The sequence below is a fragment of the Helicobacter sp. CLO-3 genome, from assembly GCF_001854545.1.
Taxonomy (GTDB): domain Bacteria; phylum Campylobacterota; class Campylobacteria; order Campylobacterales; family Helicobacteraceae; genus Helicobacter_B.
On the sequence record NZ_MLQN01000016.1, the window covers coordinates 1 to 49988 of the forward strand.

Below are 49988 nucleotides of genomic sequence, written 5' to 3' on the forward strand. Positions count from 1 at the left end.
GAGCGGGCGGACTTCTCGACGACTTGCTCTATATCGTGTGGGTCTATGCCTGTGGATGCGTAGGCTTTGGATTCTGTGATGTATTTTGTTTTGCTATCTTTGGCGCAGCTTGTGAGGGATAGGGAAAGGATAAATAATAATGCGGTGGATAAAGCTCATGGATAATAGAGATAATGGAGTTTGGATTCTGGGTAGTTGCATGAGGATGCCTTTGTGTGGGGATTATTTGAGATTTTAGTTTTAAAATAAAGGCGGTATTGTAGCATAATTTGGGGTAGCAGTGTTTATGGCTGCGGAAAATAAAGTGTATTTTATAGTTTAGATTGTCCTGCTGCGCTTGCAATGGTAGAAATGACTTTTGGATTCTGCAAAAGATTTAAAATCTCACAAGGCTGGTTCTTAGAATCCTAGCAAAGCGCGTGTGTAAAATCATTTCGCAATCTGTGGGCGATAGTCTCGCAAAGCCAATGCGTGAAATTGCCTCGCAAATCTGCGAGTGTGGTTGTTTAGCTGCAGAATCTAATCAGTGGCAAATCTCGCGAGGTTGGCGCTGTGCTAGCTTGCAAAAAGTGGGTTTGCCTTTTATCGCTCATTTCAGTCTTTTTACTCGCCGATTCCAGCTTTTTACCACCCATTCAATCTTTTTATTCGCTAGCCTTAGCCCTTTTTATCACTTATTTTGGCCTTTTTATCCCTATTTACACCCTTGCCTTATTTCTACTTTTATGACTCACCCCAGCTTTTTTGTCGCCTATTCCAGCCCTTTTGTCGCTTATTTTGCCTTCTCGACATATTCGCCGGTTTCGGTATTTACGCGGATGACTTCGCCCTCTAGCACATGGAAAGGTATCTGCACCACTGCACCCGTTTCTAGCGTGGCTGGTTTTTTGCCAGCAGAGGAGGTGTCGCCTTTGAAGTTTGGCGGTGTTTCGGTGATTTTTAGCTCTACGATTTGTGGCGCGCTCACAGAAATCGCCTTGTTGTTATGCAAAAGCACTTGCACGCCCATGCCATCGAGAATCCACTTCGCCGCATCGCCCACTTGATCCTCGTTCAAAGCGATTTGTTCATAAGTGTCATTATCCATGAATTGATAATAATCGCCATCGTGGTAGAGGTATTGCATCGGCTTTTCTACGATGTTTGGCTCTTCGCATTTATCACCGGCGTGGAAGGTTTTCTCTATCACCTTGCCATCCAAAAACGACTTGATTTTCGCGCGCACAAACGCCGCGCCTTTGCCCGGTTTGACATGTTGGTATTCTACGATTTTATAAGGTATGCCATCGATTTCTATTTTTAGCCCCTTTTTTAGCTCGCTCATGCTGATTGCCATAGATTCTCCTTAAGTTTTGTTTGGAAGCGCGCATTATAGCAAAAATGTCGCGCCAATGCAAAACGCCTCGAAAACGCTTAATGCAAAAATATAGCCGCCAAAATCACAGAAACTCTAAGCGAAAGCATAAGCGAGTGCTGCATCCCCACCTGCGGGATGAAATCCGCCCTATACCCAAGCGAAGCAAAAGCCGGAAAACTAGGCAAAAGCAGCACGCCCATATCGACATATCCGCCAGCATCCCTGCCTTTGGTATCTATCGCAGCACCTGCACCCGCATACAGGCTAACAATCTGATAGCCATCTCTGCTACTAAGCGCGGCTGGGTGATAGTAGCCCTCAATCCCTGCTCGCACATTGTGATAGCGGCGCTGCAGCCCTAGCTCGCCGCGTATCTTGAAGCCAAAGCCAGAGGAGTCGCTGGATTTTGGCAAGCCTAAAAATCCAGCATCTGCGGCGAGCCTAACATCTTGGGTGTTGTATGCTCTATATGGCGTTTGGCTGCTAGTGGCATAGCCTACTTCTAGCCCTACAAACATAAGTTTATTGTTGATGTCATGCCAGTCTTTGGCGTTGTTGCTTAGGTAGCGCGATGTGGAAAATAGCTTTTTGGCGGGTTGTGGCTGGGATTGCGAGGTGGGTTGGGATTGTAGGGTGGGTTGCGCTGGTTGCTGCAAAATCTGCTGTGTAGTTGGCTGCATGGTTTGCTGCGGGGTTTGGTAGATATTTTGTGATGCGTGGGCTTGCGGATTTATCGCAGTATTTGCATTTGGTTCAGCATAGGCAAATCCAAATACTAGCGATACTAGCGATGACACCAAAAAATGCTTCGCCAAAAAATATTTCAAAAAGCGCCAACTCATGGTAAATCCTCCGATAAATCCTTTTGGCGGATTTTGGGATTGCAAAGCGAATTTATATAGATTGCATGGGCTATATCGATTAGAGCGCGGCTAGATTTGGCATTTGCGCTAGATTCTGCACTTTATGCGTGGGATTAGTTTTGTTTGGAAGCGTGCATTATAGCAAAATATCGTGCCAATGCAAAACTAAAACTCAACATTCTTATCCACAGACCTGGCAATCGCAGGAATAAGCATAAATGACATAATAATTGAATGCTGCATTCCTGTCTGCGGGAAAAAATCCGCCCTATATCCAATCGAGATGGGTATAATAGAAGTAGAAAAAAGCAGTAAGCCTGCATCGACATATCCGCCGCCATGTTCCACAACCTTATCACTCACTTTATCACTCACTTTCACAAAGCCCCCACCTACATAGAAGCTAGCTTTCTGCACACCTTTTTTGTTGCTAAATATGGCTGGGTGATAGTAGCCCTGCAGCCCAACTCGCACACTAAACAAGGTGCCTGTCCATTTCCATCCATACTCGGTGCGTAGCTTTAAGCCAAAGCCAGAGGACTCATCGGACATCGGCAAGCCGAAAAATCCAAAATCTAAAACTACTCCCATATCTTCTGCATCGTGAGGCATATCGCGTGTTTGGATACCAGCAGTGAGGCCCAATTCCATCCCTGCAAGCATGGAGGCATTGGTGAATTTATGTAATTCTTTAGCTTCGTCGCTTAGATAGCGCTTGAAAAATGGCTTTTTGGCAGGTTTCATCGCGGTTTGAGATTGCTCATCTTGCGTGGATTGCTCATCTTGTGTGGATTGTGTATTGCTCGCGCTATAGGCCCCATATTTTTCTACATAATCTTTATCCAAAATCTTAGAGATGACTTCTTCATGATCCCACACGACAAGCCCGGTTTTGAGATCTGTCAGCACAAACAAAAACAAATAATCCGCGCGCACTTTATCGCCGATTTGCTTTAGTGATTTGGTGATTTTGCCGCTTAGCGAGTATTGTGGGGCGATGAGTGTGCCAGCTTGTGACCTGCTGTTTTGGCTGTAGTTGTTATTGAGCGTCCTTACGCTATTTATCGCAGAATCCGCATTTGCGCCGCTTCCTACAAATGCGTTGGTAAGGGTGAATTTTTTGCTTGGGCGAAGCGCGCGCACGAGTGCTCGTGATAAAAATTCTGTGTCGATGTATTCTTGGTTTTGGTTTATGATGTCAGAGATGGCTAGGGGGCTTTTGCCTTTTATGGCTTTGGTAAAATCGGATTCTAGCAGTGCTTGCGCGGATTTTTTGACGACATTGTTTATGTCGTGATAGTCGATGCCAAAGGAGGTAAAATCCTCAGAATCTACTACATATTTTGGCTTGCTAGCACAGGCGACAAGCCCGAGTGCTAGGAGTATCGCCAAAACATATTACAAAAAGCGCCAACTCATGGTAAATCCTCTGATGAATCCTCCGAATAAATCCTTTTGGGCGGATTTTGGGATTGCGGAGCGAATTTGCTAGATTGCGCGGGTTTAGAGGCAAGGCTAGATTCTCGCTGTTGTGCTAGATTCTATACTTTTACGCGCTTTTGTTTTGAAGCTAGAATCTAGCTTTGCGTTAGGATTCTAGCTACTGCACGATTTGGAGCCAGAATCTAAACGCGCTAGATTCCACGCCTTTTGCAAATGCACTTTTTCAAGTTCAAGCCTTTTGCAAACGCCCTTTAGCAGAATCCAGCCCTTATGCCTTCCCAGCCGAGCCTAGCACTTGCATGCGCTCTACCATCACCTTTTGCATCGCCTGCATTCCGGGCGCGAAAAATTTACGCAAATCAAACTGCGTAGGATCCTCATTTGCCACGCGGCGCACTTCCGCCATAAAAGCGATACGCAAATCTGTGTCAGTATTTACCTTGTTTATCCCGCCTTTGACTGCTTCTTGGAGGAATTCAAAAGGCACGCCCTTGCTACCTTTGAGATCGCCACCTGTGGCTAGAAACGCCTCGCGCACATATTGTGGTATTGCACTTGCGCCATGCAAAACTAGCGGGATGTTGGTGCGGCGTTTGACTTCTTGCAGTCGCGCAAAATCAAGCTTTGGCTCGCCTTTGAACTTAAACGCCCCATGGCTTGTGCCAATAGCGGGTGCAAGATAATCAACCTTTGTCTCTTTGACAAACTCCTCTGCCTCATCTGGATTGACTAGCACGGCGTCTTTTTCATCGACTGAAATATTATCCTCTATCCCCATAAGCCGCCCCAGCTCCGCCTCTACGCTCACACCTTTGCTATGCGCGTATTGCACGACTTCTTTAGTCATGGCGACATTTTCTTCAAATGGATGATGTGAAGCATCAATCATCACCGAAGTAAAGCCCGCATCAATCGCCTTTTTGCAAGACTCAAAACTTGTGCCATGATCAAGGTTAAGTGCTACTGGGATTTGCGGGTAGCGTTTGCTTAGGATTTGCACCAGCCCCACTGCCATATCTATCCCCATGTATTTTATAGCACCTTCGCTTGCTTGCACGATGATGGGCGAGTTTGCCTCAAGCGCGGCGTTAAAGATAGCGTTTAGCATTTCAAAATTCACAAAGTTAAACGCGCCGACGCCATAGCCCTCTTTGTGAGCTTTTAGCAAAATTTCACTGCCACTTACTAGCATATAGCCTCCTTAGAATTGGTGTAAGATGTAAATGCAGAATCTAGAATCCAAAAATAAGAAACTAAGAATCCAGAATCAAAAATCCAAAAAAAGAATCCAAAATGCAAAATCTCTATTTTAGATTCTAGATTCTAGGCTCTCTATTTTAAAATCTTGATTTTAGATTATTGATTTTAGATTTTCGATTTTAGATTCTTGATTTAAATTTTAGCGCAGCGACACCAAGCCGCCACGCTAGCGATATTTAGCGCTTGATATTTAAGCACTATTTAAACGCCAAAAGTGCCAAATTCAAAAGAATCACTTCAGATTATTCAGATTATATAGAAAGCTTGACATTAGCCTTCGCGCGCAAGCTTTCAACCTTTTGCTTCATCTCTTGATTTACTTTTTGCTCGCCTAGCATATTCATAAGCGGCTGTTTGATTTTATCAAATGGATATTCATTTGCCTTGCTTATGACATAAATCACATGATAGCCATAGTCTGTTTTCACCGGCGTTTTGGAAAATGTGCCCTCACTCATAGAAAATGCCGCATTGGAAAATGGTTCTACCATTTGCTCGCGCTCAAACATTCCCAAATCACCGCCATTTTGCGCTTGTTTGTTGCCCGGGTCTATCGTGCGTTTATTAGCAAGGTCGATGAAAACTTTTTCGACATTGCCTTTTGGCGTTTTGTTTAGCTCATCGATGATTTTTTTGGCTTCGGATTCTGTTTTCACCACGATATGGCGCGCATGCACATTTGGCTTGTTGAAGTCTGCTTTGTGAGAGTCATAATACGCGCGCGCGTCTTGCTCGGTGACATTTACCTTGCTAGCGATGTTGCGTATCTCTGTCTGCGCCCATGCTTGCACTAGCAGGCGGTCTTTGATGTTTTTGGTGATTTTGTTGAAAGCTTGTGTAAATTCTGGCGTCGTGTCGATTTTGGCGCGTTGGGCTTCTTTGGCGATGATGATGTTATCTATCGCTTGATTTACTAGCTCTTTTTGCTGGTCTTTGTTTAGCTTGTTGAAGTCAAAGTTCGGGTCCTGTGCCTTTATCTCTTCAAATGTCTCTTCAGTGATTTGTGTGCCATCGACGGTGGCTAGAACTTTCGCATACAGCGCGTTTGCGCTCAAAACTCCTGCTATCAGCGATATGCCAAGCAGCTTGCTTAGTGCGCCTGCCTTGCTTTGTGTGCTATTTTGTGTGCGTTTCATGATGTCTCCTAGTGAATGTATTTTGCCAAAAGTTTCGCAAGTGGGTATTTTATCGCCTTTTTGTAAATTTAAAATTTTTTATCCGATAAAGCGCGCGAGTTCTTTTGCTTTGCTGCCTATGGGAAGGGTGGCGAGGGTAGCGCTCATCTGCGCGCGGCGGGCGGGCGTGAGGGCGGCTATAGATTCTAGTAGGCTAGAATCTAGATTTGCCATCATCATGCCTTGTGTGCGCGCAAAGGCGAGCGATTGGAGGATTTGGTTTGGCGCGATTGGGAGTATTATCGTGGGGAGTGCGCTTAGGGCTAGCTCATAGAGCGTCTGCCCGCCCGCACTTATAGCGATGTCGCACTCTCTCATGAGCGCGGCTAGCTCTCTTGGCGAAAGTGCGCCATCGGCGATATGGAGGTGGAAGTTTTGCGCGAGGGTGAAATCTTGTTTTGTGGATTCTAGCGCGTTTTTGTGTGAATCGTGTGGGCTTGTGTGGCGGGCGGATTCTAGGATTTGTTTGATTGTTTGGATTTTTTCATTTGTCTCACTGGCACCGAGCGTGATAAGGATGTGCTCTATTTTTGCGCGCGTGGTGGTGCGATTATAGCGGAAAATAGAGGGGGCGAGGCTGTATTCTGCACCGATGAAAAAATGCGTGCCTTCTGTGTCTTTTGGTTTTGTGTTTGCAGAATCTAAACTTGCAAAATCTTGAAATTTAGATTCTGCGCCAAGCGCTGGATTTAGCAGGAAAAGTGGCGCGTTTGTGGTGTGAAGATTTTTAGCCCATGTCGGAATCTGCGCGCTATCATCAAATATGAGGCAGGGCAAATGCCTATCAAGCGCGCTTTGTATAAGGCGCGGCGGAAAATCATAGCTATCAAAAATAATATGCGTAGAATCCGCGACAATCGAGGCAAAAATATCCGCCTCGCGCCAATCAAGCGCGCTAAATAAAGCATCTAGCCTAGAATCTTTGGCGATGCGCTGAATCCTAGAATCTAGAGGGTTTGGCGTGGGTTTTGCACGCTTTAGATTCTGCGTAGAGTTTGTGTGTGGTGGGTTTTGCAAGGATTCTGCATGCGCTGGATTTAGTGTGAGTTTTTGCGCGATGTTATCGTTCGCATCACTTGCATTGTAAAATCTCACACAAATCGCGCGCCCAAATTCTGTGTGCGTGGATTTTGCATCGCTAGAATTTAGGCTTTTAGATTCTGCGCTGGATGCTATATTTTTAGATTCTGCACGCCCAGATTCCGCGCGCTCAAACTCTGTATTTTTAGATTCTATACTCTCAAGCTCTGCGCCCTCAAACTCCACGCTTTTGGATTCTGCATTTTGTGCGTTTGCCAGCAGCTCCACTAGGCGAAGACAGCGCATGATATGCCCCCCACCCGCCGCATTTCCCCACTGCGTGCAAACACTGATGATTATAGATTCTGCTTTTTTCATGGCGGCTTTTGGATTCTAGCTTTTCGCCTCGCGTTTATTTTGCAAAAGCTGATATTTCATCTCCGCCAGCGCCCAATCATCGAGCGTATCGATGTCTTGGACTTCAAGCGCGCTCAACTCTATCGCGCAAGAATGCGGCGCAAATATCGCAAGCCCCGCATTCCACGCGCGCACAAAGCCCCAATAAAACTGCCCCGCATCATGAAACACCGCCTCCAAATCCTGCGAGCGCGCATCATAGAGGCTCGGGAAAAGCATGCTCGGCGCGCTATTTTTGAGATGAAAGCTGCGATAGGGATTGTAATCATACGCCACCGCGCCAAAGGCAAATGATTTGTGCGGGGTAGTCAGCAGCGCCTCTAGTGCGCGCGAAAGCGAAGCGGCGCAAAGCAGCGGCGCAGTGGGATATATCACGCATAAAAGATCAGAATCTAAAAGTGGTGCGTGTTTTGCTGGTATGGTGGAATCTAAAAAATGCGCGCGTGTGGCTGGTGTGGTGGCTGGCGTGGCAGAATCTAGTGCGGCTTGGCTGGTAGAATCCAAAAGGCGCGCGGTTTGTGTGTTTTGCGTGGTTTGGGATTCTGGTGCGTGGCTGGTGGCGTTTTGGTTTGTAGTGGATTCTCGCGTGGATTTTGAAATAGATTTTGCGCTAGAATCTAGATTTTCTAGGCTTTGATTTAGTGCTAAATCCGCGCGCGTATTTAGTGCATTTAGCGCGTGTATCGCATGTTGCGCCACGGCGATGGTGGGCGTGAAATCATCACTAAGCGCTGCTGGGCGCAAAAAAGGCACACTCGCGCCAAAATCCCGCGCCACCTGCGCTATCTGCTCGCTATCCGTGCTTACGATGACTTCATCAAACAGCCCAGAATCCAGCGCGGTGCGGATAGAATAGGCGATTATGGGCTCGCCACAAAAGGGCTTGATGTTTTTGAGCGGGATGCGCTTGGAGCCGCCGCGCGCTGGGATGAGGCAGACTTTGCGCGGGGCGGATTGAGTGGCGGGGGATTGGCTGGGAGTGGTTTGGATATTGGCAGATTGCATGTTTTGGGTGGCTTTATTAGTTTGAATGGCTTGGCTTGGCTTGTTAGTTTGGTTTGTTTGACCGACTTTGTTAGTTTGCATAGTTTGAATAGTTTGGCTGGGCTTGTCGGTTTGGCTGATTTGGGTAGATTGGCTAGTTTTGCTGGCTTTGTTGGTTTGGCTGGTTTTGCTGGCATGGTTAGGTGGATTCTGGCGCGACAAGTTATCATCACCTGCTGGATTCTCGTTAGCTAGATTCTCGCTTGATAAATTTTCGCACGCTAGAATCTTATCGCCAGCTTTTTTGCGCGCCAGATTCTCACCAGATAGGCTTTTGTTAGGCATATTTTCGCCTAGAATCTCACTAGGCAAACTCTTATTATGTAGATTCTCGCCGCCTAAATTCCCTTCAGATAGATTCCCCCTTGATAGATTCTCGCTCGATAGACTCCCCCTAGGCAGATTCTCGCGCACCGCGCGCGCCTTATTGGATAAATCGCGCGATTTTTCGCTGTGCGCTCTACTCATTCCAGCCCGCTCCAGCCCTCTAGCCCTCTAGCCATTTTAACCACTCCAGCCACTTACAGCCTAGAATGGATACTCATCTTCGAGTGCCTGCGCGGCGGGCTTTTTGTGGTTGGTTTGCCCGATAGCGCCTAGGCTTGTGTAGGCGATTTTGGAGTCGGAGATGTATTTGGATGAGATGGTGTTGTTGCGCTCGATGTCATAGGGGCGGATGACGCCGCTTATCGTGACGAGGCGCTTTTCGCCATCTATCAGCACTTCGCTGTGCCCATACACGAAGTAGTTGCCATTTTCGAGCACTTTTAGGATCCTGCCGGTGATGGAAAATCGCAGCGCGTCGTTGCGGCTTTGTTGCCCGCTGCCTTTGAATGTCGAGTTGTCGTTTGGCTTGGTTAGCGTGTAGTTGGTTTGGTCGTTTAGCTCGCGCGTGGCAAGGGCCGTCTCTGGATTCTCGCCATTGTAGGCGAGGTTTGGCGGGTTGGTGACGCCTTGGGATGTTTTGGTGTAGTCTTTGGAGCTTGAAAGGCTGGCGTTGGAGCTTTCATCGATGTTTATGGTGATGAGGTCGTTTGGACGCATCGCGCGCCTATCGGCAAAAAGCGGGCGCTCACCCTGCCCAAAAAGACTGCCTGCTTGCGCGGGTGCAGGCAAAAACTCCTTGCTAGGCATCTCCTCGACATAATCAGGCGGGTTGAAATCAATCTGTGGATCATAAGCCAGCGCACTAGTGGTGATGAGGCTAGAGAAAATGCCGGCAAAAAGCGCGGTAAATGATAAGCGCTTGGGCTTGGCGATTTTGGTGTAGCTGGTGCTCTTGGTGCAGTCGGCGTTTTTGATGTGGCTGGCGTGCTTTGAAATCATGATATGTCCTTATATCTTTGGGATGTCCTTAAATGCCTTTGAGAGTTTAAAGCAAAAGCTATTCCTAAAAGATATTTGGGCGTATTGTGATTTTACGCTAGAATCTTGCGGCGCGTGGATTTTTAAAAGCGCAATGGAAGCTGATTATGGTCAAGGTCGCCTATTGTTTTTCTTTGGGCTTATTTGGTCTAGATTCTAGCTTATATTTATTGATCTGTTTTGGCTTTGCATGCGCTTTTGAGACATTTCACATACTCACAAATGCATGTCATAAATCCTATAAACGACATCACGCCCAAAGCAGTCACTGGCGACATGTATCTATCAAAGACTATTGGTGAAAAAGCTGCAATAAAAAACGCGCTAAAAAATCCAGCAAATCCAACGCTAAAGCTAAAAACAAACAGCGCTTGTAAATAAGACATTTGCGATAACTTTTCTTTTTTCACACACAAAAGCACAAGGCTAAAAACCATCACTAAGGCATTTGTAACCACGCCTACAATATGATTTAATGTCAATTTATGCTCAAATAAAAATGTATATATTTTTTCTTGCAGTGGCGTGAAGGTTATGCTGCGCTCGGATTCTGGAAATGGCGCAGTAGAAGCCACATGATAAGGATGCGTGGGTTTTATTTGCATATTTTTAGCGTCAAAAATATAGCCAGGATTTTGTATCCACATAGCTTTGATAAAGTCAAATTCTAATTTTAAAAAATTTTTGGGATATTTTAATGCCGCCTTTGCTAGCTCACTACTTAATCCTTTTAGTTTCTCCATCTTAAATGGGCGTTCGTCATGATAGTACCAATGCACATTCATAGGATCCGCATTTAGCGGATATTTATAAAACACCTTTTTAACATCTTCCCATGTTTTACCCTCTGCATACCACTCGGCTTTAAAACAGCTAGAATCATCCGCGGGCACGCAGGCACCGGCGATTTTATGTAAAATCATATGATTTGTGGCATATGCTTTGCCCATCGTCAATACTTTTGGCACGACAATAACCACACTCAGACATAGCACGGCGCTTGCGACAAGTAAAATAAAATAATGATACAAAAAGCCTTTTTGACTAAGTTTTGCACTAGAATCTAATTTGTTTTGTGTGGATTTTTGGCTGATATTATACGCCGCCACGCTTTTGTTTTGGAAATTTCCACCCCTCAAAAATAAATAACAAATAGTAAAAAATGCAGGATACACACTAAAAATCGCATTGTGCCGCCAAAGGATGGCAAAAAACATCACTATCCACACAAGCACCCATAGTGCCTTGCGCCATTTTGGATGAGAATCTAGTGGTGCTAAAATCAAAAATAAAAGCATGCTATAAAGACAAAAAAGCATCATGGGCAGGGCAAAGCCATGATATTGCACGAAGTTTTGAAAATAAATATTGCCAATAAATAGCGGAAATAATGCTAAAAGCGCAAATTTACTCCTAAAATGGATGTATAATCCGCATACCAAAAATGCCAAGCCAGCATAAAAAGGCACGAGGTTAAAAAGAAATAAATAACATAGATGTTTGCCAAAGATAAAATATAAAAATTCTAGCACATAAGATATAAACACAGGATGCCAATTGTTTTTTAATAATTCTATGGAACTATAAGTATCGCCAATCACATGAAAACCCGGAAATCCAAGCCAAAATTGGAATGCAAATAGCGCGGTTATTAGCAATAAGCTAAAAGTCAAAAATATCTTGTCGCCCGCACCAAGCGCTTTTGCTGTATTTGATGCGCTGGATTCTGCGGCGTCTCTACTAGATAGCGCCACTTTTGGCGGCAACAAACTTGCATATAGCTTAAACGCCCTTATCGCCAAAGGCAGCGCAAAAATAATAAAAAGCAATGCAAAAAGCCGCCCTGCAATATCCCACAAAAATTCCCATAAAAAATGGCATTTATATGTAAGCGCACCAAGCTTTAAAGCCCCAGAATCTGGCGGTGCTATATATTGCGCCGATTCAAATTTTACGCGCCTATTATCAACCCTTAGATTCTCTAAAAGTGCAGAATCTATGATATTCTCCCACTCAAAAGCCAGTGCTTCAGCTTCTGAAAAATCTATTTGGGGGCTAAAAATATTATTTTTAAATTTTAGCTTGGCAGTGTAGGAATATTTTTTGTCACTTTTCGATGAGCCTTTGTTGGAGTCAGCAGCATCTGTAAAATCCGCCGCTAGATTCTGCCCACCAGCCTTGCCTTCTAGCTCTTTAGATTCTGCCTTATCGCTGATTTCCTCCATAGATTCTAGGTAAAATACCGCCTCAAAACTCCTATCATGCGCATACCATTTCAGCGACAAAAACGCCACGCATAATACCGCAGCGATAGCGCACAAAATCCACGCGACTATCTTTTGCCATTTAGCTAGCCTAAATACTTCTAGTGATTTTAAAAAATCAAACATAATGCTCTCCAAAAAATATTTTTATGATTAAAAAATTTGTATTATATCAAAATTTGGCGCTAAAAATAAAAATTATAAAATTTTTTTATGATTCAAATACGCCATGCGTCGTGCTTCTTTGCTGCCTTTTACCACCAAATGTGCGAGCATCCCAGCCACACCTAGCACCACGCCGATGACCCCAAGCCCCACGCACACAAAAAGTGTCGGGAACCTAGCCACTCTGCTAGTCTCCAAAAACTCCATAAAAATATCCACGCCAATGATGAGCGACACCGCAAAGCTAAGCACGCTTAAAAATCCAAACACAAGCAGCGGGCGCTCGGTAAAAAGCAGCTGAAAAATCATAAAAAGGATCCTAAAGCCATCTCTGAAAGTGTGAAGCTTGGAGAAGCTGCCTTCTGGGCGGGATTTGTAAGGTGCTTCTATCTCATCGACACGCAGATTTTGCTGCAGGGCAAACACGCTTAGCTCCGTCTCTATCTCAAAGCCCTTGCTCTGTGCTGGGAAGCTTTTGACAAATGCGCGCGAAAAGATCCTATATCCGCTTAGCATATCGCCAAAATTCTTGCCAAAAAATATCGCCGCAGCGGTGCTCAGAAGCTTATTGCCAAAGCTGTGGCCCTTCCGATGCACGCTGTCATTTATCGTGGCACGCGCGATGTTTAGCATATCAAGCTGGTTTTGGCAAAAATGCGCGAGTGCCTGCGGTAAAAACGCGGTGTCATACTGCGTATCGCCATCAATCATTACATAAATATCAGCATCTAGCAGTGCAAACGCATCGGCTATCACCGCACCTTTGCCTTGCGTGGTGGTGGAAAAAAGGCTCAAACGCCCGCCATTTGGCATGATGGTAGAGACCGAGTTGATTGAAGTGGGGATGATTGAGGCAGGGTTGATTGATGTGGGGGTGATTGATGTGGCGTTGAATAAAGTAGTATCGTTGGCAGGAGAATCTAGACTCGCAGAATCTAGTCTTTTAGATTCCGCTCTTTTAGATTCTACATTTATTTTAGCTGCAAAATCTTGCGTTTTGGGAACTTTATTTTTAGATTCTGGTGCGCTTGATTCTATGAAGCTTTGGTATGTGCCCCCCCCCCCATCAATATTTGCACTATTAGCAAGCATTTGGATTCTGCCTAGCACGAGCGATTTGGAGCTGTCGGTCGAGTTGTTGTCAAACACCGCGATATGCGCTTGTGGCAGCACAGCAGACACCTCATCTATCACTTGCAATATCGTGTGCTCTTCATTATAGCAAGAGATAATCACGCAAATATCATGAGTCATTTTTGTCCTTATTTATAGGTCTTGCAACTAAAAGTGCGATTTTACCAAAAAAGATAGGATTTTGCGAGGATTTTGCAATGCCAAATTTTCTATAAATCTAAAAAAAGCCCATTAAATAAATAATTTTAAATATTTAAAATTATTTATGATTCCACATTTCCCCAAGTTGGATCTGTTTTTATCCAGCCTTCTGGCAAAATATCATCAATATGGTTTGGTTCTTGTGGTGGTGGTATTAAAAAAAACTTACTTGGTGCAATAACGGTTTTTTTTGGATTTTCCATAAGATATGCCGCCCACCAGCTAAAAGTGCTATTGGCGATAATCCCATGCTTACAAGAGCGCATAAGCTCAAGCTCCTCTATCGCATCCCCCTCACCATTTTGCTCGACAAACTCATACTCTTTGCCAGCAAATACGCTAGAATCTATCAAATTTATAAAATTATTTTTACACCACTCAATATCATTGCTAAAAATAAAAAATTTTGGATTCTTCACATGCGTTAAAATTTCCTTTATTGCACTTGCATAATATGCCTTTCCAAGCTTGATAACCTGCCAAACATTCAAATAATCTCCCCGCCTGATGTGGATAAACGCTGCATTTGGCGTAGACAAAATGCGCTTTTTCATCGCCTCATTTGCTGGTGAAAGTGGCGTGCACAGGGTAAAATCCGCGCGGATTTCAGAATCTATATGTTTAAAATATGAAAGTTTTTGAAAAAAACCAAATATAAGAGCATTTTTTAGGATATCATGTGGCAAAGCACTTAAATCTCTGGAATCATAAACTTCCTTAATATGGTATTTGTAGGGATGAAACCTGCGGGTTTTTGGCAAAAAACTTTTCAAGCCAACACGCAAACATTCTTTTGGGGCATAGGCAATGAGTTTATGAATAAAGGAAAAAAAATGATAAAATTTATCTTGCGTCTGCAACATGGTTTCTATCTCCATATAAGGCACAATTTTTATATCAAACCTTGTAATTTCTAGATTGCGAATGTTTTTTTTATTTGCAATATTTTTTGAGACAGAATCTGGTTCTTCGCTATACCAACTTGTATCTAACACGACAGATTCGCCTTTGGATTCTAGCACTTTGGCAAATGCGTATTGAAACATTTGATTACCAAGACCATCGCGAATATTAATTATGGTCATTTCTATCCCCTTGTATGCTTTGAGCTAGATTCTGGATCTTGCCTGCCAATCTTCTCGCCAAGCGCGCGCGCGCAGAGGATGCCATCTTTTATCGCCCATACGACTAGGCTTTGCCCGCTGCGCGCATCTCCGCACGCATAGATTTTGGGATTACTCGTGGCGTAGGCGTGTGTTTCTATATTGGTGCGTTTATCAAGCGCTATATCAAAGTTTTTTGCCAAATTATCCTCCGCACCGCTAAAGCCCATCGCCAAAAGCACCAAATCCGCTTTGTATTCTTTCTCGCTTCCTTTTACCTCGCTACTTACGCGCTTTCCAGATTCTACGCTCCAGTGCAAGTCGCACGCTACCACGCCACTCACTTTGTCATTTTTGCCGACAAATTTTTTGGTGAGTTTTTGGTATTGGCGCGGGTCGCTGCCAAAGTGCGCGATGGCTTCTTTTAGCCCATAATCCGTGCTAAATGTCTGCTTTTTCAAAGGCCAAGGGTTTGAGCTTGGGCGGGATTCTGGGCGTTTGGGGCTTCGCTCAAAGCGCGTGATGGATTTCGCCCCTTGTCTAAGCGCTACTGCCACGCAATCCACGCTCGTATCGCCACTTCCGATGATTAGCACATTTTTGCCTTTTGCCAGCTCCGCGCCTTTGTGAGAATCTAGCAAGCTTTTGGTGCTAAGAGTGAGAAAATCCAGCGCAAACATCACGCCATCAAGCTCTCTGCCCTCAATCTGCAAATCGATAGGCTTGCTCGCGCCTGTGGCCAGCACCACCGCATCATATTTTTTCACCAAATCTTGCGCTTTTTTGGGCGTGTCGATGTTATGGCTAAGTTTGAACTCTATCTCGCTTTGGCGCAAAACCTCAATCCTGCGCTCCACAAAGCTTTTCTCAAGCTTCATATCCGGGATCCCATACATCAAAAGCCCGCCCGCGCGGTCACTGCGCTCATACACCACCACGCTATGCCCCTGCGCGTTTAGCTCCCACGCGCACGCCAGCCCCGCAGGCCCGCTACCGATGATCGCCACCTTTTTGCCACTGCGCTTTTTGGGGATATATGGCTTCACAAGCCCGGCAGAGAAGGCATTTTCGATGATTGCTAGCTCATTATTTTTTATCGTCACGCTATCGGTGTTTATCGCACACACGCAGGAATCTTCACATGGTGCCGGGCAGATTTTGCCGGTAAAATCAGGGAAGGGGTTAGTAAGGCTTAGCCTATCATACGCCTCGCTCCACAGCCCGCGATAGATGAGATCGTTCCATTCTGGGATAAGGTTTTGCAGCGGGCAGCCCACCTCGCCACCGCTGATGCGCTCGGTTTTTTCCTCCACACAACCGATAGCGCCATGATTTGCGGAGTGTAATTCTTGCGCGTATCGTGCGTTGTGCGCGGTTTGGAAGGCTGTTTGCATCGGGTTTTGTTCTAACTTTTGCCCTTGTGCGATGATACCAGTTTGACAAAACGCCACACCGCAATTCATGCACCGCCCACCCTGAAGCTCTTGCGCGCTTTTTGCCAGCGGTTTATAAAACTCTTTGTAGTTTGCGATGCGCTTTTGTGGCGCGATTGTCTCTAATTCCTCTCTTTTGTAGTCCAAAAATCCGCGTGGATTACCCATTTCTGCCTCCTTTAGTGTTGTTGTGGTTAAAAATAGTTATATCCCATATTTCTATAAAATCTTTTATAAATTGTTCTGTTCGCTTTTTGATCTCATTTTCATCCCATTCTTTTTTATTCAATAATTCCCTTGTAATTAGCAAATCGGCATTTTTGCCGATATAATTTCTAGCTTTTCCATCTCCGTGAAGTTTGGTTTGCCAATCAAGGTTGCTTAAGGCCGTATTCAATTTGCTTCTTAATAAAGTCATATTGCCAATTTGATAAATAAGACTTTCTGCCTTTTCATTATTTTTGCCAATATCCCCCCAATGCTCTTGCCATTTTTGTGGCATTAAATGTTCAAGCGTGTAGGCATATTCAAGCCCTATTTTATCTTTATAATCCTTTTCCTTATGTTGCCTATAAAGCTCTATCCAAAATAGAATAAGTTTTGCATTGGAATTTGTTATATTGCATAACCATTCTTTTACAGAATCGATTTGCAAACAAGATAAATATGCACTGCTTTCTTCAATTTCATTTTTTAAGAATTTTTGTAAATCCTCATTTTCTTTTTTAGATTCTTTAATTATTCTTGCAAAAAACTTATTGTAGTCTTTTGTTTTAAAATTACATAAAATTAAAACTTCAAGCATATATAAGCATTGTCTATAAGTCTGCTCACTTTTTTGCAATGTGTCTTTTAAGTAAATCACCAGCGGCAAAACACTATTCATATTTAAAGTTTCAATAATATGAAAAAATCTTTCCTCATATTCATCAAATGTAAATACTGTATTTTTATTTATATTTGGAAAGCTATAGTATATATTTGCTAATTTTTGAATATATAATAATAAATTTTCTAATTCTTTTTCATCTATCGTTCTTATGTGATCTTTGTATAATGAACTCAATTTTTCCAATGAGTGTTTTTCTGGATCAAACAGTCCTTTTATGATCGCAAAAGCATGTAAAAATATTTCACTTCTTACGCGTTTTACTCTGCCGGTTGGTATTTCTGTATTCCAAAATCCCAAGTTTTCTTTGCCTTCAAAAGTAGCTTCCCAATATTTTTCATACCAATTGGTTGCTTGCTCTTCGCTAGTTTCTTTTATTGCCTTATCAAACAAGGCATTTTTTATGATATCTGTTGCAGTTAGCTTTTCGCCAGTAGAATTTATAGAATCAAAAATCTTTTGTTCGTCCTCATTGGCATTGAGATAGACTACTACCCAAAGTTTGCTATCTGCAATATGTTTTGTAAAATCAAAAATATCATTTTTGTCAAAATCTTTGATGCGTGTTTTAAAATAATTGTAACAGCCAAATATGCCATCTTTGTCTTTAAGGTCTATAGAGTTTATATCTTGTAAAATTTTTATATATTTTTCTTTATCAAATTTTGAGTGGCTAATTTTTGGCTCATTATTTTTTGTATATTTTTTAAATAGCAGACTTCTAAAATCATCCCTTTCATCCACCTCTAATTCATCATATAAAATTTTTAACAAAATAGAGAAAGTTGTTAATCTTTGTTGCCCATCTATCACCATAGAAAAATTATCTTGTCCTTGCTGACGCTTGATGATAACAGAACCCAAAAAATGTTCTTTTTTGTTCGCAAAACTTTCTTTTAAATCATTGAAAAATTGCTCCCAATGTTCTTCTCTCCAAACATAAGCTCTCTGAAAAAAAGGTATTCTCATTTCATTTTCATTAACAACAAAACTGAAGCTATTTTCTCTTGCTTCCATATTTTGGACTCCTTATGCTATAAAATTTTAATTGCCTATTTTGCGCAGAATCCAGATTCTACTTCTTCCCCTTTGTTATCACTTCAAATGCTGCGAGTTCTGGGTCGGCTTCGTTTTTGCAAGATTCTAGTGCTTTGAGGGCGCGTTCATAGTCGCGTGGCATCACTTTGAAAAAGTCGTTTTTGTTAAAGCGCTCTAGCACCTCGCGCGCCTTTTTGGACTGCGTGCAAGCGATATGCGTTTCAAGCCACGCGCGCACCTCTTTTTCATCATCTTTGCTAAGTGCTCTGATATCCACCAGCTCGGTATTGATACGCGGGATATTGTGCTGTCCGAGGATGTATGCATAGCCCCCACTCATGCCAGCAGCAAAATTTTCACCCACATCGCCAAGCACCAGTACGCGCCCGCCGGTCATATACTCGCACCCATGCACGCCCATGCCTAGCACGACAGCACTTACGCCAGAATTTCTCACACAGAAGCGCTCCCCCGCGATGCCATCAAGATACACTTCGCCAGCGCTCGCGCCATAGAGGCAGGCATTTCCCACGATGATGTTTTCCTCCGCGCTGAAAGTGGATTCTGGTGCGCTTCTGGCGATGATTTTCCCGCCACTTAGTCCCTTGCCTAGATAGTCGTTTGCATCGCCGATGATTTCTAAGCGGATTCCATGATTTACAAACGCGCCAAAGCTATTGCCCGCATTGCCGATGGCTGTGATTTGTATGCTGTCTTCTTCTAAGCCCTTTGCGCCATAGGTTTTAGTGATTTCACTAGAAAGTGTCGTGGCAAAGGTGCGGCTTAGGTTGCTGACTTCTAGGGCAAGTTTGATTTTTTTGCCTTGACTTAGCGCGCGCTTGCATAGCGGGAGAAGCACGCGAGAATCTAGCGTCTTTTCTAGCTTATTATCTTTAAATCCTTCAAAATGCACTGCGCTTTTATTGTAGGTGCTTAGATTTTGTATCATGCGATCCAAATTGATATTGCTAGCTTTGCCGGTAAGTCTTTTTTGGCGGAGTTTATCCACGCGCCCTACCATCTCATCGACACTCCTAAAGCCTAGCTTTGCCATATACTCGCGCAACTCCTGCGCGATGAAGCGCATAAAATTCATCACATGCTCTGGCTTGCCCTTAAATCTATCGCGAAGCTCCCTATCCTGCGTGGCGATGCCAAAAGGGCAGGTGTTTAGATGACACACGCGCATCATCGTGCAGCCCACCACCATAAGAGGCGCCGTGGCAAAGCCAAACTCCTCCGCGCCAAGCAACGCCGCCACTGCCAAATCACGCCCGCTTAGAAGCTTGCCATCAGTCTCGATTCTCACTCTATCGCGCAAGCCATTTAAGATAAGCGTTTGGTGCGTCTCTGCAAGTCCTAGCTCCCAAGGGATCCCGGCATTTGCGATACTCGTGCGCGGGCTCGCACCCGTGCCGCCATCATAGCCAGAGACTAGGATGATGTTCGCCCCAGCCTTTGCCACGCCCGCAGCCACGGTGCCGATACCAGATTCTGCCACAAGCTTGACGGAGATTTGCGCGCTTGTGTTGGCGTTTTTGAGATCATAGATGAGCTGCGCTAAATCTTCGATTGAGTAGATGTCATGATGTGGAGGAGGGGAGATGAGGGCGACGCCCGGCGTGCTATGGCGCGCGCGTGCGATCCATGGATATACTTTGAAGCCCGGAAGTTGCCCGCCTTCGCCCGGTTTCGCACCTTGCGCGACTTTGATTTGTAGCTCCTTAGCATTGACAAGATATTCGATATCCACGCCAAAGCGCCCGCTTGCCACTTGCTTTATCGCGCTTGATTTAGAATCGCCATTTGCCATAGGCGCGTAACGCTCGGGATTTTCGCCACCTTCACCAGAATTGCTCTTACCACCTAGGCGATTCATCGCAATTGCTAGGCATTCATGCGCTTCTTTTGAAATAGAGCCATAGCTCATCGCACCAGTTTTGAAGCGCTTCACAATAGAATCTACGCTTTCAACCTCCTCTATCCCAATCGCTTGCGTGGTGTCAAACTCCAGACAATCACGCAAACTCACAAGCTTAGAATCCACAAGATTTGTGTATTCTTTAAACAGCGCATAATCCCCGCGCCGACAAGATTCTTGCAGTTTGAAAATCACAAGCGGATCAAGCAAATGCTCCTCTTTCCCCGCGCGCCAATTATGCAAGCCTTTAGAATCAAGCGCTCGCGTGGTGGATTCAAACGCGCTTTTATGCACGCGCGCATAATCGCTCGCAATTTCCTCTAACCCGATGCCTTCAATCTTGCTAGGCGTGGAGGTGAAGTATTTTTCTATCACGCTAGATTTTATGCCGACGCATTCAAAGATTTGCGCGCCATTGTAGCTTTGCATCGTGGAGATTCCCATTTTTGAGGCGATTTTGACGATACCGCCCATGCTCGCGTGTATGTAGTTTTCCACCGCTTGTTTGTAGCTTATGCCTAAATCGTTGCGCGCGATGAGTGCGTTTATACTTTCATACACGAGGTAGGGGCACACAGCGGTCGCGCCATAGCCTAGCAAGCAGGCTAAGTGGTGGATTTCGCGCGGTTCGGCAGATTCTATCACAAGGCTTGCATGCGTGCGACGATTGCAACGCACGAGGTAATTGTGAAGTCCAGAAACTGCTAGCAGTGAAGGAATCGCGCTTTGTTCTTCATTCACGCCCCTATCGCTTAGGATGAGGATTGACACGCCTTTTTCGATTTCTTTTAATGCCTTTTCAAAAAGCGCCTCAAGTGCGGATTCTAAGCTTTGCTTTTTATGCGAAAATGTGAGATTTAGTCGTGCGACCTTGAAGCCTTTGAGATTTTCGATTTTATAAAGTTCCTCATTGCTAATGATTGGCTGGGCGAGTTTCACGCGCTTGCAATTGCTCTCATTTGGTTGCAGTAGATTGCCTTCGCGCCCGAGGTAGATTCTCTGGCTTGTGACGATTTCCTCGCGTATGGCATCAAGCGGCGGGTTGGTGACTTGCGCGAAAAGTTGCTTGAAATAATTAAAAAGATTCTGCGGTTTTGGATCTAATATCGCTAAAGGCGTATCTATCCCCATAGCTGCGAGACTTTCCTTGCCATTTTGCGCCATTGGTAGCACACTTTGGGAAAGCTCATCATAGCTCCAGCCAAAGGCTTTTTGCAAGCGCAACAAACTTTCAGAATCCAAAAATTCCTCTTTAAAGCCCTTAGATTCTAGCTTTTCTAGCTTGATGAGATTCTCTAGCCATTTGCTATAGGGCTTTGCGTTGGCGTATTGACTTTTTAGCTCCTCATCAGAGACAAGTCGCCCGCGCGCGGTATCTACAAGCAGGATTTTGCCCGGCTCCAAGCGCTTTTTGGCTAGGATATTGCTTTCATCAAGCTTTAGCGCGCCTGTTTCGCTGGCAAGGATCAAAAAATTATCCTTTGTGATATAGTAGCGCGAAGGGCGGAATCCATTCCTATCAAGGCTCGCACCCATCATCACGCCATCAGTAAAAATAATCGCCGCAGGTCCATCCCACGGCTCCATCAAAGTCGAGTGGTATTCATAAAAGGCGCGCTTTTTGGGATCGATATTTGTATTTTTGCTCCACGGCTCTGGGATCATCATCATAAAGGCTTCTTCAAGGCTTCGCCCATTGAGGCTCAAAAACTCCAGCGTATTATCAAACATCGCAGAATCCGAGCTAGGCTTTGCAATGATAGGGAAAACCGCGCTCAAATCATCAAAATATTCACTCTTGCAAAGCCCCTGCCTCGCGGTGATTCCATCGACATTGCCTTTGATAGTGTTTATCTCACCATTATGCGCCATGTAGCGATTTGGATGCGCGCGCTCCCAGCTAGGAAAGGTGTTTGTCGAGAATCTAGAATGCACGAGCGCAATGGCGCTTTTCAGATTCACATCTTTAAAATCGAGGTAAAAATCGCTAAGCTGCGTAGAAAGTAGCATTCCTTTATACACAATCGTGCGCGAGGAAAACGAGCAGATATAAAACTTCGGCACATTGAGCGCGCGCTTTTCTATCGTGCGCCTTGCGAGGTAAAGCCTGCGCTCAAACTCTAAGCCCCGCGCGCTATCTTTTGGACGCATGATAAAAGCTTGCAAAAAGTAAGGCATCGCATTGCGCGCACTTTGCCCGATATCGCTTGGGTTGTAAGGCACCGCGCGAAATCCTAAGAATTGCAGATTCTGCTCTTGCAACACTTCTAGGAAAATCCTCTTGCCTTCTTCTTTAGCTTCATAATTTGATGAGAGAAAAATCTGCGCCACCGCATAATCGCCCTCTTTTGGCAAAGCAAATCCGAGCTCCTGCGTGGCAAAAAATTCATGTGGAATCTGTATCAAAATCCCCGCGCCATCACCGCTATTCTCCTCCGCGCCCGCACCTCCGCGATGCTCTAGCTGCATGAGAATCTTTAGCGCATCATCGATGACTTTGTAAGATTTCACCCCCTTGATATTCACCACCGCGCCAATCCCGCAGGAATCATGCTCAAAGCGCGGCTCATACAGCCCGATATGCTTAGATTCTAGGGGGCTGGATTCTGGCGAGTTTGCAGTATTTTGCCCTGCATTTTTACTAAAATTATGTCGCTGGCTCATTTTCTCTCCTTTAGTTGTAGTTGTTGCTTGCTTTGCATTGTTGCTTCGCGTAGGCTTTGTGATTGCTGGCTTTTGGGTAGCCAAATCTGATATGTTTGGAGAAAACTTGCTCTAAAAAAGACTCGCGATTATAACAAAACAAAGTTTAAGAAAATTGCTTATTTGTCATAAATTTATCAAAGTTGGGAGATTTTACACCAAACTTGTTGGCAAGTGGTGAAGATATTTTAAAGCAATCGCATTGCTTTTATGTTTGACTTATGATAATTTGTGTTTTTTTATGTTATGCGCACCAAATCGAGAAGCCCTCTTGACAAACAAAAAAATAGTAATATGTCGCTCGCTTCAAATTTAATACTTTAAAGGAGTAACAATGAAAGAATTGTTAAAAGTTGCGCTTTGCGCTGGATTGCTGCTAGGATTGGTAGGCTGCGGGAAATCTGACCCAGAAGATGTGGCTGTGGAGATTTATGAGGACATAAGCGATGGTGATGTAAAAGCGCTAGCTAAGTTTTTTGATTCTAATGGCTCAAAAAAACTTTCTGAAGCAGAAAAAGTAGTGCTTGCTGAAAAAATAATTGAAGCAAGTGGGAAAACCATAAAAAAACACAGTGGTTTAGATAGTGTAAAAGCTACTGAAACTAAAATTGTCCCTAGACAAGCTATCGTAACCTTAAAAGCAGACTTCAAAGATGATAGTTCAGCATCTCTAACCATCGAACTTGTAGAAATAAATGGTGAGTGGAAGATATCCCAAGACCTTCTCGATAGGGTCGGTCATAGCCAAACCTAAAATGTGCGATGTCACAAGTCGCGCATTTTAGCCTACTTTGTTAAATCGCTTTTATCTCTTAAAACTTGCTTGAATATTGCTTTTTGCTTTTAGATTCTGGTGTTTTTAGATTCTACTTTTTTGAAATTGCGATTCCTTGCTTGCTTTTTCACTTTTTGGATTCCGTGTTTTTTGGCGTTTGATTTGGGTGGATTTTGTGTAGCGTAGTTTGCGTGTTTGGTCTTAGACAGAGATATATGTTTAGATTCCAAGCTAGATTCTCGCGCAGAATCTAGAATCCAGATTCTGCGCGAAGCTAGTCGCTAGCTAGCAACTATAAGTCGTGATAAACTCAAATGGATGCGGGCGTCCTTCCCATGGCCAAATCTCTGTCTCAAACTTATACTGCTTGTAAGTTTGGATAAACTCCTCGCTAAAGACATTGCCTTGTTTTAGATAGTCTTTATCCACAAGCATTTCTTCTATCGCGTGGCGCAAAGTATGTGGAAGCTGCTTGATGCCTTTTTCGCGGATCTCATCAAGGGTGAGCTCAAAAAGATTTACTTCCATTGGCTTGCCCGGGTCGATTTTGTTTTGGATTCCATCGATTCCTGCCATAAGCATTGATGCAAACGCTAGGTAAGGGTTGCTTGAGCTATCTGGGAAGCGGAATTCCATTCTTTTTGCCTTTTCGCCGCTGTTGTATGGGATTCTGATACTCGCACTTCTATTTTGTGCGGAATATGTCAAAATGCTAGGCGCTTCAAATCCGGGGATTAGGCGTTTATAAGAGTTTGTGCTAGGATTTGTAAATGCCGCGAGTGCGCGCGCATGCTTTAGCACGCCACCTAGATAATGGAGTGCCATTTCGCTTAGTCCCTCATACGCATTGCCGGCAAATAGATTTTTGCCATTTTTCCAGATACTTGTATGCACATGCATTCCGCTTCCATTGTCAGAATATAGCGGTTTTGGCATAAATGTCGCGGTTTTGCCATTGAGATGCGCTACCATTTTGACGACATATTTTAGCTTTTGCACATTATCCGCCGCTTCTAGCATATCGCCAAATTTCACGCCGATTTCGCCTTGTCCTTGCGCGACTTCATGATGCACGACAAAGGTTTCTAGCCCTACTTGATTTAGCACTTTTACCATTTCCGCGCGCAAATCCATCATAGAATCCACCGGTGGCACTGGAAAATACCCGCCCTTAGTGCCCGGACGATGCCCGATATTCACGCCTTCAAATTCTTTGTCGCGATTCCATTCGCCCTCTTCTGTGTCGATTTCGTAGTATTGGCAATTCACAGAATCTTTAATCTTTATAGAATCAAAGACAAAAAATTCATTCTCTGGTCCAAAATACGCCACATCACCTAGCCCGCTTTCTTGCAAAAATTTGCTCGCGCGTTTGGCGATAGAGCGCGGGCATTTTTCATATGGCTCGTTTTTATAAATATCCCAAATGTCACAAAACACCACCGCTGTGGTATCTGCGGTAAATGGATCGATAAAATAGCGCACTGGGTCAGGGATTAGCACCATGTCAGATTTATTTACCGGCTGCCATGCTGGGAGCGAGCTACCATCAAAAGGGATGCCCTCAAAACTATCTTCATTTACCGCATTTGCTGAAAATGCCAAATGATGCCACACGCCTTTGATATCTGTAAAGCGGAAGTCGATAAACTCTACTTCATTTGCTCTGCAAAACTCAAAAAACTCTGAAACCGCTTGTTTATCCACTTGAATCTTGCTCATTGTGTTTCCTTTAGTTGTGGTTGTAGCATCGTGGGATAAAGAAGAGAGTAGGCAATAAGGGATAGCAAAAGGCAAAAAGGAGGTATGGCTATACATCTTTTTTAAGGCTTTGGTTAAGGTTTGGCAAATAGCTTGGCTAGCGCATAGACAAAGGCAAAAGCGCCAAAATAGCACAAACAACGCGACAAAAACATACCAGAATCCGCAGAAATCTAAAAACAACGCTTTAAGAAAATCCGCAGAGAATGTATAGGTGCGCTCCCTTAGCTTCTCTAATCTCGCACTTGGGATGCGGGGCGCATTTTACTACCTTTTTGCTTAAAAAATAGCTAAAACACTCACCCAAAAATCACCTTATGACACAAATCGTGCAAAATTTTGCGCATCAATATGGCAAAATAGCAAAAAAGCGCGATAATAATCAAAAAACGCCAAAAAAAGCCAAAACAAAGCATTGAAAAAAACGAAATTTGCTATAATGCCACGATTTTTAAATATATGCCAATAAGCGCACCGCGCGCGAGCAGGCACAAAAAATGCGCGCAAATGCATAAAAACAGCAGGGAGAGTTTATGCTTACAGGGAAACTAGTAGAGATTGATGAGGCTTCACAAAAAGGAAAAATCGAGCAGGATTTAAATCAGCGCATTTTTGAGTTTGGCTTTGATGTTTGGGATAATGACACAGGCAAAATGGAGGTGGGCGCTGAAGTGGAGTTTGAAGTGGAGATGCGCGTGGTGGTGTTTGCCAGAGTCAAGCCACGCCCTATCGATCCAGATGAAATCCCTATGACAAAGCTTCCAGATGTTTGTATCGAGGAGTTTTTCGCGCGTGAAAATGAGATTTTGCAAGAGTATAAAGATTTTGTCGAGGGGCATTCTAGCTTGGATTTTTTGCGGATGAGGCGGTTTTTGCTGACAGCGTATAATGATTTGTGCGAGATGGATAATCTCATCGAAAACGAGCAGCTAAGAGGCTCAAAGCATGAGATAAACTATCTTTTTAGAGAATTTGAAGGCTATGTCAAAAAAGCGCAATACACGCCAGAATACGCGTTTGAAAAGATATTTCTTTCAAAACAAATCGAATATATAAAAGTAGAAAAAGACATAGAATCCACCCAGCTAGCGCTATCCAATGCCAAATCACAATGCCAAGTGCTAGGCTCAACGCTTGAAGCAGAAGAGCGCAAGCTACAGCGCATGGCATCATCGCGCAACTCCCAAGAATACCTGCGCCTTGAAAAAGAAGTCAAAGCGATGCGTAGAACCTATGTCGATCTTATCCAATTCATCGCCACGCGCCAAGAGTTTTTAGTCAAAGAGCGCGAGCGACTAAAAAAGTTTAAAGAAATCCACAAGCAAGAGTTTATCGATGTGTATGCGCCCATGCTTAGAGATATCAAAAATCGCTTCATAACCTTGCTAGATTCTAAGGCGTATGATTTGGATTCCGAGCTTTGGGATAGAGCCAAAAAGAGCCAAAGCGTGCGTAGATTTTTCCGCGATGCGCGCATAGAGGGCGGGTTTTCATCTAAGACATTTTTGCGATATTTTTTGCGCGGGCTTGATAAAAACAAAGCCTCGCCAAAGACAAAAGAGCTTTTTAGCCTGCTAAAATATCTCGAAGAAGTGAGCCACAAAAATGTGCTTGTTTTGCGCGACTCAAATGTAAATGCGCTCAAATACAAAGAAGTCATCGAAAAAATAGATTCTACACTCACCGTAAGCACGGATAGCAACCCGCTAAATGCGCTAAAACTCCTTGCCAGCACGCGCCAAGATATCGTGGTGCTTGATGAAAAAATCGGCGATATGAATGCGCTTGATTTTATCCAAAACACCAAGCAAGTGCTGAAAGACAAAAACACAAAGCCTATTATTTTTTGCCTTGTAGTGGCGAAAATGCCGGATTTTGAAAAAGCAGAAGAAGCCAAAAAGCTAGGCGTGCAATACTTCATCCCCGAGCAAAATATGGATGCGCTCTTTGATTCTGTGCGCATGGCGCTGTAGGATTTGTGCCAAAAATAGCAAGGCAAAATAAACGATAAAGCAAAATAGATAAAATGACAAAAAATAGCAGATAATGGAGAATCAAGCGCTTATGTTTTCTACCCTTTTTCCGACAATCCAAGAAATACGCCAAGCAAATCTCAAAGGCTTCCACCGCCTGCCTGTGGCTAGAGAGATTTACTCGGATTTTATCACGCCCATCCAAGCTCTACGCACGCTAAAATCGCGCTCCAAGCATGTGTTTTTGCTAGAATCTATCGAAAACGCCAAGCAATGGGGGCGGTATAGTTTTCTGGGATTTGAGCCAAGCGCGCAGATAAAAAGCAACAACTGGAATCTAAGCATTCAATCAAAAGATACAAGGCTTTTCGAGCTCGCGCGCCTAAGCAGTGATGCTAGCAGTGTGCGCGTGTGCGATGCGCCTAGAAATGAAGAGTGCCATGATGCGCTTCAAGAAATGCTTGGCGATAAAATCATCTCTTTCAAAGCGCATCCAAAGCCTGTTTTGCGCGAGATTCTAGCCCTTTACAAATCGCCCAAAATCAAGGGCTTGCCGCCTTTTAGCGGGGGGCTTGTGGGGTATTTTGCCTATGATAGCATACGATATGCAGAGAAGAAGCTGGATTTTCCAGAATCTAAATCCGCGCCAGAATCCACACCAAAACACACTAGCCACGCTACCAACCAGCCAAGCCGCCAAGCCGCCAACATCGATGACATAAACCTTATGCTTTTTGAGCATTTGGTAGTATTTGATCATTTCGCACAAAAGCTTTTTTTGATAGCAAACATTGATTTGGATGATTTGGAATCCTCATACGCCGCGGCGGATAAAAAACTAGAATCCATCCAAACCATGCTAAAATCCCCCATCATCGCCAAGCTTTCCAAATCCCACTCTGTTACGCCGCCTTTTGCGCTGCTTAGCGAGTTTCAAGCGCGCTTTAGCGAGGCGGAGTATTGCGCTATGGTGGAGCGCGCGAAAAAATATATTTATGAAGGCGATATTTTTCAAGTCGTGCTTTCAAACCCCATCACCGCGCAGGCTAGCGGCAGTTTGCTAGATGTCTATCGCACGCTTCGCACTAGCAACCCTTCGCCTTATATGTTTTATATCATGGATGATGATTTAGAGATTGCAGGCGCTTCGCCAGAGACGCTTGTAAAGCTAGATTCTGGTGCGCTTTATACTTATCCGCTGGCGGGCTCGCGACCGCGCGGGGCAAATGAAAAAGAGGACAAAGAGCTAGAATCCAACCTCTTGCAAGATGAAAAAGAACTTGCAGAGCATAATATGCTTGTGGATTTGGGGCGCAATGACATCGGCAAAGTCTCTGAAATTGGCAGCGTGGAAGTCATCTCATATAAGCACATCGTGCGATACTCACACATCATGCATATCGCCTCCACGATAAAATCACAAATCGCTCATGATAAAGACGCGCTGGACGCACTTGAAGCGATTTTGCCAGCAGGCACACTATCTGGCGCGCCAAAAATTCGCGCGTGTGAGATAATCCATGAGCTGGAAGTTTTGGGCGAATTTGACAAAGCGGGCGCAAATAAAAGCGCAGAATCTAAAAATATAGCAGAATCTAGCGCGGGCAACGCAAAATCCAAAAAAGCAGATTCTGGCGCTTCAGATTCTAGCGCGCACGAGTTTGGCGACGCGGATTCTAGCGCAGAACCAAGCCCGCGCGAAATCTATGGCGGTGCGATTGGCTATCTCGATTTTTCGGGCAATATGGATACTTGCATCGCCATCCGCCTCGTGTATAAAAAGAATGATCGCGTGTTTGTGCGCGCAGGCGCTGGCATCGTGTATGATAGCGACCCGCACGCTGAATATGTAGAATCCAAAAACAAAGCAAAAGCCATCATCTGCGCGTTAGAAAAAGCAAGCGAGGGCATAGAATGATCCTTTTAATCGATAATTACGACAGCTTCTCTTACAATCTCTACCAGCTGCTAGGCGCGCAAGGTGCAAAGCAAGGCATATCCATAGAAGTCGCGCGCAATGATGAAATAAGCCTGCAAGAAATCGCCACCCTTTCACCTCAAGCGCTCATCATCTCCCCCGGACCAAAAGCCCCCAAAGACGCTGGAATCTGTATCGATGCGATAAGACATTTTGCGCCAGCCCTGCCGATACTTGGCGTGTGTTTGGGACATCAGGCGATTTGTGAGGCGTTTGGCGGGGAAGTGGGACATGCGCCAAAGCTTATGCATGGCAAATCTTCTATTATCGAGCTAGAGCCTATCGATTTAGATTCTGGCGGGCTAGAATCCAGCGCGTCAAAATCTAGCACTCTAAAATCCAGCACTCTAGAATCCAATACTTCAGAATCTAGCGCGCCAAAATTTAGCCCGCTTTTTGCCGGACTTCCTTCGCAAATCGAAGTGGCGCGCTACCACTCGCTCTGCGCGCTAAAGCTACCAAGCACGCTAAAATCACTCGCGCACACCATAAAGACAGATAGCACACCGCCCATGATTATGGCATTATCACATATCAGCTATCCCACCTATGGCGTGCAGTTTCACCCAGAATCCATCCTAACCCCGCTAGGTGATATCATCATCAAAAACTTTTTACAAATCACAAAAGAGCACGCCAGCAAAAACGCGCCAAACGCCACCCAAACGAAAATCTAAGCGAGGCAATAAACGACACAAAAAGGAAAAAAATGATAAAACAAGCCATCATCGAGCTAGCCAAAAAGCATGATTTATCCTATGCGCTAGCCAAATCCTCTATGAATGAAATCATGCAAGGAGAAGCCAGCGATATACAAATATCCGCCTTTCTCACCGCACTCGCGATGAAAGGCGAAAGCATCGATGAAATCACCGCATGCGCAGAATCCATGCGCGATCACTGCGTGCGACTACTGCATGATATGGAGGTGCTAGAGATTGTCGGCACTGGGGGCGATGGCTCGGATTCTTTCAATATCTCAACAGCAAGCGCTATCGTGATAGCCGCTGCTGGCGTAAATGTCGCCAAACATGGCAATCGCGCAGCATCCTCTAAATGTGGCGCAGCGGATGTGCTAGAATCTTTGGGCGTGAATATCATGCTAGATAAAGAAGGTGCTGAAGCCTTGCTAAAAGACATTGGCATCTGCTTTTTGTTCGCGCAAAACTATCACATCGCGATGCGCTATGTAGCGCCTGTGCGCCGCGAGCTTGGCATACGCACGATATTTAACATCCTAGGACCGCTCTCAAACCCAGCGGGCGCGACGCTGCAGCTTATGGGCGTGTATGATGAGACGCTTACCAAGCCCCTAGCCCAAGTCATGCAAAATCTCGGCGTGAAGCGCGGAATGGTCGTGTATGGCAAAGATAGGCTTGATGAAATCTCGCTCGGCGCGCCCACGCAGATATGTGAAATCACAAGTGAGGGCATCAAATCCTATGAGTTTGCGCCTAGGATGGTGGGCTATGCGCTATGCGCGCCAGATGCGCTAAAAGGCGGCGCGCCAGAGGAGAATGCGCGCATCATCCGCGATATTTTCCAGCAAAAAGAGCGCGGGGCGAAACGCCAAGCGGTATGCCTAAACGCTGGCGCCGCGCTTTATATCGCGCAAAAGGCGGGCAGTATAGAGGAGGGCGTAAGGCTCGCGGAGGGCGTGATAGATTCTAACAAAGCGTGGGAGAAGCTGCAAAGCTTTATAGAGAAAAGTCAGGCGTTTGGTAAAGGCGCGCAAAAATAGCGTGAAAAAGAGCGCAAAAAGCAGTGCAAAAATAAGCGATAAAATAAAAGCACAAAAAAGTGGCAAAAAATAAAGGCGCAAAATGAATATCCTAGAAACCATAGTCCAAAGCACCAAAGCGCGCATAGAATCCAAAAAGCGCGAAGTAAGCCTAGAGCGCGTGCGTGCGCTTGCAGAATCTAGGGCGAAAGATTCTAGCGGCGCGGGTGGCTTAAATGGTGCAAATGTTTCAAATAGCGCGGGCAGTTTAGGCGGTGGCTTCAATAATGCCGGCGTGGCGAAAAAGTCCTTTGAAAGCGCACTTAGAAAACGCCGCGAAATGGATGCCAAAAACGCAGAATCTAAAAAAGCGGATTCTACAATTTTAGATTCTAGTAGCGCAACAAACGCAGAATCTAAAAGCCTAGATTCCAGCGCCGACTTCAAGCGCCTAGCCTTTATCTGCGAAGTCAAAAAAGCCTCGCCATCCAAAGGCGTGATAAACCACGATTTCCCCTATCTGCAAATCGCCAAAAACTACGAAGCAAACGGCGCTGACGCTATCTCTTGCCTCACCGAGCCGCAATACTTCCTAGGAAGCGATGCCTACTTCAAAGACATCCGCGCGCAAGTCGCACTGCCCATGATTCGCAAGGATTTCACCATCGATGAATACATGATATACGAGGCGCGCGCGATGGGTGCCGATGCGGTGCTGCTTATCGCTAGCGTGCTAGATAGTGCTAAAATGCGCGATTTTGACGCGCTTAGCACAGAGCTTGGCATGAGCGCGCTTATCGAGACGCACGATGCCAAAGAGGTAGAATCCGCGCTTGCGATAAATCCTCGCATCATCGGCGTGAATAATCGCGATTTGAAAACTTTTGAAGTAAATCTGCAAACAAGCATAAATCTGCGCGCTATCGTGCCAGATGACATCCTCTTCGTCTCTGAAAGCGGGATAGGGAGCGCGGATGACCTCAAACTTTTATACCGCCACAATGTCGATGCGGTGCTGATTGGCGAGTGGTTTATGCGGCAGGGTGCGCTTGATTTGGATAGGCGATTATGAAAAGTGGCGCGCAAAATGATGTGAATAGAGGGGCAAAAAGCGGCGGTTTGGATTCTGGCGAGAATCTAGAATCTAGCGCAATTTTAGATTCTGCCACTTTAGATTCTCGCGCGACAAACTCCGGCGCGATCCAGCGCACCAAGCTAAAAATGTGTGGCTTGTGGCGCGAAGAAGATATCATTATCGCCAATGAATTGCGCCCGGATTTTATCGGCTTTGTCTTTGCCAAATCGCCCCGCCAAGTAAGCATAGAATCCGCGCGCGCGCTAAAATCTAAGCTAGATAAAAATATCAAAGCTGTTGGCGTTTTTGTCGTGCAAAACGATGATATGCAAAACAATGATGAGCTAGGCAATGATGCGCTAGCCCAAATCGCGCAAATCGCGCAAGAAGGGATCATCGACATCATCCAGCTTCACGACACGCGCGCATCCAAAGCCACGCGCGAGGCGCGCATACACGCACTTCGCAAACTCACAAGCGCACCCATCATCAAAGCAATAAGCGTGCGAGATAGCCAAAGCCTGCTAGATGAGATGGATTCTAGCGCGCAATGCCTGCTGCTTGACAACGCGCATGGCGGCAGCGGCGAGCGCTTCTCATGGGAGCATATCACACAAGCGCGCCAAAACGGCTTCAACCGCGCATTTTTCCTAGCAGGCGGGATAAACGCGCAGAATCTAAAAGAAGCGCTAAAACTAGCGCCCTTTGGCATCGATCTTTCCAAAGGACTTGAGACTGAAGGCAAAAAAGATGCGGAAAAAATGCGCCAAATAGCACGCATCATGCAAGAATACGCGACAAATAATGCCCCAAAGGCGTGAGATTTGCTATAATCTGCGCTTATAGATTCTAAATGTGGATTCCCCAAAAAAAATAGATTCTAGAAAAGCAGATTCTAGAAAATAGATTCCAAAAAAAGCAGATTCTAGAAAATAGATTCTAGAATCTAGCGCAGAATCCACGCAAGCGCGCCTAGCTTGACACAAAGGAGCATTATGAAAAAAGGATATTTTGGCAATCATGGCGGGCAGTTTGTCCCAGAAACGCTTATGAATGCGATAATAGAGCTAGAAGAAGCCTATGAGTTTTACAAAAATGACAGCGATTTTTTGCGCGAGTTTAGCGCGCTGCTAGATGACTATGCTTCGCGCCCTTCTAGGCTGTATCACGCGGAAAAAATGAGTAAAGATTTGGGTGTCAAAATCTACCTAAAGCGCGAGGATCTAAACCACACCGGCTCGCACAAAATAAACAATGTCATAGGACAAGCGCTACTCGCCAAAAAAATGGGCAAAACGCGCATCATCGCAGAAACTGGCGCAGGGCAGCATGGCGTGGCGAGCGCTACGGGTGCGGCATTGCTTGGCATGGAGTGTGAGATATTTATGGGAAAAGAGGATGCCGAGCGACAAGCGCTAAATGTGTATCGTATGAAGCTGCTAGGCGCGAAGGTAAATATCGTCACAAGCGGCACCGCCACGCTAAAAGATGCTGTGTCTGAAACGATGCGTGAGTGGAGCACGCGCATAAAAGATACGCACTATCTGCTAGGCTCTGTCATGGGACCGCATCCATTTCCTACTATCGTGCGCGATTTTCAGAGCGTCATCTCGCGCGAGAGCCGCGCGCAGATTCTAGAGCGCGAGGGGCGGCTGCCTGATATGGTCGTGGCTTGTGTGGGTGGCGGAAGCAATGCGATAGGGAGCTTTTATCATTTTATAGGGGATTCTAGTGTGCGGCTTGTGGGCTGTGAGGCGGCTGGCAAAGGCATCGATACGCCAGAGACAGCGGCTACTATTTCTACAGGCAGGATGGGGATATTTCACGGGATGAAGTCGTATTTCTGCCAAGATGAGTTTGGGCAAATCGCGCCGGTGTATAGCATTTCTGCGGGGCTTGACTATCCGGGCGTGGGACCAGAGCATGCGTATTTGCATGATATCAAGCGCGCGGAGTTTGTGGCGATACGCGATGATGAGGCGGTGGAGGCGTTTGAGTATCTATCCAAAATGGAGGGCATCATACCAGCGATAGAGAGCGCGCATGCGGTGGCGTATGTGAGAAAATGCGCCAAAGATTTGCCAAAAGATAGCCTTGTCATCATCACGCTTTCTGGCAGGGGCGATAAAGACTGCGCAGCTATGGCAAGATACAAAGGAGAAAATATCTATGAATAATCTATTTGCGAATAATCAAACAAAGAATGTGGGTGCTGGCGTGGATTCTGGCGGTGTTTTGGGTGTGGATTCTGTTTTGGACTCTTGTGGCGCTTTAGGCGCGGATTCTCGTGCAAATGCCGGTTTAGATTCTGCTTTAGGTTCTCGCGGTGTTTGTGGCGCAGAATCTAGTTTGGATTCCAGCGTGGCTTGTGGTGGCGCTTCTGCTTCTGGTGCGAATTCTAGCGCGAAAATGGACGCGGCTACTCGCGCAGATTCTAGTTTAGATTCTGGCGCGAAAATGGGCGCAGAATCTAGCGCGATTTCAAGCGCATTTGCCAAGCGCAAGGCATTTATCCCCTTTGTCACTTGTGGCGATCCGAGCCTGGATTTCACCGAGCGCGCGGTATGCACGCTCATCGAAAATGGCGCGGATATCATAGAGCTAGGCATCCCTTTCTCTGACCCAGTCGCAGAGGGCGCTACCATACAAGCCGCGAGCGCGCGCGCACTGGCAAATGGCGCAAATGTGGAGAAAATCTTCGCGCTAGTGTCTAGGATAAGGAGCAAAAGCCAGATTCCGCTGGTGTTTATGAATTATGCAAATATGGTGTTTTCTTATGGTAGCGAGGCGTTTTTGGATAGATGCGCCGCGCTTGGTGTCAATGGGCTGATACTGCCTGATGTGCCTTATGAAGAAAAGGGCGAGTTTGCGCCGTTTTGTGAAAAAGCGGGGGTGGATTTTATCTCGCTGATAGCACCCACGAGCGAAAAGCGCATCGATATGATAGCCAAAGAGGCGCGGGGCTTTGTCTATTGCGTCTCATCGCTTGGCGTCACAGGCGTGCGCGATGTGCTAGATGGCGACATACGCAAAAATGTCGCGCGGATAAAGCGCGCTAGCGGCGTGCCAGTGGCGGTGGGATTTGGGATATCTACGCCAGAGCAAGTGCGCCAAGTCGCGCAATACGCCGATGGCGTCATCATCGGCAGCGCGATAGTCAAAATCTGTGCTAATGGCAATGAGGCCAGCCTAAAACAGCTCGCCACCTACGCGCAAGAGATAAGAAATGCGCTAGATAGCTAGCGGGGTTTTTTTGGGTCTAATATTTGGTTTTTAACTTTAAGCTTTAAAGCATGCTTGCAAAATAAGCATTCTATTTTGCAAGCATAAGAATCTAGTAAATTTAAAGACAATTTTATTTGTGGATTCCAGCTTATATTTGCAATGATAATGATGCTAATTTGGAATAAATTTCAGCATGATATGTTGGAAACTAATGCAAAAATAAACCAAATATCTGCTATATAATCATAAAACGTAACAATAAGTAACACTTAAATGCATTATGACATTTTTAATGCCAAACAAGCGCATAAGAAGTCCATACTATGGGTATCCAAAAAACTTAGCAGAAAACGCAGCCCCAAAACAATAAAAACCTGCATAATGGCAAAAATTCCAAAATCACAAAGCCCAGAATCTAGATATTCTGAGCCGAAACCTAATGCAAGCAATCAGTCTTTAATCTGCTTTTGGCATTTTTCGCAAATCACAAACAAGCGCATATCGTGGCTTACGAGCTTTGCTTTGTGTGTTTTGGCGACATGGATTTGCCTAGATTCTATCTCTTCATCGACAAATTCTTGTATATCGCCACAATTTAGGCAGATGATGTGGTCATGGTGTTCTTTTGCCGCGATTTCATAGCGTTTGCCCGCTTTGCCGGGCTCTAGGGCTGTGATGAAGTTTTCTTTCTCCAAAAATCCAAGAATCCTATACACCGATGAGATGCTTGTGGATTTGTCGCGCACGCGCAGGTTGGAGGCGATTTCTTCTGGGCTTAGGTGCGTGCCGCTTTTGTAGAGGACAGATATTATCTCCTCGCGTTGTTTAGAGTTTTTGAGCCCATTTTGGCGTATGGATCGACGCAATCTTTGTAGTATAGAATCTAGCGTTTCTAGGCGGTTTTTCATAGAGTCCCCTTTCGCAAAAAAATAGAATATTGGGAATTATAGTTTAATTTTGATAAATAAAATCAATAAAAACAAAAATTTTTTAAGGTTTGTTGAGATAGAATCAACCCTTAAAGCTTAATTTATGAAAGGAATTTCATGTTCGGCAAGTCCGGTAGAGATGTCAAACTGACATTGCAAAAGCAAGAAGCAGAGATAAAAAGTCTAAGAGAACAGGTAGAACACCTCAAAAAAGTTGCCGCCTTTTCTTTCAATGAATCGCTTGTCGGCGTCAAAGATGGCGAGATAGTGTTTCAAAACGAAGCAGCGAGAAAATTTACCGATCTAAAAGAGGCGGTAAGCAACCTAAAACCCGGACAAAATATCGTCTCTACCAGCACGCATAGCTTGCGTGTCAGAAGCGAAGAGATAGATGGCGTGATGTTTTATCGATTTATGGAAGTAAATGCGAGATGTGATGCGGGCGATGGCGTGGATTTGTTTGCTATCTATCACAAAAGCTTGAAAGATGGTATCATGGGCGCACAAGCCGCTCTTCAAAAGATTCTAGAAGAGACAAAAACGCTTTTTGGCAAAGCGGCGGAAAATGAGCATATAAGCTCTGAAGTGGGGCAAAGAAGCGCTTCTGTAGAGCAAAGCATAAGCCAGCTTTATGAGCGCATGCAAAACGCCACCGAGCTAGTCGCAAGCCTAGCACAGCGCAGCAATGAAATCACCAATGTCGTCTCGCTTATCGATGATATCGCCGAGCAGACAAACCTCCTAGCGCTAAACGCAGCTATCGAAGCGGCGCGGGCGGGCGAGCATGGCAGGGGATTTGCTGTCGTGGCGGATGAAGTGCGAAAACTCGCAGAAAAAACCCAAAAAGCCACCAAAGAAATCGCAATAGTCGTAAAATCCATGCAACAAGAAGCAAGCGACATTCAAACTACCACAGAAGAGACCGCAGGATTTACCCAAGAAGTCAAAGCGGGAATCGATGAAATCTACTCGATGGCTAGCCAGACACTCGTATCTGCTAGACTTGCCAAATACGCGGTATCTGTGTGTGATAGCGAGATTTTCTGCACCCTTGCCAAGCTTGATCACACCGTGTTTAAAAACAACCTCTACGCCCTGCTCTTTGGCGTATCTGATACATTCAACCAAGTGCCTCACACTGCATGCCGCCTAGGGAAATGGTATTTTGAAGGCGATGGCAAGGCAAACTTCAGCGAAACACAAGGCTACAAAAAAATCGATCCTTTCCACGCCACAGTGCATAATGAAGCAAATTCACTCGCTCAAGCGCTTATGGATAAAACCAAAGCCACGCCAAAAACATTTATTGATGCCAAAATCTCTGCTATGGAGAAAGGCTCTGATGGCGTAATGGCGAGCATCGATGAGATGCTTTCTGAAAAGCTGGCGCAGATTCATCGCGTGATAGATTCTATCAATAGCTCATCGGCAAACGCGATGCATACCGAGCTAGCCGATAAAGAGCAAGCGCACAAAGACCAAACAGAGCACGAAGCGCAAGAGCACGCGGATAGCGAAAAGCACTAGTGCTGGATACCAGAATCTAGCGAGGGCAGAATCTAGTGAAAATGGATTCTGCGAAAATAGATTCTATAAGAAAGCGGATTTTGCGAAAGTAAAATTTGCTAGAGTGGAATTTGCAAAAAATAGATTCTGTCAAAGCGGATTTTGCGAGAGTGAAAAATCGCGAAAATTCTGCGAAAGTAAAATGCATAAAAGCAGAATCTAGCAAAAGTAGAATCTGACAAAAAATGGATTCTGCGGCGCAAAGTTTAAAGATTTAAAGATTTTAAAGATTTAGGACTTTAAGGATTTATAAAAAGGGACTTATTAAGAGGGATTTGTGAAGGCAGAATCTAAGAATCTAGCGGAGTCTGCCGATGCTAAGCGCTATGAGCGCGGATTTATGGTGCTAGATTTTGGTGATGCTAGCGATTCTGGTGATTCTAGCATTTTTGGCAATGTTTAGATTCTATGATGCTAGAATCTGTGATAGCAGAATCTATGGCGCCAGATTCTTGAAATTCTCGAGATTTTCTAATTTTTCTAAATTCTCGAAATTCTCTAAAATTTATCGATATTTAGATATTATAATGTTTGATTCTGCCTTAGCGCGAGTGAGATTCTGGCGCAACTGGCGCAAGTTAAGATTCTACCATACCGGAGCCTTAGTCATTAGCGAGAATCTAATGCGTTTGGGGCGACCTTAGGGGTTTTATGCTAAAAAAGATATTTTTTTCTTTGTTTGCAGTCGTGTTTTTTATAGGTGCTGGGTATATAGCCGTTTTGTATGTGGATTTGAGCGCGGATATTGACAAAGTCAAGCACTACACGCCAAAGCTTGCGAGCCAAATCTATGATCGCAAAAACCGCCTTATAGCCAATATCTTTGATACAGAATTCAGATTCTACGCCAAATTTGACGAAATCCCGCCGCGCATGATAGAAGCGCTCCTAGCGATAGAAGACACGCTATTTTTTGAGCATAGCGGGATAAACTATGATGCCATCATCCGCGCCGCGCTAAAAAACATAAAAAGCGGGCGCTTTGGTGAAGGCGGAAGCACGATCACCCAACAGCTTGTAAAAAATGTCATTCTCACGCGAGAGCGCACGCTTAGCCGCAAAGTCAAAGAAGCACTGCTAACCATACAAGTAGAGCAAGTCATCACCAAAGAGCAGATTCTAGAAATTTATCTAAACGAAGTGTTTTTGGGGCATGGGTATTATGGCGTGAAAACCGCTGCGATGGGCTATTTCAAAAAGCCGCTTTCCGCACTCACGCTCAAAGAAATCGCGATGATTGTGGGCTTGCCAAATGCGCCGAGTTTTTATGATCCTACCAAAAATCTGAATGATTCTTTGGGTAGGGCAAATGACATCATCCGCAGGATGTATGATCTAGGCTGGATTTCCAAAGAATATCGCGATGCCTCGCTAGCCGAAGTCCCTATCGTGTATAACCAAACCTTGACGCAAAATGTAGCGCCTTATGTCACAGATTTTGCCCTGCGTCAGCTTAGCTCCATACCAGATATAAAAACCGGCGGCTACACTATCAAGCTAAATATCGACCTAGATTATCAAGCAGCCGCCCAGCAAGCACTCATCAATGGCTACAATGGCATCCAAGAACGCTTGCAAAAAACATCCAAGAGTGCTACTATCCAGCAAGATGATGCTAGCAAAACAGACACGCTTAATGGCGCTATGGTAGTCACTGACACGCGAAGCGGGAAGATTCTGGCACTCGTAGGCGGCGTGGATTATAACAAAAGCCCATATAATCGCGCTGTAGATGCCAAACGCCAAATAGGCAGCAGTATAAAGCCATTTATCTATCAAATCGCGCTTGATAAAGGCTACTCCACCGCTACGCAGATTCCCGATGCGGCGCGCGATTTTGGCGACTATCGCCCGGGCAATGTGGATGGCGGATTTAGAGGGCTTATGACGCTGCAAGAAGCGCTTATGTTTTCGCGCAACCTCGCCACGCTAAATATCGTGCAATTGGTAGGCTTCACAGATGTTTATAGCGGCTTGCTAGACTTTGGATTTAACGATATCAGCAAAGATATAACGATAGGCATCGGCAGTATGAATGTCACGCCGCTATCCGCCGCGCGCGCGTATTCGGTGTTTTCAAACTATGGCACGCGCGTAGATCCAGTCCTCATAGACAGCGTGATAGACATCAATGGCAATGTTTTCACCTACGACACCAAATCAGAATCCATAATCCCAGCCGCCCAAGCGTTTCTGGGCGTATCAGTGCTACGCGAAGTGGTGGCAAATGGCACAGGCAGGCGCGCGCGTGTCAATGGCATCGAAATAGCTGGCAAAACAGGCACGACAAACAACAATGTCGATTTTTGGTTTTGCGGATTTAGCCCGGATATTCAGGCTATCATCTGGTATGGGCGCGATGATAGCCAGCCTATCGGGCAAAGCGGAAGCAGCGGGCTAGTGACTGCGCCGGTGTTTGCAGAGTTTATAAGCAATGCGCTAAAGCTTGACCCAGCCCAGCGCAGGAAATTCCCACAGCCAGAAGGTGTAGGCGCAAAAACTATCGATAAATACACCTACTACTACACCTCCACCTCGCCAATACCAAGCTCGCAAAACACCAACACCGACCAGAATCTTTGGTAGATTCTGGTCGACAATATCAATGAAATAATCTAAATTAGGTGTCAAAAATAGCCATGAACTCAAAGCTACTTTTGCAAAACTTGTTAAATCCAAATTTATGTAAAACACGCTACAATACGCGCATTTTATTTAAGGCAAAAATATGCGATTACGACTCAATCAGATTGGCTACATCGCCAACAAAATAGCACTTGATTTGCGCGGCTCTAGCCTCATCACGCTCAAAGTCCCGCTAGAATCCATCGCCAAAGTCGCGCAAGAAATCCTAGAAGCAGATGTCAAAGCGGAGCTTGCGATCGATCAAAAAGCGCAAGAATTGCTGGAAAAAAACCAGCAGGATGTGGAGTTTTTGCGCGTGGATGAGCGCAAGCTGTTTGGTATGATAAAGCGGCAAATCGCGGATGAGGGCAAGTTTTTGCTGTATTGGGATGACCGATATAACGCGCTTTCGCATAAGATTCTCGATACACTTTTGCAAAAGCAATATATTGATTTTAGCGTGAATAAAAATCAGGTGAAAAATGTGATATTTAAATCCATCGATAGCTTTGCAAAGCTGCATGATGCGATACAAGAGGATGTCATCAACAAGATAAAAAACTACAAACGCCGCTTGCTCGCGGGCACGGATGAGTATGAAATAATCTATGAAAAACTCTATGAAGAGGAGCTTCGCAAAAAGGGGTTTTTGTAGGAGGTTTTTAGGGGGCGTGCTGGGGCGCTGTAAGTGGCTTGTTTTGCGCGAGTGGCGCGTGGCGCGGGCGAGATTTGGGCGCACATTGCACGCGGCGAGATTTTAAGTTTTTGAAATTTGGATTCTGAAATTTAGATTCTTGGATTCTTAAGATTCTAGGATTTTAGATTCTGCGAGATTTAACCAAAAGCAAAAGGATGGAGCATGAAGCCAGCTTGGATTTATTGCGCGAATGGTTGGTATTTTGAGGCGAGTTGCTTTGCTGGGAGCGGGACGCGGGTGGGGGAAATCGTGTTTAACACCTCGCTTAGCGGATATCAAGAAATCATCACAGACCCTAGCTACGCAGGGCAGTTTATCACTTTTAGCATGCCAGAGATTGGCATCGTCGGGGCGAATGAGCAGGATTGCGAGAGTCGCGGCGTTTTTGCTTCTGGCGTGCTGGTGCGGCACTATGAGGATTTCGCGTCAAACTTCCGCGCGCAAGAGAGTTTGAAAGCATTTTTAGACAAACACAATGTGCTTGGAATCTGTGGCGTGGATTCTCGCGCGCTAGTCAAAATGATACGCTTGCAGGGTGCTATGATGATGGTGGCATCAAGCGAGATAAGCGACAAAGCAGAGCTAAAAAAAATCCTAGAATCCTCGCCCAAAATCGAGCAGCAAAACCATATAAAAAGCGTCTCGACAAAGCAAAAATACACGCATAAGCACGGCGCGTTTGATTTTGCAAGTATGGAGTATAGCGAGCCAAAGACGCGGTATAAAGTCGCTGTGATTGACTTTGGCGCGAAGCGAAATATCCTAAATGAGCTGCTAAGTGCTGGGCTAAGCGCTGAAGTGCTGCCTTATGAGTTTGATGCGGGCGAGCTTATCGCGCGCTTTGAGCGTGGCGAGATAGATGGTGTGTTTTTATCAAATGGTCCGGGCGATCCCAAAATGCTGGGCGCGCAAATCGCACAGATAAAGCTGCTTATCGATAAAAAAATCCCTATATTTGGCATCTGCCTAGGGCATCAGCTGCTGGCACTAGCGCATGGATATGAGACGCATAAGCTGAAATTTGGCCATCATGGCGGCAATCATCCGGTAAAAGATCTCATAAATAACGCGGTGGAAATCACCTCGCAAAACCACATCTACTCCGTGCCAGAATCTATCGAGCAGGTCGCGGAGGTCACGCATAGAAATCTTTTTGACAACACTATCGAGGGCGTGCGATACAAAAATGCACCTATATTTTCGATGCAGCATCACCCGGAGGCGAGCCCCGGTCCTAAGGAGTCGCGCTGTGTGTTTGAGCAGTTTGCTAGGCTGATAGAATCTGTGAGGGGGTAGGGCAGAGCGCTTTTGTGGCTTGGCCGGGGGCTTTGGATTCTGCTGTGGCTAGGGTTTGGCTTTTGTGTTTTTGGATTCTAGCGCGGCGGGCTTTGATACTGCTTCAAGGTGATTTTTAGATAGCTTAATGTTTAGCAGTAGTTGCGCGCATTAAGGTAGGTTTTATTAAAAATAGTTTAAAATTAGCCCCTTTATTTGCTGGACAGATGGGTGAGTGGCTGAAACCACACCCCTGCTAAGGGTGCAGATCCTAATCGGGTCTCGAGGGTTCAAATCCCTCTCTGTCCGCCACTTTTTTGACTTACACTTTACGCTTTTATTCTTGTTTAGATTCTGCAAATCGCGTTTTTTATTCATTATATTATGCTTTTGATAGGATTTAGTTGTGTCGTTTTGGCATCGTTTGCTGTAGTTTATGTTGTCGTGATGAAATTTGCGGATTATTTAAGGGTTTGGAAGTAAAAAACAATGGCAGAGAGGAAGGGATTCGAACCCTCGAAGGCTTGCACCTTACACGCGTTCCAGGCGTGCTCCTTCAACCACTCGGACACCTCTCTAAATTTGGCTTTTGGCTTATGTCGCGCGAATCGCGGCTTTGTCAGAATCTAGCGCGCTTGATTCTAGCCTTTTGACACAAAAGCGCGGTATTATAGCATAATCTAGACTTATTGCAAATTTTTCTATCAAATGCCAAAAATAAACGCCAAGCGCGCCAAAATATATAAGCAGTTTGTGGCGCGCTCAAAAAGCTAAAATCTAAAAGTTTGGATTCTGGGCTTCTAGATTCTGGTGTTTTGGATTTGCAACTCTAGCAAAATGTCACAAAGCACCAGAATCCGCTTTTGGATTCTAGTTTGCAAATGTCGCCCCACATTTGACATATCATAATTTATCTGCTTTTGCTATAATATCACGCGATTTTGCGTTGCCAAGCTTAAAAATCAAAAGCAAAATCAAAGCACAAAAACCAAGCCACAAACAAACAAAAAAACAAAAAGTCGCCTAAAAAACATAAAAAACACAAAGCACCAAAAAGCAAAATCCAAGCTCCATAAAAAGGCAGTAAATGGTCTTCAAATCCTCATCCATAGATTTAAAAAAAGACTCTATACCAAAATTATTTTTTTATTATTTTATTCCGGCGCTTTGCACGATGCTATGCCTCTCCACATATTCCACGATTGATGGCATTTTTGTAGGCAAAAAAATCGGCGAAAACGGCTTGGCAGCGATTGGAATCTGCTGGGCGATTTTCCCGGCATTTATCGCTTTTGAACTATTGTTTGCTTTTGGTGGGGCGGCGCTTGTGTCGTATTTTCTTGGCAAAGATCAAGCCCATCGCGCGCGGCTTGTTTTTAGCTCGGTATTTTATTGTGTGGCGGCTATGTCTCTCGTGTTTTTGGGTATTGGCGTGATTTTTACGCATGAGATTTTGGATATTTTGATAGCGGGCAAGTCACCTAGCCAAGAAATCCGCGCTTTAGCACAAGAATATTTATTTATTATTTTTTTAGGCACGCCATTTTTTTTATTGCATCCATTGAGCGATATTTTTGTCATCAATGACAAACGCCCTATTTTAGGAACTATCGCTATGCTTATAGGCGCGCTTAGCAATATCGCACTAAATTATTTTTTCCTCTTTGTGCTAGATATGGGTATCGATGGGAGCGCACTTGCGACTTTGTGTGCGCATGCTATCACATTTTTTATTTTATTTTTGCATTTTTTGCGTAGGCGTGGGAAGCTGTATTTTATCCCTAGATTCTCGCTCGCCGCTGTCATTTCATCTGCCAAAACTGGCTTGCCAGAGAGCGTGTCCGAGCTCTCCGCCTCAATCGTTATGCTACTTTTCAACGCCACTTTGCTAAGCGTGGTGGGCGATAAGGGCGTGCAGATTTATAGCATCGTGATGTATTGTGGCATCGTGTTTTTTACGATTTTGCTCTCTGTCTCGCAAGCCCTTCAGCCTATCGCTAGCTTCAACTATGGCGCGGGGAATTTCGCTAGGCTAAGGCAGATTCTGTTTTTTTCGCTACTTATGGTGGTGGGGATTGGCGTGGCGCTGTATGCGGTGTTTTACGCGTTTGATAGGCATTTGGTCGAGCTATTTTTGCGCGACAAGGGCAGCGCGCTTTTGAGCGAGTCTATCGAGGCGATGAGCGTGTATTATATAGGTTATGTGATTTTGGGCGTGAATATCGTGTGCGCGGTGTTTTTGCAGTCGGTGCAGCGCACCAAAAGCTCGTTTATCATCACGATGTGTCATGCGATTTTGTTTTTGGCAATATTGCTTCCTTTTATGGGCGAGAAATGGGGCGCTATGGGCGCTTGGAGTAGCTATCCGCTAGCGCAAGCCTGCGCGCTCATCGTGACGATCGCGGTGATGATATATGAAGTGCGATATGGCATATTTTCGGGCAAAATCGCCGCTGGCAAAGAAGTATGGAGAAAGGCAAAGCATGGGAAAGCTGTGGAATCTGATACGCGGAAATAGCGCGGATAAAAGTGGCGGCAAAGCAGAATCTAGCGGGGTGAATTCTAAAGGGGTGGATTCTGGCAAGGCGGATTCTAGAAAAGGGGATTCTAGAAAAGTGGATTCTGGCAAAATAGATTCTAGCGCGCAAGAATCCAAAAATGCAGATTCTGGCAAAATAGACTTTGGCATAGCAGAATCCGCAAAAGCAGAATCCAAAAGCGTAGATTCTAGTCAAAATCGCCTAGACATCCCAAACGCTGCCAAAAGCCAAAACCAAGCTTCTGACAAAAATCACAAGCAAACTTCTGACAAAAACCAGCGCCAAACCCCAAACCAAACTCCAAACCAAACCCAAAAATCCGGCGAAAAAGAGCATGAGAAAAAAGTGATTTTGTTTGATTTGGATGGCACGCTTTTGGATTCGTTTGAGGGGATTTATGAGGGATTTGTGCGCGCGTGCGAGGGCGATTTCACGCCCACTAGAGAGCAGATTTTCCCGCTGGTGGGGCTGCCGCTGCTTGATATGTTTTCACACCTTGGCTACTCCAAAGAGGAGGCGCCCCATCGCATCACGCGGTATAAAAACTACTATCGCAGAATCTGCCTAGAAAAAACCGCGCTTATGCCGGGTGCGCTAGAAGCGGTGGTGATGGCAAAAGGTTTCGCGCATCTTGGCGTTGTGACGACAAAAATGGGCGCATTTTCCAAGCAGATTCTGCAATCGCTAAATATCCTAAAATACTTCCAAATCATCATCGGAAGCGAGGATGTCGCGCATCCAAAGCCGCACGCAGAGCCGATACTAAAGGCGCTAGATTCTATGCCAATCACGCCAAAAGACAAGGTGTATATGATAGGCGATACGATTTATGACTTGAAAGCCGCCAAAAATGCTGGCGTAAATGGCGTGTGGGTGAAAAATGGCTTTGGCAAGGAGCTTGAGGGGTATGGTGAGTATGAGTTTGATAATGTCTTGGAAGCGGTGGAGTATATACGACATTTATAAATGTTGCTTATTTTTAAGATAAATCGTTGCGACAAATTATTGCAGCAAATGCGGAGCGGATTTTACGCTATAATATCCGCCGCAGGTAAAATGTTCTTTTGAACCAGCCCGTCAAGACTTTGGGCTTGAGTGTAGGAAATGGGCGCACCTGCCCCCCACCCCCCATTATTTTGCCGCCTTTTACTTTGGCTATCCCCTTACTTTGTTACCCCTTATTTTGCTACCATATTTGCCACTCTCTATTTTTATTTTCTCATTCGTTTTTACTTAATATCGCTCGCACCTTGCTTTATTTATACAAGTAACATTTCTCGCTAGCTATGTTACGATTCTGCACAAAACTATGCCAAGTGTGTGAAAAATTCCTATCTTGAAATTATGCTTTATCTTACTTTTAATAAAAAATAGTAAAATCTCATTTAACCCTACATAATAATACCCACACACGACAAGGAGAATCCATGCTGGAAATACGATGGCATTCTAGAGCCGGACAAGGCGCGGTTACCGGGGCAAAAGGTCTCGCTGATGTTATCGCCACCACAGGCAAAGAAGTGCAGGCATTTGCACTATATGGCTCTGCCAAACGCGGTGCTGCGATGAGTGCGTATGATAGGATTGATGACAAACCTATCCTAAATCATGAGAAATACATGGAGCCAGATTTTGTGCTAGTGATAGACCCGGGCATCGTCTTTATCACTGATATCTGCGCGAATGAAAAGCCTGATACCAAATACATCATCACCACGCACCTTAGCAAAGAAGAGCTTATCGCCAAAAAGCCAGAGCTAAAGGGAAAAACGCTTTATACGCTTGATTGCATCCAAATCGCGCTTGATACGATTGGCAAGCCTATCCCAAATGCGCCGATGCTTGGGGCGTTTGTGAAAATATCTGGAATCTTGGAGCTAGATTATTTCAAAAAGGCTTTCACAAAGGTGCTTGGCAAGAAGCTTCCGCAAGCTGTGATTGATGCGAATATGGAAGCGATACAGCGCGCGTATGATAGTGTCAAGTAGTGCAGGGCGCTAATCAATAGCAACTTGCGACAACCAAAGCGCGACGACCAAAGACAGCAACTAAAGAGCAACCAAAGAAAAAGGAGAATCTATGAGCGAGATGAAAGACTGGACAGAGTTAGAGATTGGATCTGTGTTGTTTCCTTTTGAAAAGGATGGGCTAGAGACGCTAAGACAGCACAACAATGAGCGAAGCTACACCAAAGAAAGCTCCTATGGCACAAGCGTGGCGCACTGGCGCATTGATAAGCCTGTGCATAATAGCTCGCTTTGCATAAACTGCTTTAACTGCTGGGTGTATTGCCCAGATGGCGCGATTTTGGCGCGCGATGATAAGCTTAGCGGCGTGGATTATGTGCATTGCAAAGGCTGTGGCGTGTGCGTGGATGTATGCCCTACCAACCCAAAATCCTTGCTTATGTTTAACAACCACGAAGCAAACGAAGAGGCCATCAGCAACTGGCCTACCAAAGAAGATAAGAAAAAGAGAGAGGAGTAAGCTATGCCAAAAACTATGGAACTAGACAAAATCGTAGTATGGGATGGGAATCTAGCAGCATGCCAAGCGATGCGCCAAGCCCAAATCGATGTGGTAGCCGCATATCCTATCACACCTTCTACGCCTATCGTGCAAAACTATGGGACATTTATGAGTAATGGCTATATCGATGGCGAGTTTTTGCTCGTAGAATCCGAACATGCCGCGATGAGCGCGTGCGTGGGCGCAGCGGCAGCTGGCGGGAGAGTCGCGACTGCTACGAGTTCGCAAGGCTTTGCGCTCATGGTAGAAGTGCTTTATCAAGCATCTGGTATGCGCTTGCCAATCGTGCTAAACCTCGTGAATCGCGCGCTTGCAAGCCCGCTAAACATCCATGGCGATCACTCTGATATGTATCTAGGGCGCGATGCTGGCTGGATAAATCTCTGCGCTTACAATCCACAAGATGCCTACGATCTCAATCTCATCGCTTTCAAAGTCGCTGAAGATATGCGCGTAAGACTTCCTGTCATCGTAAATCAAGATGGCTTCCTATGCTCCCACACCGCGCAAAATGTCCGCCCGCTAAGCGATGAAGCGGCATATAAATTTATCGGCGAATATAAGAGCAAAAACCCACTCTTTGATTTTGAGCATCCAGCCACCTATGGCGCGCAGGCAGAGGAAGAGTGGCACTATGAGCACAAAGCACAGCAGCACAATGCTATCATGCACGCAGACAAAGTCATCGATGAGATTTTCAAAGAGTTTAAATCGCTCACAAATCGCGAGCATAAAATCGTAGAAACCTATGACATGGAAGATGCAGAAGTGGCGATAGTCGCACTTGGCACCACCGTAGAATCCGCTCGCGTAGCCGCCGCCACCGCGCGCAAAAATGGTATAAAAGCGGGCGTGGTTAGCATGAAAGTATTCCGCCCATTCCCATATCAGCTCATCGGCGAAGCACTCAAAAACACCAAAGCCGTAGGCATCATGGATAAATCACTGCCAGCGGGCGCTATGGGCGCGCTGTTTAACGAAGTAGCTGCCGCGCTTTATCAAGTGCCGGGCGCTTCATCTCGCCCTGTGCTTGCCAACTACATCTATGGGCTTGGCGAGCGCGATATGACGCAAGTAGAGCTAGGCAATATCTACAAAGAGCTCGCAGAAGATGCCAAAGCTGGCAAATTGACGCATGCCACACAGCAATTTATTGGCTTGCGCGGTCCTAAGCTTAGCTTTTGCTAAGAGGCTTTGATACACCAATCGCAATAAAGACGCAAAATAAGGAGAAAGCTATGGTAAGAGAAGTCAAAAATCTAAAACAATTTTCCAAAGCAGCGGAGAAATTCGAGGGTTCGCATATTTTATGCCCCGGATGTGCGCATGGTATCATCATCCGCGAAGTGCTAAACGCTGTAGAAGGCCCTATCGTGATAGGCAATTCCACGGGCTGCCTTGAGGTATCTACCGCGGTGTATCCGCATACTAGCTGGGATGTGCCTTGGATTCACATCGGGTTTGAAAATGGCTCGACTGCTGCGGCGGGTGCAGAGACTATGTATAAAGCACTAGCCAAAAAGGGCAGATTCCAAGGTGAGAAGCCAAAATTTGTCGCATTTGGCGGCGATGGTAGCACTTATGATATTGGATTCCAGTTTATCAGCGGCTGCTTTGAGCGCGGGCATGATATGACTTATATTTGTCTTGATAATGAAGTGTATGCCAACACCGGCGGGCAGCGCTCCAGCTCCACGCCTATCGGCTCTAGCACCACCACTACGCCAGCAGGAAGCGTAAGCTATGGCAAAAAAGAGCGCAAAAAAGACATCCTTTTTGTCATGGCAGCGCATGGTAGCCCCTATGTCGCGCAAGTCGCGCCCAACAAATGGAAAGATATGAATAAAAAGATAAAGCAAGCCATCGACACCGAAGGACCTACCTTTATCAACGCGATGAGTGCCTGCACCACAGAGTGGCGATTTGAATCCAACAAAACGATAGATGTGTCTGATTTGGCGGTGGATAGCCTTGCATTCCCGCTATTTGAAATCATCAATGGTAAAGAAGTGCATATCACCTACCGCCCCAAAAATATCGTGCCAGTGCGCGACTATCTGGGCGCTCAAGGTCGATTTAAACATCTCTTTAAGCCAGAAAATGAGCACATCATCGAAAAATTCCAAAAAGAAGTGAATGAACGCTGGGAGCATTTGCAACGCATGGAAGAGGCAAATAGCATCGTCGTGGGTGATATGCTAAATAAATAGCCTTATGAGGCAAGCAGCCTCGTGCTTTGGCGCGGGCTGTGGATATGTCTTTTTGTGTTTTATAAAACATTTGTCTGTCTGTATTTTTGTGTATATTACACTAGACATAAGCAGTGTTTATTATCTTTAAAATTATTAATTGGCTTTATTTTTTACTCCCCAATCTTTATAATCCCACTATCCTCCATCTCTTTTAGCATTTTGACAAAGTTTTGCGTGCGGAGTTTTGCGCCTTCGCTGTTTAGGTGATAACCACCAAAGTCCATAGAATGCTTTTTCTCAAAATGAAAATCTCTAAAATCCCCATATATAGGG

37 protein-coding genes, 2 tRNA genes and 2 pseudogenes are annotated in these 49988 nt (G+C 45.2%); 23 read left to right on the forward strand and 18 right to left on the reverse strand.

Annotation, left to right across the window (positions count from 1 at the left end):
- Positions 1 to 772 precede the first annotated feature (772 nt).
- The 14 genes and pseudogenes from efp to gltB all read right to left on the reverse strand — a co-directional run bounded on the left by efp (position 773) and on the right by gltB (position 22756).
- Positions 773 to 1336, reverse strand: coding sequence for an elongation factor P (gene efp / locus BKN38_RS05405; RefSeq protein WP_066456484.1), 564 nt, complete (start codon positions 1334 to 1336; stop codon positions 773 to 775).
- 77 nt (positions 1337 to 1413) lie between these two features.
- Positions 1414 to 2199 carry a hypothetical protein gene (locus BKN38_RS05410; RefSeq protein WP_066456481.1) on the reverse strand — a complete coding sequence of 262 codons (786 nt, stop codon included), beginning with the start codon at positions 2197 to 2199 and terminating at the stop codon, positions 1414 to 1416.
- Positions 2200 to 2385: 186 nt separating this feature from the next.
- Entirely contained in the window at positions 2386 to 3612 is a 1227-nt protein-coding gene (locus BKN38_RS05415; protein WP_066456479.1) for a hypothetical protein, read from the reverse strand.
- Between the two features lie 319 nt (positions 3613 to 3931).
- Entirely contained in the window at positions 3932 to 4855 is a 924-nt protein-coding gene (locus tag BKN38_RS05420) for a class II fructose-bisphosphate aldolase (protein WP_066456476.1), read from the reverse strand.
- A gap of 319 nt (positions 4856 to 5174) precedes the next feature.
- The gene (locus BKN38_RS05425) at positions 5175 to 6059 is read right to left on the reverse strand and encodes a peptidyl-prolyl cis-trans isomerase (RefSeq protein WP_066456472.1); all 885 of its coding nucleotides are present in this window, start codon (positions 6057 to 6059) and stop codon (positions 5175 to 5177) included.
- A 234-nt stretch (positions 6060 to 6293) separates the two neighbouring features.
- Positions 6294 to 6419: pseudogene (locus BKN38_RS12275) on the reverse strand (CMP-N-acetylneuraminic acid synthetase); the annotation flags it as partial.
- A gap of 1092 nt (positions 6420 to 7511) precedes the next feature.
- The gene (locus BKN38_RS11865; protein ID WP_371113556.1) at positions 7512 to 8465 is read right to left on the reverse strand and encodes a cytidylyltransferase domain-containing protein; all 954 of its coding nucleotides are present in this window, start codon (positions 8463 to 8465) and stop codon (positions 7512 to 7514) included.
- Positions 8466 to 9107: 642 nt separating this feature from the next.
- On the reverse strand, positions 9108 to 9905 hold the full coding sequence (flgH, locus tag BKN38_RS05440) for a flagellar basal body L-ring protein FlgH (protein WP_082942589.1): 798 nt from the start codon (positions 9903 to 9905) through the stop codon (positions 9108 to 9110).
- A 206-nt stretch (positions 9906 to 10111) separates the two neighbouring features.
- Positions 10112 to 12334 (reverse strand): hypothetical protein, encoded by a 2223-nt coding sequence (locus BKN38_RS05450; RefSeq protein ID WP_066456463.1) that lies wholly within the window; start codon positions 12332 to 12334, stop codon positions 10112 to 10114.
- A 72-nt stretch (positions 12335 to 12406) separates the two neighbouring features.
- Positions 12407 to 13627, reverse strand: a complete 1221-nt coding sequence (locus tag BKN38_RS05455) for a glycosyltransferase (protein WP_143000214.1) — start codon at positions 13625 to 13627, stop codon at positions 12407 to 12409.
- A gap of 143 nt (positions 13628 to 13770) precedes the next feature.
- The gene (locus BKN38_RS05460; protein ID WP_066456455.1) at positions 13771 to 14793 is read right to left on the reverse strand and encodes an alpha-1,2-fucosyltransferase; all 1023 of its coding nucleotides are present in this window, start codon (positions 14791 to 14793) and stop codon (positions 13771 to 13773) included.
- A 2-nt stretch (positions 14794 to 14795) separates the two neighbouring features.
- Complete coding sequence (locus BKN38_RS05465; protein ID WP_066456450.1) at positions 14796 to 16412, reverse strand: glutamate synthase subunit beta; 1617 nt, start codon at positions 16410 to 16412, stop codon at positions 14796 to 14798.
- Positions 16405 to 18150, reverse strand: coding sequence for a DUF262 domain-containing protein (locus tag BKN38_RS05470; protein WP_070957725.1), 1746 nt, complete (start codon positions 18148 to 18150; stop codon positions 16405 to 16407). The genes BKN38_RS05465 and BKN38_RS05470 overlap by 8 nt, the downstream gene beginning before the upstream one ends.
- A gap of 58 nt (positions 18151 to 18208) precedes the next feature.
- On the reverse strand, positions 18209 to 22756 hold the full coding sequence (gltB, locus tag BKN38_RS05475) for a glutamate synthase large subunit (protein ID WP_082942534.1): 4548 nt from the start codon (positions 22754 to 22756) through the stop codon (positions 18209 to 18211).
- Positions 22757 to 23129: 373 nt separating this feature from the next.
- Between gltB and BKN38_RS05480 the strand changes: the two genes are divergently transcribed.
- Positions 23130 to 23549: a DUF4878 domain-containing protein gene (locus BKN38_RS05480; RefSeq protein ID WP_066455622.1), complete on the forward strand. Its 420-nt coding sequence runs from the start codon at positions 23130 to 23132 to the stop codon at positions 23547 to 23549.
- A 306-nt stretch (positions 23550 to 23855) separates the two neighbouring features.
- Here BKN38_RS05480 and glnA read toward each other — a convergent pair whose 3' ends face one another.
- Positions 23856 to 25292 (reverse strand): type I glutamate--ammonia ligase, encoded by a 1437-nt coding sequence (gene glnA / locus BKN38_RS05485; protein WP_066455625.1) that lies wholly within the window; start codon positions 25290 to 25292, stop codon positions 23856 to 23858.
- 572 nt (positions 25293 to 25864) lie between these two features.
- Here glnA and BKN38_RS05495 point away from each other — a divergent pair.
- The 6 genes from BKN38_RS05495 to BKN38_RS05520 all read left to right on the forward strand — a co-directional run bounded on the left by BKN38_RS05495 (position 25865) and on the right by BKN38_RS05520 (position 32898).
- Positions 25865 to 27304: a response regulator transcription factor gene (locus BKN38_RS05495; protein ID WP_066455633.1), complete on the forward strand. Its 1440-nt coding sequence runs from the start codon at positions 25865 to 25867 to the stop codon at positions 27302 to 27304.
- A gap of 91 nt (positions 27305 to 27395) precedes the next feature.
- A complete protein-coding gene (locus tag BKN38_RS05500) occupies positions 27396 to 29222 on the forward strand; it encodes an anthranilate synthase component I family protein (RefSeq protein ID WP_158655928.1) in 1827 nt (608 codons plus the stop codon).
- Positions 29219 to 29959, forward strand: a complete 741-nt coding sequence (locus BKN38_RS05505; RefSeq protein WP_066455637.1) for an aminodeoxychorismate/anthranilate synthase component II — start codon at positions 29219 to 29221, stop codon at positions 29957 to 29959. The genes BKN38_RS05500 and BKN38_RS05505 overlap by 4 nt, the downstream gene beginning before the upstream one ends.
- Positions 29960 to 29991: 32 nt before the next feature.
- Positions 29992 to 31023, forward strand: coding sequence for an anthranilate phosphoribosyltransferase (gene trpD / locus BKN38_RS05510; RefSeq protein WP_066455639.1), 1032 nt, complete (start codon positions 29992 to 29994; stop codon positions 31021 to 31023).
- Positions 31024 to 31105: 82 nt separating this feature from the next.
- Complete coding sequence (trpC, locus tag BKN38_RS05515; RefSeq protein ID WP_066455641.1) at positions 31106 to 32074, forward strand: indole-3-glycerol phosphate synthase TrpC; 969 nt, start codon at positions 31106 to 31108, stop codon at positions 32072 to 32074.
- The gene (locus tag BKN38_RS05520; RefSeq protein ID WP_082942535.1) at positions 32071 to 32898 is read left to right on the forward strand and encodes a phosphoribosylanthranilate isomerase; all 828 of its coding nucleotides are present in this window, start codon (positions 32071 to 32073) and stop codon (positions 32896 to 32898) included. Before trpC ends, BKN38_RS05520 begins: the two co-directional genes overlap by 4 nt.
- A gap of 6 nt (positions 32899 to 32904) precedes the next feature.
- On the opposite strand, the gene BKN38_RS11870 is transcribed toward BKN38_RS05520, so the two are convergent.
- Positions 32905 to 33039, reverse strand: a complete 135-nt coding sequence (locus BKN38_RS11870; RefSeq protein ID WP_256325550.1) for a hypothetical protein — start codon at positions 33037 to 33039, stop codon at positions 32905 to 32907.
- Positions 33040 to 33072: 33 nt separating this feature from the next.
- Between BKN38_RS11870 and trpB the strand changes: the two genes are divergently transcribed.
- Entirely contained in the window at positions 33073 to 34254 is a 1182-nt protein-coding gene (gene trpB / locus BKN38_RS05525) for a tryptophan synthase subunit beta (RefSeq protein WP_066455643.1), read from the forward strand.
- Positions 34247 to 35320, forward strand: a complete 1074-nt coding sequence (gene trpA / locus BKN38_RS05530; RefSeq protein WP_199769846.1) for a tryptophan synthase subunit alpha — start codon at positions 34247 to 34249, stop codon at positions 35318 to 35320. Before trpB ends, trpA begins: the two co-directional genes overlap by 8 nt.
- A 431-nt stretch (positions 35321 to 35751) precedes the next feature.
- Here the strand turns inward: trpA and BKN38_RS05535 are convergent, their stop codons facing one another.
- On the reverse strand, positions 35752 to 36210 hold the full coding sequence (locus BKN38_RS05535; RefSeq protein WP_066455645.1) for a Fur family transcriptional regulator: 459 nt from the start codon (positions 36208 to 36210) through the stop codon (positions 35752 to 35754).
- Between the two features lie 660 nt (positions 36211 to 36870).
- Between BKN38_RS05535 and BKN38_RS12280 the strand changes: the two are divergent.
- From BKN38_RS12280 to BKN38_RS05560, 8 genes and pseudogenes are all read left to right on the forward strand, one after another.
- Positions 36871 to 37143 (forward strand): annotated as a pseudogene (locus BKN38_RS12280) (methyl-accepting chemotaxis protein); the annotation flags it as partial.
- A 60-nt stretch (positions 37144 to 37203) separates the two neighbouring features.
- Positions 37204 to 37758 carry a CZB domain-containing protein gene (locus BKN38_RS12285; protein ID WP_233712864.1) on the forward strand — a complete coding sequence of 185 codons (555 nt, stop codon included), beginning with the start codon at positions 37204 to 37206 and terminating at the stop codon, positions 37756 to 37758.
- A gap of 95 nt (positions 37759 to 37853) precedes the next feature.
- A complete protein-coding gene (locus BKN38_RS11885; RefSeq protein WP_256325551.1) occupies positions 37854 to 37976 on the forward strand; it encodes a hypothetical protein in 123 nt (40 codons plus the stop codon).
- A gap of 98 nt (positions 37977 to 38074) precedes the next feature.
- Positions 38075 to 38200 carry a hypothetical protein gene (locus BKN38_RS11890; RefSeq protein ID WP_256325552.1) on the forward strand — a complete coding sequence of 42 codons (126 nt, stop codon included), beginning with the start codon at positions 38075 to 38077 and terminating at the stop codon, positions 38198 to 38200.
- A gap of 248 nt (positions 38201 to 38448) precedes the next feature.
- On the forward strand, positions 38449 to 40383 hold the full coding sequence (locus tag BKN38_RS05545; protein WP_066455656.1) for a transglycosylase domain-containing protein: 1935 nt from the start codon (positions 38449 to 38451) through the stop codon (positions 40381 to 40383).
- Between the two features lie 142 nt (positions 40384 to 40525).
- Positions 40526 to 41077 (forward strand): DUF507 family protein, encoded by a 552-nt coding sequence (locus BKN38_RS05550; protein ID WP_070957726.1) that lies wholly within the window; start codon positions 40526 to 40528, stop codon positions 41075 to 41077.
- A gap of 204 nt (positions 41078 to 41281) precedes the next feature.
- Positions 41282 to 42415 carry a glutamine-hydrolyzing carbamoyl-phosphate synthase small subunit gene (carA, locus tag BKN38_RS05555; RefSeq protein ID WP_066455666.1) on the forward strand — a complete coding sequence of 378 codons (1134 nt, stop codon included), beginning with the start codon at positions 41282 to 41284 and terminating at the stop codon, positions 42413 to 42415.
- 200 nt (positions 42416 to 42615) lie between these two features.
- Positions 42616 to 42706, forward strand: a tRNA-Ser gene (locus BKN38_RS05560).
- Between the two features lie 178 nt (positions 42707 to 42884).
- Here BKN38_RS05560 and BKN38_RS05565 read toward each other — a convergent pair.
- A tRNA-Ser gene (locus BKN38_RS05565) sits at positions 42885 to 42972 on the reverse strand.
- 509 nt (positions 42973 to 43481) lie between these two features.
- Between BKN38_RS05565 and BKN38_RS05570 the strand changes: the two genes are divergently transcribed.
- The 6 genes from BKN38_RS05570 (at position 43482) to BKN38_RS05595 (ending at position 49673) form a co-directional block, all read left to right on the forward strand.
- Positions 43482 to 44912 (forward strand): MATE family efflux transporter, encoded by a 1431-nt coding sequence (locus BKN38_RS05570; RefSeq protein ID WP_066458380.1) that lies wholly within the window; start codon positions 43482 to 43484, stop codon positions 44910 to 44912.
- Positions 44878 to 45900 (forward strand): HAD family hydrolase, encoded by a 1023-nt coding sequence (locus BKN38_RS10310; protein ID WP_158655927.1) that lies wholly within the window; start codon positions 44878 to 44880, stop codon positions 45898 to 45900. Before BKN38_RS05570 ends, BKN38_RS10310 begins: the two co-directional genes overlap by 35 nt.
- Before the next feature lie 461 nt (positions 45901 to 46361).
- Entirely contained in the window at positions 46362 to 46922 is a 561-nt protein-coding gene (locus BKN38_RS05580) for a pyruvate flavodoxin oxidoreductase subunit gamma (protein WP_066458382.1), read from the forward strand.
- 100 nt (positions 46923 to 47022) lie between these two features.
- Positions 47023 to 47421, forward strand: coding sequence for a 4Fe-4S dicluster domain-containing protein (locus tag BKN38_RS05585; RefSeq protein ID WP_066458392.1), 399 nt, complete (start codon positions 47023 to 47025; stop codon positions 47419 to 47421).
- 3 nt (positions 47422 to 47424) lie between these two features.
- Positions 47425 to 48651, forward strand: a complete 1227-nt coding sequence (locus BKN38_RS05590; protein WP_066458385.1) for a 2-oxoacid:ferredoxin oxidoreductase subunit alpha — start codon at positions 47425 to 47427, stop codon at positions 48649 to 48651.
- A 50-nt stretch (positions 48652 to 48701) separates the two neighbouring features.
- Positions 48702 to 49673, forward strand: a complete 972-nt coding sequence (locus BKN38_RS05595) for a thiamine pyrophosphate-dependent enzyme (RefSeq protein ID WP_066458388.1) — start codon at positions 48702 to 48704, stop codon at positions 49671 to 49673.
- The last annotated feature ends 315 nt before the right edge of the window (positions 49674 to 49988 follow it).

Excerpts from the sequence above, each read along its gene's own strand:
- BKN38_RS05595 (WP_066458388.1), top strand. The coding sequence starts at position 48,702 with ATGGTAAGAGAAGTCAAAAATCTAAAACAATTTTCCAAAGCAGCGGAG.
- BKN38_RS05420 (WP_066456476.1), bottom strand. The coding sequence starts at position 4,855 with ATGCTAGTAAGTGGCAGTGAAATTTTGCTAAAAGCTCACAAAGAGGGC.
- BKN38_RS05505 (WP_066455637.1), top strand. The coding sequence starts at position 29,219 with ATGATCCTTTTAATCGATAATTACGACAGCTTCTCTTACAATCTCTAC.
- BKN38_RS05460 (WP_066456455.1), bottom strand. The coding sequence starts at position 14,793 with ATGACCATAATTAATATTCGCGATGGTCTTGGTAATCAAATGTTTCAA.
- trpA (WP_199769846.1), top strand. The coding sequence starts at position 34,247 with ATGAATAATCTATTTGCGAATAATCAAACAAAGAATGTGGGTGCTGGC.
- carA (WP_066455666.1), top strand. The coding sequence starts at position 41,282 with ATGAAGCCAGCTTGGATTTATTGCGCGAATGGTTGGTATTTTGAGGCG.
- BKN38_RS05450 (WP_066456463.1), bottom strand. The coding sequence starts at position 12,334 with ATGTTTGATTTTTTAAAATCACTAGAAGTATTTAGGCTAGCTAAATGG.
- BKN38_RS05480 (WP_066455622.1), top strand. The coding sequence starts at position 23,130 with ATGAAAGAATTGTTAAAAGTTGCGCTTTGCGCTGGATTGCTGCTAGGA.
- BKN38_RS05470 (WP_070957725.1), bottom strand. The coding sequence starts at position 18,150 with ATGGAAGCAAGAGAAAATAGCTTCAGTTTTGTTGTTAATGAAAATGAA.
- BKN38_RS05550 (WP_070957726.1), top strand. The coding sequence starts at position 40,526 with ATGCGATTACGACTCAATCAGATTGGCTACATCGCCAACAAAATAGCA.
- BKN38_RS05545 (WP_066455656.1), top strand. The coding sequence starts at position 38,449 with ATGCTAAAAAAGATATTTTTTTCTTTGTTTGCAGTCGTGTTTTTTATA.
- trpC (WP_066455641.1), top strand. The coding sequence starts at position 31,106 with ATGAATATCCTAGAAACCATAGTCCAAAGCACCAAAGCGCGCATAGAA.
- BKN38_RS05520 (WP_082942535.1), top strand. The coding sequence starts at position 32,071 with ATGAAAAGTGGCGCGCAAAATGATGTGAATAGAGGGGCAAAAAGCGGC.
- gltB (WP_082942534.1), bottom strand. The coding sequence starts at position 22,756 with ATGAGCCAGCGACATAATTTTAGTAAAAATGCAGGGCAAAATACTGCA.
- flgH (WP_082942589.1), bottom strand. The coding sequence starts at position 9,905 with ATGATTTCAAAGCACGCCAGCCACATCAAAAACGCCGACTGCACCAAG.
- BKN38_RS05500 (WP_158655928.1), top strand. The coding sequence starts at position 27,396 with ATGTTTTCTACCCTTTTTCCGACAATCCAAGAAATACGCCAAGCAAAT.
- BKN38_RS05425 (WP_066456472.1), bottom strand. The coding sequence starts at position 6,059 with ATGAAACGCACACAAAATAGCACACAAAGCAAGGCAGGCGCACTAAGC.
- BKN38_RS05495 (WP_066455633.1), top strand. The coding sequence starts at position 25,865 with ATGCTTACAGGGAAACTAGTAGAGATTGATGAGGCTTCACAAAAAGGA.
- efp (WP_066456484.1), bottom strand. The coding sequence starts at position 1,336 with ATGGCAATCAGCATGAGCGAGCTAAAAAAGGGGCTAAAAATAGAAATC.
- BKN38_RS05580 (WP_066458382.1), top strand. The coding sequence starts at position 46,362 with ATGCTGGAAATACGATGGCATTCTAGAGCCGGACAAGGCGCGGTTACC.
- trpD (WP_066455639.1), top strand. The coding sequence starts at position 29,992 with ATGATAAAACAAGCCATCATCGAGCTAGCCAAAAAGCATGATTTATCC.
- BKN38_RS05535 (WP_066455645.1), bottom strand. The coding sequence starts at position 36,210 with ATGAAAAACCGCCTAGAAACGCTAGATTCTATACTACAAAGATTGCGT.
- BKN38_RS05585 (WP_066458392.1), top strand. The coding sequence starts at position 47,023 with ATGAAAGACTGGACAGAGTTAGAGATTGGATCTGTGTTGTTTCCTTTT.
- BKN38_RS12285 (WP_233712864.1), top strand. The coding sequence starts at position 37,204 with ATGGCTAGCCAGACACTCGTATCTGCTAGACTTGCCAAATACGCGGTA.
- BKN38_RS05590 (WP_066458385.1), top strand. The coding sequence starts at position 47,425 with ATGCCAAAAACTATGGAACTAGACAAAATCGTAGTATGGGATGGGAAT.
- BKN38_RS05455 (WP_143000214.1), bottom strand. The coding sequence starts at position 13,627 with ATGACTCATGATATTTGCGTGATTATCTCTTGCTATAATGAAGAGCAC.
- trpB (WP_066455643.1), top strand. The coding sequence starts at position 33,073 with ATGAAAAAAGGATATTTTGGCAATCATGGCGGGCAGTTTGTCCCAGAA.
- BKN38_RS05465 (WP_066456450.1), bottom strand. The coding sequence starts at position 16,412 with ATGGGTAATCCACGCGGATTTTTGGACTACAAAAGAGAGGAATTAGAG.
- glnA (WP_066455625.1), bottom strand. The coding sequence starts at position 25,292 with ATGAGCAAGATTCAAGTGGATAAACAAGCGGTTTCAGAGTTTTTTGAG.
- BKN38_RS05570 (WP_066458380.1), top strand. The coding sequence starts at position 43,482 with ATGGTCTTCAAATCCTCATCCATAGATTTAAAAAAAGACTCTATACCA.
- BKN38_RS05410 (WP_066456481.1), bottom strand. The coding sequence starts at position 2,199 with ATGAGTTGGCGCTTTTTGAAATATTTTTTGGCGAAGCATTTTTTGGTG.
- BKN38_RS10310 (WP_158655927.1), top strand. The coding sequence starts at position 44,878 with ATGGGAAAGCTGTGGAATCTGATACGCGGAAATAGCGCGGATAAAAGT.